28 protein-coding genes are annotated in these 49,779 nt (G+C 73.5%); 16 read left to right on the top strand and 12 right to left on the bottom strand.

The genetic code is table 11. From position 1 onward, the window contains the following. From LCD35_RS15230 to fabD, 5 genes are all read right to left on the bottom strand, one after another. Window positions 1-11,633 (bottom strand): SDR family NAD(P)-dependent oxidoreductase (locus LCD35_RS15230; RefSeq protein ID WP_225044365.1); only part of this gene is annotated, 11,633 nt, incomplete at its 3' end. A 40-nt stretch (window positions 11,634-11,673) separates the two neighbouring features. Beyond that, the gene (locus tag LCD35_RS15225) at window positions 11,674-21,288 is read right to left on the bottom strand and encodes an SDR family NAD(P)-dependent oxidoreductase (protein ID WP_225044364.1); all 9,615 of its coding nucleotides are present in this window, start codon (window positions 21,286-21,288) and stop codon (window positions 11,674-11,676) included. Between the two features lie 111 nt (window positions 21,289-21,399). Beyond that, window positions 21,400-23,367, bottom strand: coding sequence for an asparagine synthase (glutamine-hydrolyzing) (gene asnB / locus LCD35_RS15220; RefSeq protein ID WP_224967288.1), 1,968 nt, complete (start codon window positions 23,365-23,367; stop codon window positions 21,400-21,402). Between the two features lie 4 nt (window positions 23,368-23,371). After that, window positions 23,372-23,626: an acyl carrier protein gene (locus tag LCD35_RS15215; RefSeq protein WP_224959465.1), complete on the bottom strand. Its 255-nt coding sequence runs from the start codon at window positions 23,624-23,626 to the stop codon at window positions 23,372-23,374. 44 nt (window positions 23,627-23,670) lie between these two features. After that, complete coding sequence (gene fabD, locus LCD35_RS15210) at window positions 23,671-25,215, bottom strand: ACP S-malonyltransferase (protein WP_225044363.1); 1,545 nt, start codon at window positions 25,213-25,215, stop codon at window positions 23,671-23,673. Window positions 25,216-26,462: 1,247 nt separating this feature from the next. Between fabD and LCD35_RS15205 the strand changes: the two genes are divergently transcribed. Continuing rightward, a complete protein-coding gene (locus LCD35_RS15205) occupies window positions 26,463-27,572 on the top strand; it encodes a type I-E CRISPR-associated protein Cas7/Cse4/CasC (RefSeq protein WP_224967289.1) in 1,110 nt (369 codons plus the stop codon). A gap of 4 nt (window positions 27,573-27,576) precedes the next feature. Here the strand turns inward: LCD35_RS15205 and LCD35_RS15200 are convergent, their stop codons facing one another. Beyond that, on the bottom strand, window positions 27,577-28,206 hold the full coding sequence (locus LCD35_RS15200; RefSeq protein WP_224959461.1) for a TetR/AcrR family transcriptional regulator: 630 nt from the start codon (window positions 28,204-28,206) through the stop codon (window positions 27,577-27,579). A 112-nt stretch (window positions 28,207-28,318) separates the two neighbouring features. Between LCD35_RS15200 and LCD35_RS15195 the strand changes: the two genes are divergently transcribed. After that, complete coding sequence (locus LCD35_RS15195) at window positions 28,319-28,951, top strand: MSMEG_1061 family FMN-dependent PPOX-type flavoprotein (RefSeq protein WP_224959460.1); 633 nt, start codon at window positions 28,319-28,321, stop codon at window positions 28,949-28,951. A 39-nt stretch (window positions 28,952-28,990) separates the two neighbouring features. On the opposite strand, the gene LCD35_RS15190 is transcribed toward LCD35_RS15195, so the two are convergent. Further along, complete coding sequence (locus LCD35_RS15190; protein ID WP_225044362.1) at window positions 28,991-33,103, bottom strand: tetratricopeptide repeat protein; 4,113 nt, start codon at window positions 33,101-33,103, stop codon at window positions 28,991-28,993. A gap of 455 nt (window positions 33,104-33,558) precedes the next feature. Here LCD35_RS15190 and LCD35_RS15185 point away from each other — a divergent pair, with 455 nt between their 5' ends. The 5 genes from LCD35_RS15185 to LCD35_RS15165 all read left to right on the top strand — a co-directional run bounded on the left by LCD35_RS15185 (window position 33,559) and on the right by LCD35_RS15165 (window position 35,559). Next, window positions 33,559-33,912: a hypothetical protein gene (locus LCD35_RS15185; RefSeq protein WP_224959458.1), complete on the top strand. Its 354-nt coding sequence runs from the start codon at window positions 33,559-33,561 to the stop codon at window positions 33,910-33,912. Window positions 33,913-34,192: 280 nt separating this feature from the next. After that, window positions 34,193-34,495: a helix-turn-helix transcriptional regulator gene (locus tag LCD35_RS15180; RefSeq protein WP_224977862.1), complete on the top strand. Its 303-nt coding sequence runs from the start codon at window positions 34,193-34,195 to the stop codon at window positions 34,493-34,495. Then, window positions 34,420-35,001, top strand: coding sequence for a DUF5753 domain-containing protein (locus tag LCD35_RS15175; RefSeq protein WP_225044366.1), 582 nt, complete (start codon window positions 34,420-34,422; stop codon window positions 34,999-35,001). Before LCD35_RS15180 ends, LCD35_RS15175 begins: the two co-directional genes overlap by 76 nt. A 10-nt stretch (window positions 35,002-35,011) precedes the next feature. After that, window positions 35,012-35,221: a DUF397 domain-containing protein gene (locus tag LCD35_RS15170; RefSeq protein ID WP_224967292.1), complete on the top strand. Its 210-nt coding sequence runs from the start codon at window positions 35,012-35,014 to the stop codon at window positions 35,219-35,221. Window positions 35,222-35,328: 107 nt separating this feature from the next. Continuing rightward, window positions 35,329-35,559 (top strand): DUF397 domain-containing protein, encoded by a 231-nt coding sequence (locus tag LCD35_RS15165; protein WP_224967293.1) that lies wholly within the window; start codon window positions 35,329-35,331, stop codon window positions 35,557-35,559. A gap of 318 nt (window positions 35,560-35,877) precedes the next feature. Here LCD35_RS15165 and LCD35_RS15160 read toward each other — a convergent pair whose 3' ends face one another. Together LCD35_RS15160 and LCD35_RS30310 are read right to left on the bottom strand one after the other, a co-directional pair. After that, window positions 35,878-36,183 (bottom strand): HigA family addiction module antitoxin, encoded by a 306-nt coding sequence (locus LCD35_RS15160; protein ID WP_224967294.1) that lies wholly within the window; start codon window positions 36,181-36,183, stop codon window positions 35,878-35,880. A 13-nt stretch (window positions 36,184-36,196) separates the two neighbouring features. Then, window positions 36,197-36,370: a type II toxin-antitoxin system RelE/ParE family toxin gene (locus LCD35_RS30310; protein WP_308016920.1), complete on the bottom strand. Its 174-nt coding sequence runs from the start codon at window positions 36,368-36,370 to the stop codon at window positions 36,197-36,199. 540 nt (window positions 36,371-36,910) lie between these two features. Between LCD35_RS30310 and LCD35_RS15150 the strand changes: the two genes are divergently transcribed. The 7 genes from LCD35_RS15150 to LCD35_RS15120 all read left to right on the top strand — a co-directional run bounded on the left by LCD35_RS15150 (window position 36,911) and on the right by LCD35_RS15120 (window position 44,691). Then, a complete protein-coding gene (locus LCD35_RS15150; RefSeq protein WP_225044361.1) occupies window positions 36,911-38,536 on the top strand; it encodes an ABC-F family ATP-binding cassette domain-containing protein in 1,626 nt (541 codons plus the stop codon). A gap of 389 nt (window positions 38,537-38,925) precedes the next feature. Further along, on the top strand, window positions 38,926-39,633 hold the full coding sequence (locus LCD35_RS15145; protein ID WP_224962307.1) for a hypothetical protein: 708 nt from the start codon (window positions 38,926-38,928) through the stop codon (window positions 39,631-39,633). Window positions 39,634-39,753: 120 nt separating this feature from the next. Beyond that, entirely contained in the window at window positions 39,754-41,517 is a 1,764-nt protein-coding gene (locus LCD35_RS15140) for an ABC transporter ATP-binding protein (RefSeq protein ID WP_225044360.1), read from the top strand. Between the two features lie 472 nt (window positions 41,518-41,989). Beyond that, window positions 41,990-42,106 carry a lasso RiPP family leader peptide-containing protein gene (locus LCD35_RS15135; RefSeq protein ID WP_224962311.1) on the top strand — a complete coding sequence of 39 codons (117 nt, stop codon included), beginning with the start codon at window positions 41,990-41,992 and terminating at the stop codon, window positions 42,104-42,106. Between the two features lie 88 nt (window positions 42,107-42,194). Beyond that, window positions 42,195-44,003 carry an asparagine synthase-related protein gene (locus LCD35_RS15130; protein ID WP_224962313.1) on the top strand — a complete coding sequence of 603 codons (1,809 nt, stop codon included), beginning with the start codon at window positions 42,195-42,197 and terminating at the stop codon, window positions 44,001-44,003. Next, window positions 44,003-44,272, top strand: coding sequence for a lasso peptide biosynthesis PqqD family chaperone (locus LCD35_RS15125; RefSeq protein ID WP_224962315.1), 270 nt, complete (start codon window positions 44,003-44,005; stop codon window positions 44,270-44,272). The genes LCD35_RS15130 and LCD35_RS15125 overlap by 1 nt, the downstream gene beginning before the upstream one ends. Further along, window positions 44,269-44,691, top strand: coding sequence for a lasso peptide biosynthesis B2 protein (locus LCD35_RS15120; RefSeq protein WP_225044359.1), 423 nt, complete (start codon window positions 44,269-44,271; stop codon window positions 44,689-44,691). The genes LCD35_RS15125 and LCD35_RS15120 overlap by 4 nt, the downstream gene beginning before the upstream one ends. A 51-nt stretch (window positions 44,692-44,742) precedes the next feature. Here the strand turns inward: LCD35_RS15120 and LCD35_RS15115 are convergent, their stop codons facing one another. After that, the gene (locus LCD35_RS15115; protein ID WP_224962319.1) at window positions 44,743-45,372 is read right to left on the bottom strand and encodes a TetR/AcrR family transcriptional regulator; all 630 of its coding nucleotides are present in this window, start codon (window positions 45,370-45,372) and stop codon (window positions 44,743-44,745) included. Window positions 45,373-45,430: 58 nt separating this feature from the next. Here LCD35_RS15115 and LCD35_RS15110 point away from each other — a divergent pair, with 58 nt between their 5' ends. Then, a complete protein-coding gene (locus LCD35_RS15110) occupies window positions 45,431-46,654 on the top strand; it encodes an oxygenase MpaB family protein (protein WP_224962321.1) in 1,224 nt (407 codons plus the stop codon). Window positions 46,655-46,693: 39 nt separating this feature from the next. Here LCD35_RS15110 and LCD35_RS15105 read toward each other — a convergent pair whose 3' ends face one another. Then, complete coding sequence (locus LCD35_RS15105; protein ID WP_224962323.1) at window positions 46,694-47,596, bottom strand: serine hydrolase; 903 nt, start codon at window positions 47,594-47,596, stop codon at window positions 46,694-46,696. Next, entirely contained in the window at window positions 47,593-48,486 is an 894-nt protein-coding gene (locus tag LCD35_RS15100; RefSeq protein WP_225044358.1) for a LysR family transcriptional regulator, read from the bottom strand. Before LCD35_RS15100 ends, LCD35_RS15105 begins: the two co-directional genes overlap by 4 nt. A gap of 129 nt (window positions 48,487-48,615) precedes the next feature. Here LCD35_RS15100 and bla point away from each other — a divergent pair, with 129 nt between their 5' ends. Further along, window positions 48,616-49,524, top strand: a complete 909-nt coding sequence (bla, locus tag LCD35_RS15095; RefSeq protein WP_224962327.1) for a class A beta-lactamase — start codon at window positions 48,616-48,618, stop codon at window positions 49,522-49,524. Window positions 49,525-49,779: the final 255 nt, after the last annotated feature.

The following is a 49,779-nucleotide window of genomic DNA, read 5'->3' as shown; positions in this document are numbered from 1 at the left end:
GTGGCGGGGGTCGAGGTGGCCGAGCTCGAGGTGACGGGGGTCGAGGCGCCCGGGATCACTGCGGTCACCTCGGCACCGGTGGCCGCCGCGGGCAGCGCCCGACTCCGGCCCTGGCTGTGGCTGTGGCTGTGGCTGTGGCTCTGGCCCTGGCCCTGGCCCTGGCCCTGGCCCTGGCCCGAGCCGACCTCCACCCGCACCACCGGGTTCGCGGGCAGTTCCCCGAGCCCGTCGGTGTACCAGTACTTCTCCCGCGCGAACGGATATCCGGGCAGCCCGACCTTGCGCGGCCGCGGCCCGTCCGCGTGCACCCGCGCCCAGTCGACGTGCAGCCCACCGGCCCACGCCTCGGCCAGCGGCGCGAGCTTCCCGCGCCGCACCCAGCGCAGCACGGTCTCCTGGAAGTCCTCGTCGGCGAGGAAGCCCTGCGCGGCACCGGTCTCGCCGTCGCGCACGTGCCCGCCCGGGGGCGTCCCGCCGCGCGCGCAGGTGTCCAACGCCTCGATCAGCGAGTCCAGGTCCCGCACCACCACGGCGAACCGGGCGCACATCGCCTCCCGGCCGACCTGCAGCGTGTAGGCGATGTCGGCGAGGTCCGCGTCGGACCACTCCCCCGCGCGCAGCGCGTCCCGCAACCGACCGGCGGACTCGCGCAGCCGCTCCGGGTCGGCGGCGGAGAGGACCACCAGGACCGGTTCCACGGCACGCGGCGCCGGCTCGGGAGCGAGGTGTTCTTCGACGATCAGGTGCGCGTTGGCGCCGCCCGCGCCGAACGCGGAGAGCCCGGCCAGCCGCGGCTCGTCGCCGTCGCGCTCCCACGGCGCGGCCTCGCGCTGCAGCACGAACGGGGTCCGCGGGAAGTCGATGTTCGGGTTCGTGCGCTCGGCGTGCAGCGAGGGCACCAGGGTGCCGTGGCGCAGCTGCAGCAGCAGCTTGCTCAGCCCCGCGATCCCGGCGGCCGACTCCAGGTGCCCGATGTTGGACTTGGCGGAGCCGATGGCGCAGAACTCGCGGTCCTCGGTGAACTCGGCGAACGCGGCGGAGAGTCCGGCGATCTCGATCGGGTCGCCCAGCGAGGTGCCGGTGCCGTGCGCCTCCAGGTAACCGATGCCGCGCGGGTCCACATCGGACTCGCGCCAGGCGCGGCGGATCACCGCGGCCTGCGCGTTCGGGTTCGGCACGGTGAAGCCGTGGGTGTGCCCGCCGTGGTTGACGGCGCTGCCGCGGATCACGCCGAGCACCCGGTCCCCGTCGGCCAGCGCATCGGCCAGCGGCCGCAGCAGCACGGCACCGACGCCCTCGCCGGGCACGTAGCCGTCGCCGCCCTCGCCGAAGCTGCGGCAGCGCCCGTCGCTCGCCGCGAACCGGCTCTCGCCGATCATCAGGTACTTGCTCGGGTGCAGCGACAGGTTCACGCCCCCGGCCAGCGCCACCCCGCACTCGCCGCGTTCCAGCGCGGCCATGGCCAGGTGGATCGCGGTGAGCGACGAGGCGCACATGGTGTCGACGGCGATGCTCGGGCCGCCCGCGTCGAAGAAGTACGAGACGTGGTTGGCGATGGAGGCGAGGCTGCCGGGCACCACCACCGGGTCGCCCAGCGCGGTCCGCTCGGCGCCGTGCAGCTGGTACTCGGAGTACATGGCGCCGACGAACACGCCCACGTCCCCGGCGTCGGCGCCCACCCGCGCCCGGGCGGCGGCGCGCAGCGCGTCGCGGGTGTAGCCGGCGTCCTCCAGCGCCGAGTACGCGGTTTGCAGGAACAGCCGCTCCTGCGGGTCCATCGTGGACGCCGCCTTCGGGGAGATGCCGAAGAACAGCGGATCGAACTCGTCGACGCCGTCCAGGAAACCGCCCCACTTGGCGTAGGTCTTGCCGGGCACGCCGGGCCGCTCGTCGAAGTAGCGGTCGTGGTCCCAGCGGTCCACCGGGATCTCGGTGATGCCGTCCCGCCCGGCGAGCAGGTTCGCCCAGAACTCGTCGAGGTCGCGGGCGCCCGGGTAACGCCCGGCCATGCCGACGACGGCGATGGCGGTGCCGTGCTCGGCGGGCACCGGCTCGGCGGCGGCCGGAGCGGCGGCGGCCGGAGCGGCGGCGAGCGAGGTGACGACGGGCGACGTGGCGGTGGCCGGGCTCGCGGTGCCCGAAGTCGCAGCGGCCGGGCTCGCGGTGCCCGGGCTCGCGGTGGCCGGACTCGTGGTGTCGGCCGGTGCCTGGACGGCCGCGGCCGCCGGTTCCTCCTCCGCGGTCACCCCGACCAGCGCCGCGAGCGCCGCCGGCTGGGTCCGCAGGAAGTGCGCCACCAGCCCGTCCACGTCGCGGACCTCGAAGAACAGCGTGCTGCCCACCCCGTCGAGCACCCGGCGCACCGCGTCGGTCAGCTGCACCACCAGGATGGAGTCGATGCCGTAGCGGTCGAAGGACACGTCGGAGCGGATGTCGGAGACGGGCAGCTGCAGCGTCTCGGCCACCAGCCCCCGGAAGTAGTCGGCGGCGGCATCCCGGACTCGCCGCTCACCATCCACATCGGACGAACGGCTTTCCGCCGCCACTGCTGGGTTTTCGACCGGTTCGGGCGCGGCGGCCGAGCGCACCGGAGCCGCGTCGGCCAGCACCCCGCGGAACGCGGAGCCCTCGCGCGGCTGGCGCACCACGCCGTCGCTCTCCGCCACGATCACCTGCTGGCCGAGGTCGTCGGCCCCCTCGGCACCGACGAACGCGCCGCGGAACCCGACCTCCGCCAGCAGCCGCGTCCAGTTCCGCGGGGACAGCCCGGGAGATCCGGCGATGCGCGGCGCCGGGTCGTCGTAGAGCCACCAGCCGTCCAGCAGCCCGAACGTGAGGTGGCTGAACACGATGTTGTCGGACAGCTCGTTGAGCAGCAGCACCCCGTTCGGCCGGGCCGCGGCCTTCGCGTTGCGCAGCGTGTTCCGGATGTTGCGGGTCGCGTGCAGCACGTTGGTGGCGATGACCACGTCGAACTGGCCGGGATCGGTGTCCTGCCCGGCGAGCGGCTGCTCCGCGTTGAAGATCCGGCCGTCCAGGTAGGGCGCGATCGGGCCGTAGGTCTTCTTGGCGTGCAGCAGGAACGCCTTCGAGATGTCGGTGTAGCGGTAGGTCTCGACGTGCTCGGCCCACGGCTGCAACCGGCGGAACACGACGGCGCTGGTGCCGCCGGTGCCCGCCCCGATCTCCAGGATGCGCAGCCGCGCGCCGGGGTCCTGTTCCAGCCGCCGCCGCAGGTAGTCGACGAGGGTGTCGGCGAGCACGTCGTTGAAGTGGTCGGCGACCGGGTTGTTCTTGTACACGGCCTCGACGAGGTGCAGCGAGGTGCCCGGGAACATCACGTCGGTGGCGGGGCGGCGCCCGGTGAGGATGTCCGGCAGCGCCCGCAGCGTGGTGTCCACCAGCACGGCCTGGGCGCGCTTGGCGTCCTCGGCGAGCCAGCGGTCCTTGTCCCGGTCCCAGTCCGCCCAGGCGGCGTCCAGGTCGACCGGGCGACCGTCGGTGCGGGCGTAACGGCCGTCGCCGTCGTGGCGCAGGTGCCCGGATTCGGTGAGCACGGTGAGGCTGTGCTGCATCCACCGCTGGTAGCGGTCCTGCACGCCGCCGACCGCGCGCCATTCCGCGGCGGTGGCGGCGCGGTCGTCGGCGAACAGCCCGAGCGAGCGCAGCAGCGCCCAGGTGATGCGCACCAGCGCGTCGTGCATCGACCCGGCGTGCCCGTCGGCGCCCGCTCGCAGCCGCGCCACCTCCTCGCGCCGGTCGGGCCTGCCCTCGCGCAGGGCCTCGATCAGCGACGGGGTGGTGGCGGGCAGGTGGGTCAGCGCGTCCGCGGAGTAGCGGCCGTCGATGCTGCGGGTGTCGGTGGCTTTGAGCAGCGCCAGCTGCGGGTGCGGGGAGGCCAGCAGCGCGTCGAACGCGGCCATTCCCTCCTCCGGTTCGATGGAGCCGAGCCCGAGCTGCGCCATCCGCTGCCGGTAGCCGTCGGCGGTGACGATGCCGACTCCCGCCCAGTAGCCCCAGTTCAGCACCTTCACCGGGCAGCCCAGGCGTTCCTGGAGCGTTTCGGCGCAGGCGTCGGCGAAGGTGCAGCCCGCCGCGTAGTTCGCCTGGCCGGGCGCCTTGAAGAACGCCTGCATCGAGGAGAAGAACGCGGCGAACCGCAGCGGCTGGCCCGCGAACACCTCGGCGAGGTTGACCGTCACGTCGGCCTTGGCGGCGAAGGTGGTGCGGAACCGCTCCTCGTCCATCCGGGCGAGGGTCTGGTCGCCGAGCACGATCGCCGAGTGCAGCACCCCGGTGATGGGGCCGTGCCTGCGCACGATCTCGTCGCGGGCACGGACGAGCGCGTCCCGGTCGGTGGCGTCGGCCCGCACGTAGTCGGGGCGGGGGCCGTGCGCGGCGAGCGCGTCCTGCTTGGCGGTGATCTCGGCGTCCTGCGGGCGGCGGCCGAGCCACACGACCTGCGTGCCGTGGTGGCGCAGCAGGTGTTCGGTCCACACCTGGCCGATGCCGCCCGCGCCGCCGATGGCGACGACGACGCCGCCGGGCCGCGGGGGCGCGGCGGTGGTGCCGGGCGCGGGGACTTCGAGCAGGCGCTGGCGGTACCACTCGCCGTGCCGGTGCGCGAGGGTTTCGCCGTTCGGGTCGGCCGGCAGCGCGCGCACCTCCGACCACGGCACCGGTCCGTCGAGGTCGGCGCCCCGGACCTGCCAGTGCGGGTACTCCTTGGCGAGGGTGCCGAGGAGCCCGTGCACCCCGGCCTGCGCCGGGTTAGATCCGGTGTCCCCGGGCAGCAGCCGCGCGCGCCGGGTGAGCGCGGTGAGGCCGAGCCCACGGGCGTCGGCACCTCCGGCCAGCAGCGCCTTGACCAGGCGGAACAGCGCTATCGGTGCCTGCTCGGGCCGATCGGTCGCCGGGGCGGTCCAGTACACGTGCTCGACCTCGGCGGGCAGCAGTCCGGTGAGCTGATCGACGGTGGCCTCGGCGGTGACGTCGAGGACGGTGGCGCCCGGGTGGTGGCGGCGCAGCTCCGCCTGCTCCTCGGGGGTGCCACCGGCGAGCACGACCCGGGCCTGCGGCGCCGGCCAGAGCGGCGCGTCCTCGTCCGCGGGCAGTGCGTCCCAGGCCGGGGCGAGCAGCGTGGCAGCGGGCTCCTCCGCACCGGTCACCTGGCGGGAGGCGTAGCCGCGCAGGCTCGCGCTGAGTCGTCCGCCGTCGTCGTACAGGTCGATGTCCACTTTGGTCACGTCCCGGTCGGGGGCGGGCTCGTAGCCCGCGGTGTGGCGCAGGTGTGCCCACATGCGCGCGGTGGTGGGGGTGAAGAGGTCGACGTGCTCCAGCGCGAACGGCAGCGCGGGGGCGCCGCGGCGTTCGGCGAGCGCGCCGGTCGCGTCGCCGTGCAGGCCGACGACGGCTTGGACGGCGCTGTCCAGCATCGCCGGGTGCAGCGCGAACTCGCCGGGATCACCGGTGTCCGCGGGCAGTTCCAGCCGGGCCAGCACCTCACCGTCCCCTATGGACAGACTTCGCACGGCGCGCAGCCGGTCGCCGTGCCGGATGCCGACGGCCTCCAGCGCGTCGTGGCACTGCTGCCGGGTGAGGGTGCGGCGGGAGCAGCGGGCGCGCAGCACGTCGAGGGATTCCGGTTGCGCGGCGGCGGGTTCCGCGATGCGCCCCTGGGCGTGCACCTCGGTGCCGTCGCGCAGCACCCGGAACGCGTCACCGTCGAGGCGCACCGCCAGTTCCGCGCCGCCCTCGGCGACGGGGAACGGCGCGGGCCACACCACGTCGCGCAGCCGCAGCGGCGCGGTGCGATCCCCGGTGGCGGCGCGGTGGGCGAACTCCAGCGAGAGCACGCCGGGCAGCACGGCCCGGCCGTTGACGTGGTGGTCGGCGAGGAAGAACTCGTCGCCGGTGAGCCGGGTGCGGTAGGCGGGGTTCACCCGGGTGGTGACCTCCGCGGTCCGGGCGGTGGCCTGCGCGGTCCGCGGTTCCACGGGCCCGGCGACGGCGGTGGTGGCGGGTGCGCCGAGGCCCGTCGCGGCGGGTCGTTCGATCCAGTACCGCTGCCGCTCGAACGGGTAGGTCGGCAGCGGCACTTGGCGGCGCGCGGCGGCCGGGAAGCTCGCGGAGAACCGGTCCACCTCGCCGCGCACGTAGGCCCGCGCGAGCTCCTGCGGTGCGAGCGCGCGGTCCCCGTCCGCGGGCCGCGGATCGGCGGCGGTCTCCCCGGTCAGCACCTCCGGCCCTGCGGTCCCGTCGAGCCAGCCGCGCAACCGCTCGGCCAGCGCGGGCAGGTCGGCGGCGGTCGTGGCGAGCCGGTGCGGGAAGTGCGCGCGCCCGGCGGCGAGGCTGTGCGCCACCACCCCGGTCGGCAGGCCCGGTTCCCGGTTCAGGTGCGCGAGCAGCCGCCGCACCACCTCGCGCAGCGCGGCCGGAGTCCGCGCCGAGAGCAGGAACGCGTGCTCGCCGGGGATGGCGGCGACCGGTCCGCCGCGATGCTCCTCCAGCACCACGTGCGCGTTGGTGCCGCTGGCGCCGAACGAGCTCACCGCGGCGCGGCGCGGCCCCGACGCGGGTTCCGGCCAGTCGCGGGTGTGCCGGTCGATGCGGAACGGACTGCCGTCGAGGGCGAGCGCCGCGTTCGGCTCGCCGAAGCCGGGCCAGCCGGGGATCCGCCGGTGCCGCAGCGCCAGCAGCGACTTCAGCACCCCGGCGATCCCGGCGGCGAATTGGGTGTGGCCCAGGTTGTGCTTGATGGTGCCCAGCGAGGCCGATCCGGCGGGGGCGCCGGCGAAGGCGCGGCTGAGCGCGCGGAACTCGATGGGGTCGCCGAGCTGGGTGCCGGTGCCGTGCGCCTCCACCAGCTGGATGCCGCCGGGTTCGACGCCCGCCGCGGCGTGCACCTCGCGCAGCAGCCGCTCCTGGGAGGCGGCGCTGGGCGCGGTCAGGCCGTTGGTGGTGCCGTCCTGGTTGACGCCGGTGGCGCGGACCAGCCCGTACACGTGGTCGCCGTCGCGCTCGGCGTCGGCGAGCCGCTTCAGCAGCACCGCGCCCGCGCCCTCCCCGGGCACGAACCCGTCGGCGCGGGCGTCGAAGCCGTGGCAGCGCCCGGTCGGCGAGAGCATGCCCGCGGGGCTCGCCGAGCGGTACAGCCGCGGCGTCGTCTGCACGAACACGCCACCGGAGATCGCCAGGTCCGTCGCGCCGGAGAGCAGGTCGCGGCAGGCCAGGTGCAGCGCCACCAGCGAACTGGAGCAGGAGGTGTCGGTGGTCAGCGCCGGTCCGCGCAGGTCGAGCTGGTAGGCGATGCGGGAGGCGACGACCGAACCCATCGTGCCCCACAGCGCCTGCGCGGGCGGGGCGTCGTCGAGGTGGTCGTGGTAGTCGCCGGTGTAGCAGCCGACGTACACGCCGCAGTTGCGCTCGCGCAGCCGTTCGCCGGTGTAGCCGCCGTCTTCGAGGGCGTTCCAGCACTGCTCCAGGAAGATCCGCTGCTGCGGGTCGGTGTAGGTGGCTTCGACGCCGGACATCGCGAAGAACACCGGGTCGAACCGGTCGATGCCGCGCAGGAAGCTGCCGGAGCGGCAGGTGATCTCGGGGCCGAGCTGCCAGCGGGTGACGGGTTCGAGCAGGTCCGCGCCCGCGACGAGGTGGTCCCAGAGGGCGTGCGGGTCTTCGGCGTCGGCGTAGCGGGCGGCCATGCCGACGACGGCGATCGCCTCCTCCCGCCCGGCGGCGGAGTCCGCTTCCGCCGCGGCGGTTCTCCCCGTTCCGGCGGGGAATCCCGGGCCGGTCGTGATCCCGTCCCGCTCGGCCCCGGGCGAGCGCAGCGCCGGGCCGTAGGTGTCGAGCAGGTGGGTCCGCAACCGTTCGACGCTGCCGTGGTCGAACAGGTCCGTGGTCTCCAGCTCGGTGCCGAAGGCCGCGTTGAGGGTGTGCACCAGGTTGACGCCGAGGATGGAGTCCAGGCCGTGGTCGGCGAACGGGCGGCGCCGATCGATCTCGGCGATCGGCACGTCCAGTGCCTCGCCGACCGCGTCGAGCAGCACCCGCTCCACCTCGGCGGGGGAGGCCGCGGGCCGCTCGGGAGTGCTCGCGGCGGTGCCCTGCTCGACGAGGTCTCCCGCGGCGGCGCCGTTCGCCGCGATGCCTTGCTCAGCGAGGTCGTTCGCAGCGGTGCCGTTCGCGGGTGACGAGTTCTCCGCGCGGACGTCACCGGCGCCCCCGAGCGGGAACCGGCGCCCCGCGAACGGGTAGGCGGGCAGGTGCACCCGCCGCGCGACCGGCCGCAGCGCGGTCCAGTCCAGCGGCATGCCCTTCGCCCAGAACGCGGCGAGCTCGCCCAGCTCGTCCCGGGCGATCCACTGCGCGACGAGCGCGCGCAGTTCTTCCTTGCCCGCCAACGCGTTCAGCGTCTCCCGGGTGGTGCGGACCCGGCCGCGGTGCCACGGCCCGCCGCCGTCGGGGTCGGCGAGGAAGTCGCGCAGCCGCTCGCGGAATTCGGCCGCGGTGCTCGCGCGGAAGCACACCCGCTCGTCCATCGGTTCGCGCCCGAGCTGCAGGGTCGCGGCGACGGCGGGCAGGTCCGGGTCCGCGGCGGCGTCCAGCCACCCGGCGAGCTGCGCGGCGCGGGCCAGCAGGTCCTCGGTCGTGCGGGCGGACAGCGGCAGCAGCACCGCGTGCGGCTCGGCGGGCGCGACGGGCGCGGGCCGGTGCTCGGCGAGCACCAGGTGCGCGTTGGCGCCGCCCGCGCCGAACGAGGACACCCCGGCGATGCGCGGCCGGCCCGCCGCGGCCGGCCAGTCGGCGGCGGTGGTCTGCAGGACGAACGGGGTGGCGGCGAAGTCGATGTCGGGGTTGGGCCGTTCGGCGTGCAGCGTGGGCGCGAGCGCGCCGTGTTCCAGCTGCAGCACCGCCTTGGTGAGCCCGGCGACGCCCGCCGCCGCTTCCAGGTGGCCGATGTTGGACTTGGCGGAGCCCAGCGCGCACCGCTCGGCCTGCCCGGCGAACGCCTCGGTCAACCCCTCGACCTCGATCGGATCGCCGAGCCGGGTGCCGGTGCCGTGCGCCTCCAGGTAGCCCACGTCCCCGGCGGAGATGCCCGCGCGGTCCAGCGCCTCGCGCACCACGGCCGCCTGCGCGCGCGGGTTCGGCACGGTGTAGCCGTTGCTCCGGCCGCCGTGACCGATGGCGGAGCCGAGCACCACCGCGCGGATCGGGTCGCCGTCGGCCTCCGCCCGCGACAGCGGTTTGAGCAGCACCGCCCCGACGCCTTCCCCGGGCACGAAGCCGTCACCGCCGGCGCCGAAGCTGCGGCAGGCCGGCCCGGAGGCGAGCATCCGGGAGCGGCACAGCTCCACGTAGGTCGACGGGTGCAGGTAGAGGTTCACGCCCCCGGCGACGGCCAGTTCGCAGTCGCCGTGGCGCAGGTGCTCGCAGGCCTCGTGGATCGCGGTCAGCGAGGACGAGCACATGGTGTCGATCGGCATGCTCGGCCCGCGCAGGTCCAGCAGGTAGGAGACGCGGTTGGCCAGCGAGGCGAACGAGGTCCGCGGCGCCGCGTCCGTGCGCTGACCGGTCCGGTCGAAGCCGTTCTTGGTGATCCCGGCGAACACGCCGACGCGGCCGCCGTGCCGGTCGGCGATCCGCTCCCGGGTGTAACCGGCGTCCTCCAGCGCCGACCAGGCGGCTTCCACGAACAGCCGTTCCTGCGGGTCCACGTCGGCGGCCTCGCGGGGGGCGATGCCGAAGAACGCGGCGTCGAAGCGGTCGAAGTCGTCCAGGAACGCGCCCCACTTGCCGTAGCTGGCGCCCCGCTGCACGGCGCGCTGCGCATCGGGTTCGTGGAAGCCGTCCAGCGACCAGCGCTCGGCGGGGATCTCGCGGACGCTGTCGCGCCCGGTGCGCAGGTTGTGCCAGAACTCGTCGAGGGTGGGGGCATCCGGGTAGCGGCCGGTGAGGCCGATGATCGCGATGGGTTCGGCGGGATCGAGCGGGCGGGCGGGCCGCGGTTCGGTGCCGGCCGGTTCGGCGCTGGCTGATCCGGTGCCGGCTGATCCGGTGCGGACCGACTCGGCGCTGGCCGGGCCGGTGCTGAGCGACTCAGCGCGGGTCGGTTCAGCGCGGGTCGGGCCGGTGTCGGCCATCGGCTGCTCGGGCGCGCTCTCGGCGAGCCACCGCCTGCACCCCTCCGGGTCCCGTTCGGCGAGGTGCCCGGCGAGGTCGTGCAACGTCGGGTGCTGGTAGAGCAGGGTCTTCGGCAGCGCCCCGAACCAGCGCGCGAAGCCGCGGTTCAGCCGGGTCACCGCCAGCGAGTCGATGCCGAAGGAGTCCAGCGGCGCGGCCGCGTCGAGCTTCGCCGGGTCCAGCCGCACCGTCGCGGCGACCAGTTCCTTCAGCGCGGGCAGCACCGCCGCCCGCAGGTCTCCCGGTCGCTCCGGCACGTCGCCCTCCTCGTCGATGACCAGCAGTTGGGGTGCTCCGACGGCCAGCGCCTCGCGCAGGGCGCGCAGCGCGGTGCCGGTCGCGAGCGGGTGCCCGAAGCGGGCGGTGAGCGCCGGGATCTCCTCGGCGGCGACGCGCATGCCGCCGTCCTGCCACAGCGGCCAGCCGATCGAGGTGCTGGTCCCGGAGCGGGCCCCGGCGGCGACGAGCTCGGCGCGGTGCGCCAGGTGGGCGTCCAGGAAGCCGTTCGCGGCGGCGTAGTCGCCCTGCCCGGCGTTGCCGAGCGTCCCGGCGCCGGAGGAGAACGCGGCGAAGAAGTCCAGCGGCAGGTCGCGGGTGGCGTGGTCGAGGTGCACCAGACCAGCGACCTTCGGCGCCAGCACCCGCTGCGCCTGCTGGAAGGACTTGCGGATGAGGTAGTCGTCCTCGACGAGCCCGGCGGCGTGCAGCACGCCGTCGAGCCGGCCGTGCGCGCGCACCACGTCGGCGACGAGTGCGGCGACGGCGGCGCGGTCGGTGACGTCGAGGCGCCGGTACTCGCCGTGCGGCACCTCCCGCGACTCGGACCGCCCGCACAGCACCAGGTGCGCGCCGGGGGCGTGCCGGGCGGCGTCGGCGGCGTGCAGCGCGCCGAGACCGCCCGCTCCCCCGGTGATCAGGTAGACGCCGCCGGGTTTCCACGGCACCGGCGCGTCCGGGCGCGACACCGGTTCCCAGTCCCGCACCCGGCGGCGGCCGCCGTCGTACCGGACGTGCTCGTCGGCGGAGCCGAGCTCGGCGGCCAGCACCCGCGCGAGTTCCGGCCCGGCGGGGACCCGGTCGAACTCGACGAGCTGCCCGCGCAGCCCCGGGTCTTCCTGGGACGCGGTGCGCAGCAGCCCGACGAGTCCGGCGTACCCGGTCGCGGTGCCCGCCGGGCACACGACCTGCACGTGGCACGGGCCGCCCGCGGTGAGCACCCGCTGGAGCTCGCCGAGCAGCCGGGTGGAGGCGTGCTCGAAGCCTGCGGCGGCACCGTCAGCGCGACCGTCCACCTGCGCCACCGACACCGCGGCGGACCGCAGCGCGACGGCCTCGGTGCCGGGGACGTCGCAGAGCACGACGAGCCGCCGGGCGTCGACCGGTTCGGCGCCGGGCCGCGCCGGTGCGTCGCGCCAGATCGGCAGGCGGAGGATCTGTCGACTCACGTGGGGCTCCGTTCGGGGGCGCGGTGGCGCGGGCTCGTGGTCAGGCATCGCTGAGGGCGTCCGGTCCGAGGCGGTCGTCGAGGACCGCGTCCAGCAGCGCCGCGTAGGCACCGGTGTCGAAACCGGGCTCCGGGGATCTCCCTTCCACCACCGCAGTTTCCTCCGCGGGCGCTGCGGTTTTCCGCACAACCGAACCGGTTCCCGGCCGCGCACCGGGGTTTCCCCGGTCGTTCCAGTGGTTTCCGGGCGTGGCGTCCGGTACCCGGTACCGCTCGCGGGCGAACGGGTAGCCCGGCAACCGGAGCACGCCGGTACCCGCCGGGTGCAGCACCGACCAGTCCACATCGGACCCGGCGCACCACAGCCGCACGACCTCGTCGAGCCGCCCGTCCCGCAGCGCCCGGGCCACCTCCGGGGAGTGCGCGGTGCCGCGCCGCACCCCGGTGCCGCGCGAACGCGGGACACCGCCCACGTGCAGCCCGGTGCTGTCCCCGGCCAGATAGCGGTCCAGGGCGCCGGCCAGCTGCTCGACGCTGTCCGCGACCAGTCCGAGCCGCCGTTCCATCGCCTCCCGGCCGACCTGCAGGGTGTGCGCGAGGTCCGGCAGCGCGGTCGCCGGGGCGCCGCGCAGGTGGTCCCGCAGCCGCCGCGCGGCCTCCCGCAACCGTTCGTCGTCGCGGGCGGACAGCAGCACGGCCTGCGGTCCGCCGTCGGCCGGGGCGCGCCGCGGTCGCGGCGGTGCTTCCAGGACGACGTGCGCGTTGGCGCCGCCGAAGCCGAAGCTGCTCACCCCGGCCCGCAGCGGCCACGCCCGCCCGTCCGCGTCGGCGCGCGGCTCCCAGACCTGACCGCGGCGCACCACCTCGAACTCGCCGCCGGACAGCGGCAGGTGCGGGTTGAGCCGGTCGCAGTGCAGCGTCGGCGGGAGCTCCCGGTGCCGCATCGCCAGCAGCACCTTGAGCACCCCGGCCAGGCCCGCGGCCGATTCGGCGTGGCCGATGTTCGTCTTGACCGAGCCCAGCGCCCACGGCCGCCCGTCCGGGCCGGGCCCGCCGAGGTCGCGATAGGCGGTGGCGAGCGCGTTGACCTCCACCGGGTCACCGAGGGCGGTGCCGGTGCCGTGCGCCTCGACGTAGCCGATGCTGCCGGGATCGAGCTCGCCCATCGCCTCCCGCACCAGCGCGGCTTGCGCCACGCCGTTGGGCGCGGTGAGCGATCCGGCCCGGCCGCCGTGGTTCTCGGCGCTGCCGCGCACCACGCCCCAGATCGCGTCGCCGTCGCGGACCGCGGCCGCCAGCGGCTTGAGCAGCACCACCGCGACGCCTTCGGCGCGCACGTAGCCGTCGGCGTCCGCGGCGAACGTCTTGCACCGGCCGTCGGGGCTGAGCATCCCGGTCTGCTGGGTGGCGGCGAAGGTGTCGACGCTGAGCAGCAGGTTCACCCCACCGGCGAGCGCCATCTCGCAGCGCCCGGACCTGATGTCCTGCACCGCCCGGTGCAGCGCCACCAGCGAGCTGGAGCAGGCCGTGTCGATCGGTTCGCTGGGCCCGTGCACGTCGAGCACGAACGAGATCCGGTTGGCCAGCACCGAATGCGCGTTCCCGGTGGCGGTGTAGCCGTCGGGTGCGACGCCGCTGGCGTTGAGCAGCTGGTGGTAGTCGTTGCCGGACACCCCGAAGTAGACGCCGGTGCGTTCCGGTAGCCGCGCCGGCGCGTACCCGCCGTCCTCCAGCGCCGCCCACGTGGTCTCCAGTGCGAGCCGCTGCTGCGGATCCATCAGCTCGGCTTCCAGGCGGGACAGGTTGAAGAAGCCGGCGTCGAACCGGTCCACGTCGGCGAGCTGCCCGGCGAACTTCGGGAAGTCGGTGCGGGCCACGGTGTCCGCGTAGCGCTCGTCGAACCGGTCGCCCGGGTAGGGGGTGACGAGGTCGTCCCCGGCGCGCAGCCGCCGCCAGAACTCGTCGAGGTCGGCGGCGCCGGGGAACCGACCGGCGGCGCCCACGACGGCGACCGCGTCCGAGGCGGACCCGGCTGCGGGAGGCTGCTGCGCCGGGCCGTGCGGAGCCGGGGCCGCAGGAGCGCGCTCCGGTGGCGCCTGCGCGGGTGCCGGTGCGGTCTGCGCGGGCGTCGGTGCGGTCTGCGCGGGTGCCGCCGCGCGGTCCGGCCACCGCTCGCGGAGGTGCTCGGCCAGGCTGCGGATGTTCGGGCACTCGAAGAACACCGCCGGGCTCAGCTCCACGCCGAGCAGGCCGTTGAGCTCGGTGGCGAGCGTGGCGAGGGCGATGGACTCGAACCCGTAGGCGTGGAAGTGGGTGTCGGCGTCGATCTCGGCGAGGTCGAACTTGAGCTGGTCGGCGACGGTCTTCCGCAGCGCTCGGACCAACCGGGACTCATCGTCCGATGTGGACTCGGGCGCGGCGGCGGAACTCGGGTCCGCCACCGGCGCGGCGAGCGCCGGAACCACCGCGACCGCGGACCCGCGCACCGATCCGGGCAGCTCCCCGGCCCCGAACTCGGCCCGCTCGATCCGGCCCAGCACCCGGCCGCGCTCGTCGGCCAGGTCGATGCGGAACTCGGCGTCGGCGACCCGGTCCAGCACCAGCACCCGGGTGCGGTCCAGCTCCTCGCCGTGCAGCGCGGCGACCCGCAGCACGGTCGCGTCGGGGTCGCCGAGCGCGTGCTGCACGCCTTGCAGCACCCCGGCGAGCACCCAGGCCGGGACGTGCACGTGCCGCTTGTGCGGGTCCTGGCACAGCGCGGGCTCGCCGACGCGCACCAGCAGCCGCCCGTCGCGGAGCCGGGCCACGCCCTCGACGCTGCGCGAGTAGGGCCGCGCGTCGAGGCCCGCTTCGCCCAGCGCCGCGTAGAAACCGTCCTGGTCGAGTTCGTCGGGCACGTCCACCGGGACGTCCGGAACCCGTTCTCCCGCAACGGTTTCGACGGTGGCGGCGAACCGCGTCGTGCCGTCGGCGTGCCGCAGCTCCACCCGGTGCGCCCCGGACGCGCCGCCGAGCCGCCATTCCAGGGTCTCGGTCTCGTCGGCGGGCGCGGGCAGCGCCGCCCACTCGGCGTCGCGGACCCGCAGCGGACCGGTGATCCCGGCGACGCGGGCGAAGGCCAGCGCGCCGTCCAGCAGCGCCAGGGTGGCGTACCGCCGCTTGCGGCCCGCGGTGTGCACGTAGTCCAGCAGTTCGTCGCCGCGCGGCTTCAGCTCGTAGCGCACGCCGTGCAGGTCGGAGCGGTTCTCCCCCACCCACGGGTGTGCGCGGCGGGTGAACGCCAGCGGCCGCAGCACGCTGGGCGCGTCGTCGAACTCGGGATACCAGCAGCGGACCCGCTCGAACGGGTAGGCGGGCAGCGAGAGCTTCGCGGGCCGGGTGCCGAGCGGCCACAGCCGGTCCCAGTCGACCCCGGCGCCCTGCGACCAGTGCCGGGCGAGCGCGGCCAGGTCGCGGCCGGCGACGGCCTGCTCGACGGTGGCGGCGTTCGCCGCGCGGCGCTGCCGCAGCGTGCTGGCGACGAACTCCACGCCCTCCGGGAGCACCGGAGCATCGGCGGTCAGGTCCACCCCGGACAGCGCGGTGATCCGCTCCAGCGCGTGCCGCGCGTCGGTGGCGACGAACGCCAGCCGGCACGGCAGCTCGTTCTTGCCGGTCTGCAACCCGTAGGCCAGCGCGTCCAGCCCGGGTCGCGCGGATCCCAGGTGGTCGCGCAGGTCGCCGAGCACCGTGCGCAACGCCTGCGGGGTCATCGCGGAGAACACCAGCAGCTGCGGCCCGCCGCTGTCCGGGGCGGCGACCACGGTGCCGTCGTGCTCCTCCACCACCAGGTGGACGTTGATGCCGCCCGCGCCGATCGAGGTGATCCCGGCCCGGCGCGGTACCTGCTCACCGCGCACCACCGGCCGTTCCCACGCGGCGCGTTCCCGCTGCACCGCGAACGGCGTCGCCGCGAAGTCGATGGCCGGGCTCAGCGTCTCGGAGTGCAGCGACGGCGCCAAGGTGCGGTGCCGCAGCTGCAGCAGCACCTTCGTCAGCCCCACCAGCCCGGAGCCGGACAGCAGGTGCGCCACGTTCGACTTCACCGAGCCCAGCGCGCAGAACCCGGTGTCGTCGGTGTCCCGGCCGAACGCGAGGCTCGCGCCCTTGATCTCGATCGGATCGCCCAGCGAGGTCGCCGAACCGTGCCCCTCCAGGTAGCTGATGGTGCGGGCGTCCACGTCGGCGTCGTCCAGCGCGCGTTCGACGGCGCGGGCCTGCTGCTGCGGGCTGGGCACGGTGAACCCGTTGCGCACGCCCGCGTTGGTGAGCCCGCTGCCCTTGATCACGCCGTACACGTGGTCGCCGTCGGCGACGGCCTCGCCGAGCAGTTTGAGCACCACCGCGCCGACGCCCTCGCCGAGGATGGTGCCGTCCGCGCCGAGCCCGTAGCTGCGCACCACGTCGGCGGACTTGGTGGTGAAGTGCGCCTGCGAGGTGGAGATCAGGTCGTAGGGGTGCAGCATCAGGTTGATCCCGCCGACCACCACCATCCGGGTCTCGCCGTCGCGCAGCAGCCGCACCGCCTGGTGCACGCACGCCGCGGACGAGGCGCACATGGTGTCCACGAACACCGACGGGCCGGTGAACCCGTAGTGGTAGGACAGCATGTTCGCCATCACGCCGACTTCGCTGCCGCTGGTGGTGGTGCCGCGTTGCAGCATGTTCTGGAAGCCGTAGTAGGCGTAGCTGTTGTTCATCGAGCCGACGAGCACGCCCACGTCGCCGTCGTAGCGGCGGCGCAGCGTCTCCCGCGAGTACCCGGCGTCCTCCAGCGCGGTCACCCCGGTCTGCAGGAACAGCCGCACCTCCGGGGACATGATCTCGGCGTTGCGCTGGGAGATGTTGAAGTAGCGCGGGTCGAACGCGTCCACGTCGCGCAGGAAGGTGCCGGTGCGCACGACGGTCTTGCCGAGCACGTCGCGCTCGTCGAAGTGGATGTCGCCGTGGCGCCAGCGGGATGCGGGCACGGTCTCGAAGCTGTGCCTGCCTTCGCTGAGCAGGTCCCAGAACTCCTCCAGGGTGTCCGCTCCGGGGTAGCGCCCGGCCATGCCGACGACGGCGATGTCGTGCCGGCCGGGGTCGTGGCGGGGGTCGGCCGGGCGCGGGGTCGTGGTGGCGGCAGAGGTCGCGGTGGTGGCAGGGGTGGCGGCGACGGCCGAAGTCGGTGCAGCGGACGAACTTCCGGCCGCAGCCGGTGTCGCGGTAGCCGAAGTTCCGGCGGTGGCTGGAATCGCAGCGGCCGGAGTGGCCGGGATCGTGGTGGTCGTCGCCGCCACGGTCGGCTCCAGCACCGGACTCCCTTGCGGCCCAGCGCCATCAGATCCCGCGGCAGCGGTCTCGTCCCTCACCTCCACCGCGGACTCGACCGGGGCGACGAGTTCCAGCAGCCGCGTCCGGTGCTCGGCGACGAAGTACTCCGCCACCCCGCGCAGGTCCACGTGCTCGAAGAACAGCGTCTTCGGCAGCGAGCCGAACGAGTCCTCCAGGGTGCTGGTGAGGTCGACGATCGCGATGGAGTCGATGCCGTAGTGCTCCAGCTTCTCGTCCGCCAGGATGCCGTCCGGGTCCTGCCGGGTGACCTCCGCGAACACCGCGCGCAGGAAGTCCTGGGCCCGCTCGGCCAGCTCCGCGTCGTCGAGCTCGACGGCGGCCAGGGCCGAGGTCGTCGCCGGGACCGCCGCGACCGGCCGGTCCAGCCCCGCGTACACCCGCAGCTTCGCGCGTTCGCCGTGCAGCACGACGCGCCGCACCGGTGCTCCCGCGCGCAGCGCCCGCTCCACGGCGGCGAGACCGGCCTCGGTGGGCAGCGGCACGGTGCCGGTGCGCTTGCGCAGGTAGGCGGCGGTGGCGGCGTCCATCCGCATCCCGCCGTCGGCCCACAGCGGCCAGTCCAGCACGCGGGTCTCGGCGCCGGTGGCCTGCCGCCGCAGCGCGAACGCGTCCAGGTGGGCGTTGGCGGCGGCGTAGTCGGCCTGCGCGGCGCCGCCGAAGGCGCCCGCGACGGAACCGAACAGCAGCAGGAAGTCCAGGTCGAGGTCGTCGGTGGCGGCCGCCAGGTGCGCGGTGCCGTCGACCTTCGGGGCGAGCACGGCGGCGGTGCTCGCGAGGGGTTTGGTGGCGAGGTAGCCGTCGTCGAGCACCCCGGCCGCGTGGAACACGCCGTCCAGGCGCCCGTGCTCGGCGCGGATGGTGCGGACCGCATCCCGGACGCTCGCGGCGTCGGTGACGTCGGCCCGCACGTAGTGCACCCGCTCGTGCGGCTGGGGCGGCCCCTGCTCGGAGCGGCCGCTGACCACGACGGTCGCCGCGTACCGGAGGCACAGGTGCTCGGCGAGCAACCGCCCGATTCCCCCGGCGCCGCCGGTGATCCAGTAGACGCCGCCGGTGCGCAGCAGGCTCTCCCCCGCCGCACCGGCCGGGATCTCGGTGGTGCCGTGACGCAGCCGCCGCCCGTCGCGGGTGTGCGCGACCTCGGCGTCCTCGGTGGCGGCCTCGGTGTGCACGACGCGCTCGAAGCGGGCCGCGTCGCGCGGGTCGAAGCCGTCGAGCAGCACCAGCGTGCCGCGGAACGCGGGATCCTCCAGCCGCGCGGTCTTGAGCAGCGCCGCCAGCGGGCCGAACACCGGCGAGTCCGGTTCGCCCGGCGCCACCACCAGCACCCGGCCCTTGCCGCCGAGCCGTTGCAGGTGGCCGTAGCAGCTCTCGAACGCGGCGCGCATCGCGGCGGCATCGGTGGCCCCGACCGGCACCGGTAGCGGCAGCACGTCCGCGCCGAGCCGGGCGGCGCTCGCGGCCACCAGGTCCTCGTCCAGGGCGGCGTTGAGCACCACCACCGGACCGGCCGGTCCCTCCGCCGCGGCCGGTTCGTCGATCCAGGCTCCGGTGACCTCCAGCAGGTCATGCTGGGGTTCCGCGGCCGGTGCGCCGCCGAGGGGGCGGGCGGTGTAGCCGGTGAACCGGGCGCACAACCGGCCGGACTCGTCGAACAGGTCCACGTCCACCTTGCCGCGCCCGCGCGCGCCCGCGGCCGGGCGCAGCCACGCGTGCGCGGTGCTGCTGGTCGCGGCGGGTGCGGTGAGCTCGTCCAGCGCGAACGGCACCGCGGGCGCCGACGGTTCCCGCCAGCCGCCGTCCGGGCCGCCGACCGCGAGGGCGGCGAGCAGCGCGCTGTCCAGGATCGCGGGATGCAGCCGCGGCCCGGGCGCCGCCGCTGCGGGCAGCCGCAGCTCCGCCAGCACCCCGTCCGGGCCGGTGCGCACCGAGGTCAGCGCGCGCAGCGCGGGCCCGTGCTCGATGCCGCTGGTCCGCAGCGCCGCGTACCCGGCGTCGGCGGCCAGCTCCCGGGGGTGCCGTGCGCGCAGCTCGGCCAGGTCCACCGATTCCGCCGCGTCCGCACCGGGTTCGACGCGGCCGCTCGCGTACGGTTCGCCCGCCGCGTCGGCGAGCGCGTAGTCGTGCCCGTCGCCGCCGGGGGTCAGCCGCAGCCGGGCGTCCAGGCCGTCCGGCCCGACGGCCAGCGGGCGGATCCACACCGCGTTGCGCACCCGCGGCGTCCGGTGCCCCGCGGCCCGCGCGGCGGCCAGCACCAGGTCCAGGACGGCCACGCCCGGCACGATGCGGGTGCCGCCGACGACGTGGTCGCGCACGTAGCCCTGGGTGTCGTCGAAGCGCACCGGGAAGGTCCAGTCCTCGCCGGAGCGCTCCCCGGCACCCAGCGCGGCGGTCTCGGGCGCGGCGGTCTCGGGCGCGGTGCTCTCGGACACCGCCGGGGCCGGGGCTTCGACGGGCCGCGGGCTCAGGTTCGACGGTGCGGTGGGCGTGAACCAGTGCGGGGTGCGGGCGAACGCGTAGCCCGGCAGGTGCAGCCGCCGCCCCTGCGCCGGCCACTGCGACCAGTCCACCGGCAGCCCGGTGGCCCAGGCGGCGGCGAACTTGTCGTACCGCCCCTGCTCCAGCCAGCGCGCGCCGAGCTCACCGAGGTCCTCGGCGTCCAGCCCGGCGGGCACGTCCTCGCCCGCGCGGCCGCGCTCGCACCCGGCAGGGCGTTCCCCGGCGGCGAGGGATTCCAGCTGGTCCGCCCAGGTCTCCAGGTCGGCCGCGCGGAACGCGGCGCGTTCGGCCATCGGCACCCGGCCGTCGCGCAGGGTGCGGGCGATGTCGGCGAGCGCGGGCCGCTCGCCCCGCTCGACCCGCCGCCGCACCCAGTCCGCGAGCACCGCGCAGCTCGCCCGCAGCCGTTGCTCGTCGCGCGCGGACACCGGCAGCCACCACTCGCCCAGCGCCTCCTCGTCGGCGGGGACGATCGCGCCGGATTCGAGCAGCACGTGCGCGTTGGTGCCGCCGAAGCCGAACGAGCTCACCCCCGCCCGCAGCGGTCCGGGCAGGTCCCAGTCGGTGAGCTCGGCGACGACGTGCAGCGGGCTGCCCGCGAGCTTGATCAGCGGGTTGAGCTTGCGGAAGTGCACCGTCCCCGGCAGCTGCCGGTGCCGCATCGCGAGGATCACCTTGAGCATCCCGGCGATGCCGGCGGCACCTTCCAGGTGGCCGATGTTCGTCTTCACCGAGCCGACGCCGCAGCGGTGCTCGGCGGGGGTCTCGGCACCGCCGCGCAGGTCGGCGAACGCCTTCTTCAGCCCGCGGATCTCGATCGGATCGCCGACCGGGGTGCCCGGGCCGTGCGTCTCCACGTAGCTCACCGTCTCCGGCGCGACGCCCGCCCGCCGGTAGATGCCGCTGATCAGCTCGGCCTGCGCGTCCGGGTTGGTGACGGTCAGCGAGCTGGTGCGCCCGCCGTGGTTGCTGCCGATGCCCTTGATCACCGCGTGCACCGGGTCGCCGTCGCGCCGCGCGTCCGCGGCCCGCTTGAGCAGCACCACGCCGCCGCCCTCGCCGCGCACGTACCCGTTGGCGCCGGCGTCGAACGCGCGGCACTTCCCGTCCGGGGAGAGCATCCCGGCCTTGGCGAACGCGATGAAGTGGCGTGCCGACCAGGTCAGGTTCACCCCGCCCGCCAGCGCGTACTCGCAGTCCCCGGCCAGCAGCGCCTGCACGCCCTGCTGCACCGCGACCAGCGAACTCGCGCAGGCGGTGTCGTTGACGACGCTGGGCCCGCGGAAGTCGAAGTGGTGCGAGACGCGGTTCGCGATGATCGCGTACGCCGCGCCCGTCGGGTAATAGGCGTCGACCTCGGCGACCTCCTGCTCGACGAGTTCCGCGTAGTCCCAGTGGCACACGCCCATGAACACCCCGGTCGCCGAGCCGGCGAGCCGGTCCGCCCGGTACCCGGCGTCCTCCACCGCGTGCCAGCTGAGTTCGAGGGCCATCCGCTGCTGCGGGTCCATGGATTGCGCTTCGCGCGGGGAGATCTGGAAGAACTCGGCGTCGAAGCAGTCCACGTCGTCGACGAACCCGCCCCAGGCGCTGCTGGTCTTGTTGAACTCGCGGCGCGGGTCGCCGAGGTGGTCCTCCTTGCGCCAGCGCCGCTCCGGGACCTCGCTGATCAGCGAGCGTCCCGCGGCCAGGTGTCCCCAGAACTCGTCCATCGTCCGCGAGCCGGGCAGGCGCAGCGAGGTGCCGATGATGGCGATGTCGTGGTCATCGGTTCCGTGGTCCATCGAAGTCGTCTCCGTCTCAGCACCGGTGCCGCTGCGGCCCGCGTCGGCTCGTCCGGTCGTGGTCGTGCCCGTCCCGCGCGCCCGCCGGGGGCGGCGCGCGGGACTCGGAGGTCAGGCGGCCGCGCAGGTGCGCTCGTCGAGGACCCGCAGGGGCACCTTCAGGGGATCGCGGTTCAGGCCGTGCCCGCGCACGAACCAGTGGTGCAGCCACACCGTGGAGGCCAGCAGCACGAACGCCTGGTTCTCCTTGGTGCCGATGCGTTCCGGCGGGGCGTCGTAGACGCGGTTGACGAACTTGCGCACGAACCGCGCGTCCAGGGCGGGGATCTCGCCGAGCACGTCCGGGTCCAGCAGCAGGTCCCGGTAGTCGGGCCGGGAACGCACGAACACCGCGGAATCCGGTGCGCGGTAGGGGAACTTGCCCTTCTTCACGATGCGTTCCGGCAGCACGTCCGCGTAGGCCAGCTTCAGCAGGTGCTTCTCGTCGTAGGGGTCGCCGAAGCGCCCGTTGACCGAGTTCGCGCGGCGCACCACCGCCGGATCCAGGAACGGGCAGCGGTTCTCCACGCCGTGCGCCAGCGCCATCCGCTCGCCCTGGGTGGACAGCAGGTAGCCGGCCAGCAGGGTGCGGAACTCCAGCCACTGCGCCTTCCGCACCGGGTCCAGTTCGGCGTAGCCGGGTTCCTCGGCGACGAGCCGTTCCACCGCGGCCAGCGGATCGCCGGGTTCGGCGAGCAGCCGGGCCGCGAACCGGCCGTTCTGGAACCGCATCTGGTGCGAGAACAGGCCGGGCCGCTGCTCGGTGGAGAACTGCTGGTAGAGCCCCAGCATCCGGCGCTGCTCGTCGGCGCCGCTGAAGTGCGCCAGGTACGGGTGGAGCCGCCCCATCCGCTCCCGGCGGGTCTCGTCGTCGAGCGCGTCCCACTCGGACAGCAGCCGGGTGTCCTTGAAGATGCCGTAGCCGAGGAACGCCTCGTCGGCGCCTTCGCCGCTGAGCACCACCTTGATGCCCTCGCGCCGGACCTGCCGGGACAGCAGGTGCATCGGCACGAACGCGGTGCGGAACGCGGGCACTTCGGCGTGCCGGACGGCGTCGGGGAACGCTTCGGCGACGTCGGCGTCGGTGACGCGCAGCTTCGAGTGGTGGGTGCCGAGGTGCGCGGTGAGCTCGTCCTGCTCGGCGGACTCGTCGAACTCGGCGTCCTCGAACTCGATCGAGAACGTCCGAAGTGGATGGTCGGTGCGGCGGGCGGCGAGGTGCGCGATGATCGACGAGTCGAGCCCGCCGGAGGCGTACACGCCGACCTCCACGTCGCTGCGCAGCCGCACGTCCACCGCGCGTTCCAGGTCGCCGCGCACCAGCTCCACGGCCTCCTGCTCCGATTCCGGCGCCGGGCAGGCGGTCAGGTCCAGCGGCGCCCACCGGCCGCGCCGCTCCTGGTCGCCGCGCACCGACAGGTACTCGCCCATCGGGATCTGCTCGATCCCGCGGTAGCCGCTGTGCGCGGGCAGCGGCGTCCAGGTCGCGTAGAGCGAGGCCAGCTGGTCCGGGTCGAACTCGAAGCGGAACCCCGGGTACGCCAGGAACGCCTTCATCTCGGAGGCGAACAGCAGCGCGCCGTCGTGCCGGGCCACGAACAGCGGCCGCTTGCCGTACCGGTCCCGCGCCAGGTGCAGCTCATCGGTGACCGCGTCGTGCACGGCGAACGCGAACGCGCCGTTGAACTTCGGCAGGCAGTCCGGGCCCCACTCCGCCCACGCGTTCAGCACCACCTCGGTGTCCGACCCGGTGTGGAACGCGGCACCGCGCGCCCGCAGCTCGGCGCGCAGCTCCCGGTAGTTGTAGAGCTCGCCGTTGTAGCACAACCGGAATCGCCGGTCGGCGCTGAGCACGGGCTGCTGGCCACCGGCGAGGTCGATGATGCTCAGCCGCACCGTGCCCATCGCGATCCGGTCGTCGAGCAGGCAGCCCGCCTCGTCCGGGCCGCGGTGCTCGATCTGGGCGAGCATGTCGTGCATCAGGTCCGCGTACTCCCGCGGAGGGCGCGGGCTGCCGTAGAACCCGGCGATGCCGCACATGGCGTCACCGGCTTTCGAGCGCCCGCTCGCGGGCACCGTCGACGAAGGCGGCGATGCCGTTGAGCGACACCATGACGTTGCCGAGCAGCTCGTCCTCCTCGAACTGCACGCCGTAGCGCTCCTCGATGTGCGCCATCAGCGAGATGTAGCCGAAGGAGTCGAGGATCCCGGCCTTGAACAGGTCGGTGTCCTCGGTGGTCTCGGCGTCGAACTCGAACAGGAACTGCTCTTCGAGGTAGTCCTTCAACTCGTCCTTCATCGCGGTCCTCCGCATCGTCGTCGTGGTCGTCCCGGAACCGGCCGCTACGCGGCGAACGCGGAACCGGCGATCCGGGCCAGCGCGGGCCACTGCTCCCGGATGAAGAAGTGGCCGCCGGGGAACCGGTGGGTGCGCAGCGGCCGGGTGCTCTCCCGCTGCCAGGCGCCGAGGTCGTCCCCGGTGAACCACTCGTCCTCGCCGCTGAGCGCGGTGATGGGCACGTCCAGCGGTGGCACCCGCGGGTGCCGGTAGGCGCCGAGCGCGGTGAAGTCGGCGCGCAGGATGCGCTCGTAGAACGCCATCAGGTCCGCGTGCTCGCGCAGTTCGGCGGGCAGTCCGCCGAGGCGGTCCAGGTGTGCCCAGAACTCGGCGGTGGGCAGCCGCCAGGTGTCGCGCTCCCGGCTGGGGATGGACGGCCCGCTCTCGCCGGAGACGAGCAGGTGCGCGGGCTCGGGCAGGCCTTCGTCCCGGATCCGGTGGCACAGCAGGAAGGCGAGCCGCGCGCCGAGGCTGTGCCCGTACAGCGCGTACGGCCGGTCCAGCCGGTCGCGCAACTGCGCCAGCAGGTCTTCGACGATGGCGCCGGGGTCGGCCAGCAGCGGTTCGGAGATCCGGGCGCCGTGCCCGGGCCGTTCCAGCACCGCCACGTCCAGGTCGGTGCGCTCGGCGAGCCCGGCGTAGGCGCGTTCGTCGCCACCGGCGTAGGCGACGCAGAACAGCCGGGGCCGCGGTTCCGCGGCTTCCGGGGTGGCCTCGATCTGGCGGACCATGCGGGTGAGCACCTGGGTGTCGCCGACTTCCCGGCAGTCGTCCAGCGTGGTGTGCCGCAGCAGGTAGCGGACGCTGTCGAGCCAGCGCACCGACCCGGCGATCTGCTCGCTGAGGGTGGCGGCGAGGTCCCGCTCGGCGTAGGGGCGGGCGGTGAGGTTGGCGATGACGGTGGCGCGCAGCGGCGCGAACCGGAATCCCTTGAGGAACGCGGCGAACTCGTCGCGGGCGGGTGCCATGTGCCGGGAGTGGAAGGCGGCGGAGACCTTCAGCCGCGCGACCCGCACGTCCTGCTCGCCGAGGACCTGCTGCGCGCGCTCGATCCGCTCCCGCGCCCCGGAGAGCACCAGCTGCGCATCGGTGTTGATGTTCGCGAGGTCCAGGTCGGTGAGCCCGTGCTCCACGAGCAGCGCGCGCAGTTCGGCGCGCGAGGTGCCCAGCACGGCGAGCATCGCACCACCATCGGCGCGGGACATCAGCTCACCGCGCTTGAGCACCAGCTTCAGCCCGGTCTCGAAGTCGAAGGCACCGGCCGCGTGCAGCGCGTTGTACTCGCCGAGGCTGTGCCCCAGCAGGTAATCCCCTGCCGGCGCACCGCGTTCCAGCGAGTCCACGTAGGACAACGCGTTCACCACGTACAGCGCGGGCTGGGTGCAGCGGGTGTCGTCCAGGCGACCGTCCGGGTTCCGCGCGCACAGCTCGGGCAGGTCGTAGCCGAGCACGTCGCAGGCGCGGGCGGTGAGCTCGGGGTGGCGCTCGAACAGCTCGGCGCCCATCCCGGTGCGCTGCGAGCCCTGGCCGGGGAACAGCACCGCGCTCACGCCGCCTCCACCACGCGGGTCCGGTGCACCGGCTCGGCTGTTCGCATCACGCGCCTCCTGAATGAGCGATCACCCCGATCGGGATCAATCTGGAGACCACGCTAGAGACGGCGCGGAACCACTCGCAATCTTCAGAACCACCATTCCGGCACGTCTAAGGAAATCACCAGGCGCACTTCTAGGGAAATCACCAGCAACTCCGCCGAATCGCCCGGAGACCACCGGCCGCCCGAGCTTCGCGCCTTCTCGGAGCACCGGGACCGGCGGAGAGCGCCTGCCGGCTCCCGAGCCTCCGGCGGACGGGCCCGCGGCAGGGGGCGACCCCGCTCACCTGCGCCCGTTTCCGCGCGGGGCGGCGGAATCCGGATGCGCACCGCGGTTCCGGCCCACCGCCCGCGACGCGCGACCCGGAGATCTCCGCCCATTCGGGCCCGCGGCATTCCCGGACCGGGACGAGGTGAGGATCGCACGTTCCGGGTGCGCCGATCCCAGGAGCGACCGGGCTCGATCAGCGGGCGGGCACAATTGCGGTCGAATCGCCCTACCGGCGGCGACACCGACCTTTTCCGCTCTCCAATTCCTTTCCATCCCAGGACCGGCCGAAACCGGCGGACGAGACCGTCGCGCCGAATGGAGCCGTCGCGGACTCGGCCGAACGGCCGCGGCGAACGGGAAATGAAGATCACAGGAAGATCCCGCAGCGAGACCATTCCGTTCCGGTAATCGTGAGCAACGGCCATCGTCGCTGGAAGCGCTTCCGGCGACGCTCGGTCATCCGATGTTCCCGGCACCGATCCCCGCGGTCTCCGCAGTTCACGGCGCCGAGAGGGGCGCGTTGGCAGCGCGGTCCGGGCTTGCTACCGTCGATCGAGGTCGCATTCCGGAACGCACTCAGCGAGGAGTGCACCTGGATTCTCCGCTTCGCCGAGCGGAAAACCGATGGCCCCACCGGCCGCAGGAGCGACGCGTCCCGCGGCACTCCGCTCGCCGATGGTCCCCTGACTCCCCGTCGTACCCCTTCCTGCCCGGAGGACAGCCCGTGAGTTCCGGTCCGCCGGACGAGCCGCCGCGCCGAGCGGCCGGACGCTTCCGGGTGCCGCCGCGCGGGAACGACGCCCGCCGCCGGAGCCGGTGCACCGCCGGTGCGGGTTGGCGCCACGACCTGCCCGCGCACGCCCGGTGCGCCCGTCCGACCCGCGCAGCGGCCTGCCGCGCTCCCGCGAGCTCACTCCCCGGAGGAACACCACATGATCGTCGAACTGCACCTGCTCCAGTCCGTCCCGGCCACCGAGCTCGGCCGGGACGAGGGGGAAGGGCCGCGGCGCGCGACCTTCGGCAACGTCGCGCGCGAGCAGCTCCCCTCCCGGTACCTGCGCCGGTCGGCGCGCGCCCTGCTGGCCGAGCAGGACCTGGCCCTCGCCTCCGCCGGCGTCTCCACCCGGCGGCTGATCGCCGACGCGGGACGCTGGATCGACGCGGCGAGCTGCGCCGACGATCCCGGCGCGGACACCGGGGACCTGGTGCGGGAGGCGTTCTACGAACTGGGCCTCGGCCTCGCGAGCGGCGAGCTGACCCCGTCGGTGGCGTTCACCGCGGACCGGGCGGGTGAGCGCCTCGCCCGGTTCTGCCTGGAGAACCGCGAGGACTACGCCGACCGCGCCACCCGCCGCAAGAAGATCATCGCCAACGCGGCGGATCCCGAGCAGGCGCGGCAGGACGAACTGGCGCTGGCGAACGTGAAGACTGCCGCGCAGCAGCGGGAGGCCGCCGAGCGCGTGCTCGCCCCCCGGCAGGCGATCGACGTGGCTCTGTTCGGCGGCACGATCTCCGACGAGGACGAGTTCACCGCCGAACCCGCCTGCGAAGTCGCCGACGCCCTGTCCACCCACGCCGCCGGGACCACCGCGGAGTCCGCGGAGCTCGCGGCGGCCTGCTACTACCGCTACGCCCGCCTGGACCTGGCGAAGCTCACCGCGAACCTCGGCGGGGACCGCGCCCAGGCCGAACGGGCCGCGCACGGCTGGCTGCGGGCGCTGGTGCGCGCCGTCCCCGATGCGCGCCCGAACGAGACCGCCGCCCGCACCCTGCCGGAGGTGGTGTTCGCGGTGGTGCGCGAGCACGGCTCCTGGAACCTGGTCAACGCGTTCCTCGACCCCATCGCCGGCGCCGATCCGCTGGCCGGCTCGGCGCGGCGGCTCGTGGAGTACTTCGGCCAGGTCCGCGCCTTCTACGACACCGGCGAGATCCGCGAGGTCCTCGGCGCCTCGGTCACCGGGGAGCTGCCGCTGGAACGCACCCGGCAGCCCGCCACCCTCGACGACCTCGCCACCCGAGCCATCACCGCGGCCCTGGGCTGACGGCTCACCGCAGCGGGCCGCCGGTGAGGTAGCGGGTGAGCATCGTGGTCAGCTCGTCCTCGAAGGCGGGGATGTCGATCGGGTCGGCCGACGAGATCAGCTGGTGCACCACGAGTTCCACAGTGGACACGACGAGCCGTGCCGCGGTCCGCGGATCGCCGACCCGCACCTCGGAGTACCGCGCGATGAGTTCGCGGGCGCGGGTGACGTGCTCCTGCTCCAGCCGCTCGATCTTCTCCAACAGCTCTCGCGACCGCGGCGCCTGCTCGAACATGACGCGCAGCAGCTTCGGGTCGTCCAGGTGGTTCGCGATGGCGGCCCGCACGAACCCGCGCACCTCTTCCTCGACGGAGGCCGGCCGCTGCGCGGCAAGGTGGGCTCGGGTCGCCGCGATGCCCTCGTCGAGGTGCTTGGTCAGCAGCTCAACCAGGATCGCGTCCTTGTTCGGGAAGTACTGGTAGAGCGAGCCGATCGAGATCCGGGCGCGCTCGGCGATCCGATTCGTGGTGCCCGCCGCGTAGCCGTGCTCGGTGAAAACGTGAGCAGCCGCGGTGAGGATGCGTTCCCTGGTGAGCTCCGCGCGCACCTGGCGCGGCGTCTTCCGAGGTCGCAGACGTCGTTCTCCGGAGCTCACGGAACCTCCCTGGGCAGGCGCGAAAGCGAGTGGCGCACGAACCGAACAATTGCTCATAATCATGGCACGACCTGCGAAGACATCGCCACCAGCGCTGCGGAAGGAGCCCCGGATGACGCTCGCTGGCACCCGGCCACGACGAGTACCGATGGCGGAGCTGCGCGCCCGGCTCGGCGAACCCGACGACGTGGTCAAGGCCCTCAAGGGCGGCGACCGGGTCGACGCGCACGCGCACCGGTTCATCGCGCACTCCCCGTACCTGTCGATGTCGACCTCGGACGCGCGGGGCCGCGCCGACTGCTCCCCGCGCGGCGACTACCCCGGGTTCGTGAAGGTCCTCGACGAGCGCACGCTCGCCATCCCGGACCGGCCGGGCAACAAGATCGCGGACTCGTTCCGCAACCTCGCCGAGAACGACGGCATCGGCCTGCTGTTCCTCGTGCCCGGCGTGGTGGAGGTGCTGCGCATCAACGGGAGCGGCTACCCCACCGACGATCCGGACGTGCTCGCCCGGATGCGCGTGGAGGGCAAGGAGGCGATGTTCGCGATCGTCGTGGAGGTGGAGCAGGTGTTCTTCCACTGCGGCCGCGCCCTGCTGCGCTCCCGGCTCTGGGACCCGGAGATCCAGTCCCTCGCCGCCGAGATCCCCTCCCCCGGCGAGATCGCCGCCGCCCAGTCCGGCCTCGGCATCGACCCCGCCCACCTGGAACACGAACTCCAGCAGGGCTACCGGCAGCTCTACTGACGTGGGGAACGGCCCACCCGGGGCGGGTGGGCCGCTCCGCTAGTCGGCTCGGAGCATCCGGCGTTCGCGCACGGCTTCGGTGACGGGATGGCGCGCGCCGTAGACGCGCTCGTGGTCGGCCAGCACCCAGTCGAGCAGTGCGGCGGCGCCCGCCGCATCCCCGCTGTCCCCGAGCGAGAGAGCGGCCAGTTCCCTGGTGCGCAGCGCGTCGGGATCGTCGGGTCCGGCGGTCGCGGCCCAGCCGAGCGCGGTCTCGCGGTACAGCTGTGCCGCGGCCGCCGCCTCCCCACCTCGAGCGCACCAGTAGGCGAGCCGCTCGTGCGCGGCGAGCTCCTGCGCGGTGCGCGGGCTCGGGCGCGGGCGCGGGTACCTCTCGACCAGGATTCCCCGCGCGGCGGCCAGCGACGCAGCGCCTGCCACGTCGCCGCTGTTGCCGCGGTGCTCCACGACGACGGACCAGGCGTCGAGCGGCCGCAGGTGCGTCGCCCCGAACAACGCGGTGCTCCGCTCCGCCCAGTCTTCGAACGCCTGCACCGCCTCGGCTCGGTCACCGGCAGCATCGAGGTTGATCGCGATGGACAGGCAGTGGTGCGCGATCTCGTTCCGATCAGGGTCACTGGTCATGTCCTTCAAGCCGAGGAGTCGGCGGTGCACCTCGGCTGCCGCGGCGTGGTTCCCGTTGCGGGCGTGCCAGCACGCGAGCCGGTCGAGCAACCGGATCACGTCCCGGTGACGGGCGCCGAGCAAGTCCTCCGCCACTGCGGTCGCTTCCAGGAGGGCCGACTCCGCTCCGGCGGGATCCCCGGCCAGTCCGTGCCATTCGGCCGCGACGCCTCGGGCGACCACGGCGTTGCCCGGGCCGCGATCGACCTCCAGGGCAGCGACGACCCCGTCGAGCGTGGCGGCCGCGGCGGCAGCGCTGCCAGGGGTCCCGCGGGTTCCCGGTGCGGGCTCGTCGAGGTCCGGATGGTCCGGACCGAACGCATCCACCCGGTCCACCGCGAGCCGGTCGAATTCGATCATCGCGCGGCGCGGATCGTCGGCCACGGCCCACATCTCCGCCAGGTCCCGGCGCACGCGCAGCGTGTCCGGGTGGGCCGCGCCGAGCACCCGTGTCGCGTTCCGTTCGAGCAACTCGAGGTCCGCCACCGCCGCCGCGGGGTCCGATGCCGCGCCGCAGATCGCCCGCAGGTGCCGGACGTCCAACGTCTCCGGGTGGTCCGGGCCCACGATGCTGCTGAGCCTGATCACCAGTTCGTCGTACGTGCGCCGGGCCGCGGCGAAGTCGCCCGCGGCGGCCCACGACTGCGCGGCCGAGTCCGCGGCCCAGATCGTGCTGGACGCGATCGGGCCGTAAACCCGCGCGTGGTCGGCCGCGAGCGCCGCGTACTGCTCCGCTGCGCCGACCGCATCTCCGTTCGCGCGGCGCCACGTCGCCAGCGCCCCGTCCACGCCCAGCTTCGTCGGATCGTCGGCGTCGAGTGCGCGCGCGCAGTCCACTGCGAGCTCCTCGGCGAGTGCCACCGCGCCCGCGGCATCCCCGGCCCAGCCGGTCCAATCCACCAGTGCGTAGCGGGTGCGCAGCACGTCCGGGTGGTCCACCGCCTGGAAGGCGAGCTGTGCGTCCCGCACGCGCCGGTACTCCGCCGCGGCCGCCGCCGGATCTCCGCCCCAGCCGCGGAACTGCGCGAGGCTCAGGTGGTACGGCGTCCGCCGCGGATCCTGTTCGTCGTACGCGGCGCGGACGTCGGCGAGCAGTGCGGCGCTGGTCCGCACCGCGTCCTCGGACCGGCCCGCGGCGGACTGCCACCAGGCCAGCTCGGCGCGGAGTTCGAACGAGGCCACCCCCGCCCAGTCGGCCTCGGTGGCGAGCCGCTCGGCCAGCGCGGTCAACCGGTCCGCCGCGGCGTGCGGGTCGCCGTTCTCCCCGAGCCGCACGGCCGCCTTCCGCTCGACGTGCACGGTCTGCACGTCCGCGGGGCCGACGGTGCGGGTGAGGTCGGACGCCAGCTGGTCGAGTTCCTGCTGCCCTCCCACCGGATCGCCGCACCAGCCCCGGAGGTACGCCGCGTGGTCGCGGGCCGCGAACGTCTGGTGGTGTTCCGCGCCGCATTCGCGCTCCAGCTCCCGGACCAACTCGTGCTGCGCGGCGAGCGAGCCTGCGCAATCACCCGACGTGCACCGCAGCCCCGCGATCTCCTGGGCCGCGAACACCGAATCGGCGTGGGGGGCGCGCAGCGCGCGGCGCAGCACCGGCAGCAGGCCCTCGAGCTCCATCAGCGCGCCGGTGGTGTCGAACCCCGACCGGAGCCGGGCGGCGTGCAGCCGAGCTCGCAGCGTGTCGGGGGCCGAGTGGCCGAGCGCGCGGGTGCGGTCGACGACCACCCGCGCCAGCAGCTCCAGATTCGCCGCCGGATCTCCTCCCGGCACGCCCGCGAGGTCTTCGCGGCAGTCCGCAGCGACCGGATGTTGCGTGCCGAGTGCCGCTTCCGCCCGGGTGATCAGCTCGCTGAGCTCCGCCCGCGCCCGGTCCGGGTCCCCGTGGGTGAGCACGCCGATCCGGTGGCGGTGCACCTGGATTTCGGTCGCGCCCGGTTCATCGGATTCCGGTGCTCGTTCGCTCAGCAGCGCGTCCCATTCGCCGTGCGCCGCCGCGGCATCGCCCAGCTCGTGCCGACGCTTCGCCACGTCCAGGGATGCCGCGACGGTGTCCGGATGCCCGGGCCCGAGCCGACGTGACCGGGAGTCGCGGGCGTGCGCGGCGACCTCCACCGCCGCGGCGGCGGCACCGAGTCCGTCGAGGACGTCGAGCAGCGCCTCCCGGCATTCGACGGTCTGGTCGTGGTCCGGTCCGGGTTCGATGTTCGCTGCGGTCAGCGCCGGTTCCAGGGCGGCACGAGTGGCTTCCGGATCACGATCTCGTTCCGCGTCCGCCATGGTGCGCAGCAACTTGGTCGAGAGGTCGTCGGGGCCGCGCAGGTCGGTGCACCGCGTCGCCATCCGGCGGAGGAAGTCCGCCTGGGCGGCGCCGAGCCCGTGGTCTCCGAGGCTCTGCACCACTTCCCCGACAGCGTCGTGCACCTCGGGCCGGATCAGGTGGTCTCCGAGACCGAGCAGGAACTCGATGTTGGCCCGGAACATCCGATGCCCGGCGGCGTCCGCGTCGGCGACGATCTCGACGAGGCCGTCGGCGATCGTGGTGACGACCGGGCCTCGCTCCGCCTCCGGCAGGTCCTCCCACCGGACGCGGCGCGTGCCCCGGTAGCACCGGATGATGTCTTGCTTCTCGGTGAGCAGCTCCAGGTCGCACAGGACGCGGAGTGCCGCCGACACGTCGTTCGGGCTCGGGTCCACATCGGAGTCCTGGCGCAGGTGGCGCAGCACGGGCTCGCTGGTGATGAGTTCGACCGGGACCCCGTGGTCGTCGATGGCGGACAGGAGATCCGCCAGCCGGCTCGCGAGCGGATCCGTGCGGCTCGCGAGCGCGAGCGCGCTGCGCGTGGGGAAGGCGCTCGGCGAGCCGCCTTCGGCCTGGAACCGCTCGAAGTACTCCTGGTGGCCGATCGGGTTCTGCCGGAGGTAGGCGGCGATCATCGCGAGCGCGAGCGGATCGTCGCCCCACGTCCGGGAGACGGCCGACATGCCGTCGCTCGTACCGCCGGTTCCCCTCGCCGTCAGGTGCCGCTCCGGATCGATCGGCCCGGGCAGCTCGATCGCCGTGACGTCGGGCAGCACCTCGGCGATCTCGTCCGGTCCGATCCGCGACGTGGCGAGCACTCGACCACCCGCAGGCGGGACCAGTCCTTCGAGGACCTCCGGGCTCGCGATGTCGTGCAACACCACCACCCAGTGGGAAGCGGATGCCGTCAGGTGCTCCAGGAAGCGCACGGCGTCCCGCTCCGGGCCACGACCGGAGCGCAGCCCCAGTTTCGCCGCCGCCGTCGCGTAGGTGGACAGGATCGATTCACGCGATCCGGCCTCCACCCACACCAGCAGGTCCACCTTGCCGGTATTCCAGGCTCGCTCCACCTGGTCGACGACGGTGGCGGTCTTCCCGAATCCGTTGCCGTGGAACAGCGTCGTCCCCGTGGCCAGGAGTCCCGGCTCGTCCACCGCGACCATCGGCACGTACCCGACAGCCTCCGGTGGCACCGCGCCCACTCGCTCCCATTGGCCCAATACGAAAGAATTCGCGCGCGCGTCCATCATCTCGCTCAACACCACACCCACCGGTCGTTCGGAATCCGGTCGATCTTGCCAATCCGCGCCCCGGCGCGGGGGCGAACCCGCACGAGGAGACGCATGCCACGGTGAGCTCCGCGGGTCGGCGGCTGGTCCGCGCGCGCTGAAGGCGCCGGGACGGTGATACCGGAAGCTGTCCTGACCCGGGCACGTCACCCTGCCGGCGGCCCCGCCCCGCACGCGCGCGGCCTTGCGCGGGCCGAGATCACGCCGGGTGCGGACGGTCTCCCACCGGCTCGCCCGGCGCCGTCGGCAGCGCACCCGGTCGGCCCTGTCGTGCCGCACCTGCCGCCGACCATCATTCGAGCGGCACCGCTGGACGTCGGGACCGGCCCGATCGCGGCGGTCGCACGGCGGGGGGAACGATGTCGCGGCGCACGCACGACGACGGCTGGGTCGAGGACGAACTCCAGGACGGATCGCCGATCCGCTACCGGATCCACCTGGACCGGATCTCCGAGATACCTCCGGAAGCACTGCGCGTCCTGACCGATGCGGCCAGGAGCGAGGGCGTGGCGGTCGCCGACTACATCCGCCGCGTCGCCGAGATGCCGAAGCGGGAGCTGCACGTCCACCGAGATCGGATCAGACGCGGCGAAGGCGGCGACGGGCTGGCCCTGCGCTACGAGGCCTGGCTGGAAGCGCGCAGGACGGTCCACGGCGACATGCAGTTCCTGTCGAAGGGCGCGCAGCGCGGCGACCGGCCGTTCTGGCTCTGACCGCGACCCGCGGACGAAGATCGGCCACGCGCGCCGGAGCGGTGCGGCATGATCCACCGGTGTCGATCGGCGCATCGCCGTCAGAGTTTTCGGAGACCTTCCAGGACACGGGCGTAGAGGGTCGTCGTCAGGGCCGGATCGTGGTGGAGGTCGCCGGTCAGGTGGCGGACGTAGCCGGTGCGGGCTGGTTTCGCGAGATCGCCCGGGCAAGGCCGGTTCGGTGCGGATCGTGGTGGTGCCTTCATCCGGGTTCCCGGGATCGTTGGTGGGTTCTGGCCCAGTGACGGGCTTTTCGGGCCACGTCGTTGTCCAGGACGACGTCGCCGCCGCATTGCAGTGGTCCAAGGCGAAGGTCAGCCGCTTCGAGAACGCCGACCAGATCCCCGGCCCCGCCGAAGTCCTCGCGCTCGCCGCCATCTACGGCGTCAACGAGGCGGAACGGGACCAGTACGTCGCGCTCTCGCTCCAACACGCCAGCGCGGCTGGTGGCAGAGCTACGGCGACAGCCTGGCGAACAACTTCAGCGAATACGTCGGACTCGATGCGGAAGCCGATCACGTCCACGAATTCGCCGTCGACCTGATCCCCGGATTGCTCCAAACCGAGGGTTACGCCAGCGCACTCGCCCAAGCTTGGGTTCCGCGCGCAGACGACTCGGTCACCCGCGATCGTGCAAATCTCCGCACGGAGCGCCAGAAGGGGCTACTCGGGGACGACCCCGTGTCCGTGACAGCGGTGATCAACGAAGCCGCGTTGCGCCAGTTGGTGGGCGGCGCCGAGGTCATGCAGGAAAAACACGGACATCTCGTGGAGATGTCGACGCTGCCGAACGTTGAGATTCAGGTGTTGCCCTTCGCCGCCGGAGCAACACCGGCGATGGGATCGCCTTTCATCATCTTGAGCTTCGCTGAACCGGAAGACCCGGACATCGCCTTCTCTGAACACCTGACTGGATGCGTCTACGTGGAGGATCCGGCCGCAGTGGAGTCGTATAGCCTGAATTTCGGCGCTCTACAGGACACAGCGCTGTCCCCGGCCGCGTCGACGGAGTTCATCGAGTCGATCGCCGGGGAGCTGCGAGCACGATAGGGAGCGAAGCATGAACGCCCCGGACTTCAGCCAGGCGACGTGGCGCAAGAGCACGAGGAGCAACGGCGGCGGCGCGGCGTGCGTCGAGATCGCCTCGATCCCGGGGTTGACCGGCGTCCGAGACAGCAAGCTGGGCGACACCAGCCCGGTCCTGCCCTTCGGCGAAGGCACCTGGTCGACCTTCCTCACCTCGGTCAAGCACGGCACCTTCGACCGCTGACGGCTCAAACCCATCCGGAATCGCCCGGATGGGCGTCGCCCTCTCGCGGCTCGGCTAGGCCGGGCCACCGCCAGGAAACCAAGGGTCCTGCGCTCAGAGGAGTTCACGTGATCCAGCTGAACAGGCAGACCTCGGAGGACTCCGGCCCAGCGGAAACGGTGTGGCGCAAGAGTTCCCGCAGCACCCCGAACGGCCAGTGCGTCGAAATCGCCGCACTCCCCGGCCGCACCGCCGTCCGCGACAGCAAACTCGGCGACCAGAGCCCGGTACTCCCCTTCACCACCCCGGCCTGGACCACCTTCCTCACCAACCTCAAAACCGGCACCTACGACCACTGACCCACAGCCCGCAGGACCCGAACCAAAACGCACACACCCCCACCTAAATCCCCAGTTCAAAAAGGGTAATCCCCGCGCACGCGGGGATGGACCGGCGCTGGGAAAGGTCCCGCGCCGCTAGCCCTCGTAAGCCCCGCGCATGCGGGGATGGACCGGCACTGCAGCGGCTCGCGCCGTCGGCGCAGTCGTAAGCCCCGCGCACGCGGGGATGGACCGCTCGGTGAATACCGGGTATTCACCTGTGAAGAGTGAGCCCCGCGCGTGCAGGGTGACCCGCGCCCCGCCCCGAACCGAAGGATGGAGCGCGATGGTTCGTCGTCAGCCGGCGTTGGCGAGCGGCGTGATCCGGTCGAGCTCTTCCCCGAGCCGGTCCTTCTCGATCTCCAGGTCGTAGTGCTCCTGGAGGTTGAGGAAGAACCTCTCGCTGGTACCGAGGTAGCGGGCCAGCCGCAGCGCGGTGTTCGCGGTGATGCCGCGGTCGCCGTGCACGATCTCGTTGATCCGCCGGGCGGGGACGCCGATGTCCTTGGCGAGCCGGTACTGACTGATGCCGAGGGGCTGGAGGAACTCTTCGTTGAGGATCTCGCCGGGGTGGACCGGGTCCATGGTGGTGTCGGTGTTCATCCTGGCCCTCCTGTCAGTGGTAGTCGACGATCTCGACGTCGTGGGCGTCGCCGCCGTGCCAGGTGAAGCAGATGCGCCACTGCTGGTTGATGCGGATGCTGTGCTGTCCGGCTCGGTCGCCGCTGAGCTGTTCGAGTCGGTTACCTGGCGGGATGCGAAGGTCGTTGATGTGCTCGGCAGCGTGCACATGGCAAGTTTACGTAAGGCGATCCTGGCGACCTTCGGGTCGAGCTTGCGGGCATGGCGGCGGTGCCACACCGCTTCGGTGTCTTTGTCCGCGAACGACCTGAGCACCACCCCATAGTAACGCACCGCGTTAATAACGCAAGTCGTTATGCTCACTGGGCACGGCCGGCACGCTCACCTGGCATCTGCCGAAGTTCTGACGGTCGGGCTTCGTCCGGGCGCGTCTCCACCGGCGAAAATCGGTTTGTCTTGTTGTGGGGCGCTGTTACGGTGCTGGTCGGTGGCCGGGTCGCGGCCGGTGGTGAAGGAGTGGTCGACGTGGTGAGCGAGGACGACATCTCCGGGTGAGCTCGGAGTGCCGTGCGCCTCCGCTGCCCGGATCCGGGTGGTTCGGAGGGCGCGTCGTCGTACCCCACCACTGTTCGTTCCTCGGGCCGCTGCCCAGTGCTCCCCCGATTCACCGGTTCCCCTTTGGTCCGCCGGTGTTCGCGTGATCGGAAGCACGACTGCGGTGCGCCCGCCTGACGCGGGAGAGCCCACCATGGCCGATGCGTTGATCACCTGTTCCCACCTCACCTTCTCCTGGCCGGACGACACGCCGGTGTTCGACGACCTGTCGTGCACGGCGGGCCCGGGCCGCACCGGGCTGGTCGCGCCGAACGGCGCGGGCAAGAGCACGTTGCTGCGGCTGCTCGCCGGGGAGCTCGCGCCGCGCTCGGGCACGGCTACCGCGCACGGCGTGGTCGGCTACCTGCCCCAGACGCTGCCGTTGCGCGGTGATCGCACCGTCGCGGACGTGCTGGAGATCGCGCCGGTGCTGCGCGCGCTCCGGGCCATCGAGGCCGGGGACGTCGACGAGGCGCACTTCGCCGTCGTCGGCTCCGACTGGGACGTCGAAGAACGCGCCCGCGCCGAACTCGGCCGCCTCGGGCTCGGCGACATCGCACTGGACCGGACGCTGCGCACCTGCAGCGGCGGGCAGGCGGTGGCGATCGGGCTCGCCGCACAACTGCTCAAGCGGCCGGACGTGCTGCTGCTGGACGAACCGACGAACAACCTCGACCGGGACGCGCGCGACCGGCTGCACCGGGTGCTCGCCGAGTTCGGCGGCTGCCTGCTGCTGGTCAGCCACGACCGGGAACTGCTGGACCGGATGGACCGCATCGCCGAGCTCGACCGCGGCGAGATCCGGTGGTACGGCGGGAACTTCACCGCCTACGAGCAGGCGCGGCTCGCCGAACGCGACGTGGCCGAGCGCAACGTGCGCAACGCCGAACAAGAGCTCAAGCGCGAGAAGCGGGAACGGCAGCAGGCCCGCGAACGCGCCGACCGGCGGGCGAGCAACGCGGCCCGCAACGCCGATTCCGCCGGGCTGCCGAAGATCCTCGCCGGGGCGCGCAAGCGGCGCGCGCAGGAATCCGCGGGCCGCACCGACGACACCCACGGGCAGCGCGTCGACGACGCCCGCCGCAGGCTCGACGAGGCGAACCGGGCGGTGCGCGAGGACGACGTGCTCGCGCTGACGCTGCCCGGCACGCGCGTGCCCGCCGGGCGAACCCTGTTCCACGGCACCGGAATCCGGCTGGACCTGGGCGGTCACGCGCTGTTCGGCGACGGGATCGACCTCGCCATCCGCGGCCCCGAGCGCATCGCGCTCAGCGGCGGCAACGGGTCCGGCAAGTCGACGCTGCTGCGGCTGATCAGCGGCGACCTCGCGCCGGACGGCGGGGAGATCGCCCGGTTCGACGGGCGGATCGCGTCCCTGTCGCAGCGGCTCGACCTGCTCGACCTGGACCGATCCACCGCTGAGAACCTGCGGGACGCCGCCCCGGAACTGCCGCGGACCCGGTTCATGCACGTGCTGGCGCGATTCCTGTTCGCCGGCGACCGGATGCACCTGCCCGTCGGCGCGCTCTCCGGCGGTGAACGGTTGCGGGCGACGCTGGCGTGCGTGCTGTGCGCGGAACCGGCGCCGCAACTGCTGCTGCTCGACGAACCCACCAACAACCTCGACCTGGTCAGCACCGGGCAGCTCGTCGAAGCGCTGAACGCCTACGAAGGGGCGCTGGTCGTCGTCAGCCACGACGAGCGCTTCCTCTCCGAGGTCGACGTGCCGCGGCGGCTGCACCTGTCCGGCGGCGAACTGCGCGACACCGGCGGGAGATGACCCGCACCGCCCGACCGGAGGCGCGGTGGAAATGTCCCGCTGGAATGTCGAAAGCGAAGCAGGCGGGAAATCACCTCGCCACCCGCGCGAAAGTCACTCCGGAGCAGGAATTTCACTACCCGTTGGGGCGTACCCGGATACCGCCGGTTCGCGTAGCGTGGACATAACTGGGAAAACGACGAATTCCGGACGCGTCGATGGGGAGATGCACGCTGCCCGGAATCGCGGAGCACGACGCACCTGACCGGCCGCACGGCCGCTCCTAATCGCGGCGAGAACACCCCTGCGAAAGCGGCTCCCGTCCGGCGAGGAATACCGCGGAGTGCTCGTTGCACTGCGGGGCCGCATCGTGCGAATTCGATGTGCCATGTCGATTCGGAGGAGGAAAGGTGCGGACCAGCGTTTCCGGCGACGAAGCCACGCGGAATCCGATCGTGCTCATCGCGCACGGCGTCCCCGCCTACCGGTGCGGCCTCGCCCTCGGCTTGCGGAACTCCGCGCCCGACGCGTTCGAGGTGCGCGAATCGACCCCGGCGGACGCGGCCGAGCGCACCGGCTGGGACGCCTGCCTCGTCGAAGTGCCGTGCCGCGACCTCGCCGCCCTCGCCGCGCTCCGTCGCGCCCGGCCGGACGGCGTGCTGATCGCGCTGCTCGACGCGGCCGGGCCGGACGACTACCGGGCCGCGCTGCGCCTCGGCGCCGACGGCGCCGCCGCCCAGGACGCCGACCTCGACGAGATCATCTCGGTGCTGCGGCTGGCGTTGCGCGGCGACGTGCTGCTGCCGCGCGGCGTCGCCCGCGCCCTGTGCACCGGGCCGAGCCGCCCACCCGGCGCGGTGCAGCTCACCGGCGTCGACCGCGACCTGCTCACCCGGCTCGCCATGGGCAACCCCGTCGCCGACATCGCCAAGTCCACCGGCTATTCCGAACGTCAGATGTACCGGCTGGTGCGGGAGATCTACCACCGGCTCGGGTCCCGCAACCGCAGCGAAGCCATCGCCACCGCCACCCGGTGGGGACTGATCACCGGCGAGGACGCCGACCACCCCGAACCGGAACCCGCGCCCCGGCCACCACCGTGCGGCAGCAGGCGCTGAACCGAACGCGCGGACACCGGCACCGGAGAGCCGGCATCCGCCCCACGGCGGATCCGGCGGCCACGCCGCGACCGGGTACCGCTCACCGGAACCCGCGCACCCGCAGGAAGAAGGAGCCCCGTGCTACAAGCATTCCGGTCCACCCGGCGCAGCGAGGACTCGGACGACGACGAGATCCCCGAACCGGACCAGGCGGCCGAACCGGGCCGCCGCGTCGGCGTCCGCGACCTCGTCCAGGTCGCGCGCGGGCACCAGCGCGCGATCGCGCTCGCCCTGGTGCTCTCCCTGCTGGGCGCCGCGCTCGGCCTGGTGCAGCCGCTGCTGGCCGGCCGCGCCATCGACTCGTTCTCCCGGCAGCAGCCGTACCTGCCGCTGATCGGGCTGCTGGCCGTGGTGTTCCTCAGCGAAGCGGTGATCACCGCGCTCGGCGCCTACGCGCTGGAGCGCTCCGGCGAGGGCATCGTGCTGGGGCTGCGGCAGCGCGTGGTGCGCACCCTGCTGCGGCTGCCGATGCGCGGCTACGAGCAGCGCCGCCTCGGCGACCTGCTCTCCCGCACCACCAGCGACACCACCCTGCTGCGCGACACCCTCGCCTACGACCTGTCCGAGGTCGTCGTCGGCGTGTTCGTGGTGGTCGGCGGCACCGCCATGATGATCTGGCTGGACGCCGCCATGTTCCTCATCGTGCTGGCCATCATCGGCACCATCGGGGCGCTGACCACGTTGCTGCTCACCGGGATCCGCCGGTCCGTGGAGGACGCGCAGGACAGCCTCGGCGGCATGACCGCGGAACTGGAGCGGGCGCTCTCGGCGATCCGCACCGTGCGGGTGCTGCGCGCCGAAGACCGCGAGCAGGACCGCATCGGCGGCCTGGCGCAGCAGGTGTACCGGCAGAACCTCGGCGCGGCCAGGCGGGACGCGGTGGTGAACCCGGCGATGACGCTGGCCATGCACGCCTCGTTGATCGCGGTGCTCGTCGTCGGCGGCATCCGCGTGGTCAGCGGCGCTTCCTCGCTCGCCGACCTGGTCGGATTCCTGCTGTACGTCACCTACATCGCCGCGCCGATGGCGAACATCTTCGACGTGCTCGCCACCCTGCAGCGCGGGATGGCCGCGCTGCAACGGGTCGACGACGTCACCCGGATGCCGGTCGAGGAGGACCGCGCGCCGATCACCGCGGTGCCGCGCGAACCGGCCGCCTCCGACGTGCCCGCGGTGGAACTGCGCGACGTGTGGTTCGGCTACGAACCGGACCGGCCGGTGCTGCGCGGCGTCTCGTTCGCGGTGCCGCGCCACACGCACACCGCGCTGGTCGGGCCGTCCGGAGCCGGCAAGTCCACGATCTTCGCGCTGCTGGCCCGGTTCTACGACCAGGACCGCGGGAAGATCCTGCTCGACGGCCGCGACACCCGGGAGCTGAGCCGCACCGACTGCCGCGCGCGGCTCAGCCTCGTCGAGCAGCACTGCCCGATCATGCACGGCACGCTCGGCGAGAACATCGCCTACGGCCGACCCGACGCCGAACCCGGGGAAATCGAGCGGGTCGTGGCGCTGGCCGCGCTGGAACCACTCGTGCGACGGCTGCCGCACGGCCTCGACACCCCCGTCGGCGACCACGGCGACCTGCTCTCCGGCGGAGAACGGCAGCGCGTCGCGCTCGCCAGGGCGCTGCTGCCCCGGCCTCGGCTGCTGCTGCTGGACGAACCGACCTCGCAGCTCGACAGCGCGAACGAGGCGGCGCTGACCGAGACCATCGCGAAGGTCTCCGCCGAATGCACGCTGCTCGTCATCGCGCACCGGCCGTCCACCATCCGGTCCGCGGATTCGGTGGTGGCGCTGGAATCGGGCGAGGTCGCGGAGAGCAGCACCGTGCGACCTGGGTGATCCGACGCCGGTCCGCCGCGGTCCGCCGCGGTCCGCCGCGGTCCGCCCGCTCCACCCGATCCGTGCGGCCGACCCGATTTGCTCGACCTACCTGATCCGCTCGACCTACCCGACCCGCTCGACCTTTCGAACCTCCCGATCGGCCCGCTCCACCCGATCCGCGCCGCCTTCCGAACTTCCGATCCGCTCGATCCGCCAGCCTCGCCGGATCCGTCCGGCGAGGCTTTTCGCGCGCCCGGCGAGAATCGGATGCGGCGAATGGCGAAAAACCACCCGAACGAGATCAGCACGGACGCTCTACGACACTGACCAGACGGAATATCCACCCCCGACGACAGCGCGCGGCAGTTCCTCGGCAGCCTTTTCCCGGCCCGCGACATGGTTTCCCACCCCGCCCCGCGGATAACATCGGAATGCGTTGATCAGCGTGCACCACACCGAATCCGGGCAACACCGATTCCCAGGAGTGGCCATGTATTCCAAGCCCACCATCCTCAAGGTCGGCGAGTTCCAGAAGCTGACCCAGCACAGCCGTCCGGTGCGCAAGGACAAGGGACACCGCCGTCGGCCGCGGCACATCCTGCTCTGAGCAGCGGGGGCGAGCCGTGCGCACTGCGGCTCGCGCCACCCCTCGTCGACCCGGCTGGAGGCGCGCATCCCATGAACGGCGGCAACCCATGAACGGCGAATGGCTCGTGGTCCTGCCCGACCACCCCGAATCCGCCTCGATAGCCGACTCCCTGCGCCCGGCCCGCCGGGTGCAGCACCACTCGGGGCTGCCCTGGCTGGTCGGCGACTGGAATCCCGCGGACCTGCGGGTCGGCTCGGCGGGCGGCAGCAGGGTCGCGGCGCTCGGCGTGTGCGCGGCCGACACCGCGGAGCTGGACCGGATCGCACGGCGCGCCGGCTCGGTCACCGACCTGGACCGGACCACGTTCGACGTCCCCGGCTGCTACCACCTGTTCGCCTCCGTCCGCGGCAAGGTCCGCGCGCAGGGCACCCTCTCCGGGCTGCGCAAGCTGATGCACACCCGGATCGGCGGGGTGACCGCCGCCGCCACCAGGGCCGACGTGCTCGGCCCGCTCGCCGGATCCACTGTGGACCCGCAGCGGCTGCTGCTGCGGCTGCTGCTCTCGGAGGTCGCGCTGCACACCGTGCACGCGCCGCTGTGGGCCGGGGTGCAGGCGGTCGACGAGGACGACTGCCTGGTGCTCGACGAACGCGGCCGCCCCCGGGCGCACCGCCGCTGGACACCGCCACCGGCCGAACTCCCGCTGGCCGAGGCCGCCGTCGGACTGCGCGACGCGCTGGATCGGGCGGTGCGAGCGCGCACCGGATCGGGGCTGGTGCTCAGCAGCGACCTCTCCGGTGGGCTGGACTCCACGACGCTGTGCTTCCTCGCCGCCCGCGAGGACCGGCCGCTGACGACGCTGACGACGCTGGCCGCAGACCTCGGCGACGACGACCCGGAATGGGCCGACCTGGCCGCCGAATCACTGCCCCGCATCAACCGGCTGCAGTACGAGTTCGGCGAGCTGCCCACGCATTACGAAGACCTGCTGGAACCCGGGCTGCCGTGGGACGAACCGTTCCCCGGCATCGAGGACCGCCGGACCTACCGGGCGCTGGCGGCGGAGCTCGGCGCGGCCGGATCGGAACTGCACCTCAGCGGCGACGGCGGGGACGAGGTGCTGCCCGGCGGATCGGCCGGGGTGTTCGACTTCCTGCTCCGCCACCCGTGGACCGCGTTCGCCCAGCTGCGCGGTTACCGCGCGCTGGAGCACTGGACGTGGGCCGACATCGCGCGGATGGCGTGGGAACAGCGGCGCACCTACCCGGCGTGGCTGGCGGACCGGGCGCGCACCGTGATCGCGTCCCCGCTGGACGACGAAGGGGCCTCGGCGCTGCTGCAGCTGCCGCCGTGGGCGACGCCGGACGCGGTGGACGCGGTGCGGGACCTGCTGATCGCCGAAGCCGAGTCGGCGCGGGACGTGCCGTGGACCGAACACCACACGACCTGGGGCATCCGGCAGTGCGCCGGGCTGGTGCGCGGCACCGTGCCCGTCTACGCCGCAGGAGGCGTCCGGTTGTCCTCGCCGTACTTGGACGACGCCGTGATCGCCGCCTGCGCCGCGGCCCGGCCGCACGAACGCCGCTCGCCGTGGCGGTACAAGCCGCTGCTGGTGGAGGCGATGCGCGGGCTCGTCCCGGAACGATCGCTGCGGCGGTCCACGAAGGCGGAGGGCTCCAACCTGGAGCACAGCGGTATCCGGCGGAACGTCGCCGCGCTCGCCGCCCTGTGCGAGGACTCCCGGCTGGCCGCGCTCGGCCTGATCGACGCCGACCGGCTGCGGTCGGTGTGCACCGGCCTGCAGCTGCGGCTGTTCACCCCGTACGCGATGTCCACGACGTTCGGCTGCGAGCGCTGGCTGCGCGATCTCGAAGCGGAGACCGCACCGGAGCTCGTCGAGCAGGAGGTGTCCTGATGGGAGTGCGGTTGCACCACGAGGTGTCGCTGGCGGGCACCGACGAAGGATCGGTGCTGCTGGACCAGCGGTCCGGGGAGTACTGGCAGCTCAACGGATCCGCGGCGACCGCGCTGCGGATGCTGCTCGACGGCGCCGGGGAGCACGAGGTCGCGGCGGCGCTGGTCGCCGACAGCCCACCCGGTGACGTCGGCCTGGACGAGGCGCTGCGCGATGTGCGCGAACTGACCGAACAACTGGCGGCGGCCCGGTTGGCGGTGCGCTCGTGAGCACCCCCGAAGCGCTGTTCCGCAGCGCCGCCCGCCCGCCGCTGCGGGACCGGCTGGCGGCACGGTTCGCCGTCGTCGTCGCGCTGGGCCTGTCCCGGCTGCCGCCGCGCCGGATTCGCGCGGTGCTAACGGTGATCCGCGGCCGGGCTCGGCCAGCCGAGCACGATCGAGCACTCGCGATCCGGCAGGCCGTGGTGGCGGTGAGCCTGACCTGCGCCGGCAAGGGCTGCCTGCCGCGGTCGATCGCCATCGCCCTGCTGTGCCGCTGCCGCGGGCAGTGGCCGACCTGGCGGGTGGGGGCGCGCACCGACCCGTTCGGCGCGCACGCCTGGGTGGAGGCCGACGGCATCGCGGTCGGCGAGAACGCGAGCATCGACTCGTTCCACCCTCTGCTGACCGTGCCGCCGCTCGCGCGGTGAACTCTCCGGACGTGCGCCGGTGCCCCGACCGCTGCTTCCCGCCGCCCTCGGTCAGCGTCGCTCCGGATCGAGCCTGGTCGCGAGGTAACCGGTGAGCAGCGCGGTGATCTCCTCCACCGCGTCCTCCCGGTCCACCTCGGGCGGGTCCAGCACGTAGCTGATCGCCAGGTTCTCCACGGTCCGCACCAGCACCCAGGCCACCGCGTCGGCCCGGGCACCGCCGGGGAGGTACCCCAGCAGGGCGGTGGTGACGAGCTCGTCGATGCGGTGCTTGAAGTCGGCGCGGCGGGTGTCGGCGTTCGGCGGCAGCTGCTCGTAGAGCACCCGCAGCAGGCCCGCGTTCTCCTCGAACGCGGTGATGAGCGCGAGCACGTTGCCGCGCACCGCGTCCGGCAGCGAGCCGCCCGCGAGGTTGGCGACGAACGCGCGCGAAATGCGAGTGCGCAGCCGGTCGGCGCAGCGGTCCACGACCTCGCCGAGCAGCACGTGCTTGTCCGGGAAGTACTGGTACAGCGACCCAGGGCTGATGCCCGCCGCCGCGGCGATGCGCCCGGTGCTCGCCCGGTCGTAGCCGTGCTCCAGCAGCACCTCGTACCCGGCGTCGAGGATGCGCCGCACCATCGCGCGGGAGCGCTCCTGGCTGGGCTCGCGCCGCATCGGACGCCGGGTTCGAGCGGCCACGGGCACCTCCGGAAACGCGAATTGAACGCGAATGAATCTTCGTGTCAGCATCATCGGCATGACCTCACCTGTGACGCAACGCACTCCCGGGGCGGTGTACCCGGACCGGTTCTTCGGCGCCCCGGAGCGCTCCCGGCGGATCGGGCGGGTGCTGCGGCTGGCCGCCCGGGTGGACGAGCTCGACGAGGAGCTGGTGGACCGCATCGGGCGGCGGATGTTCACCCGCGACGAGCCCGGGGCGCGGCTGGTGCGCGCGATGGGCCGCGAGGTCCCCGCCGAGCAGCGGGTGACGATGGCGCAGTTCGCCCGTGCGCTGGACGACGGGGTGCCGCCGGACGCGCCTGCGGCGTTGCGCGAGTTCTTCGCCGTGGTGGAGCGGACCCCCGACTGGGTCGATCCCGACCTGGTGGAGCGCGGGGCGCGCGCCATCCGCCGGATGGGGCGCAACGTGGACGACGTGCTGCTGCAGCTGTCGCTGATCGGCGGCTACCGGTTCGGCGGCCCACCGGACCTGCTGGTGGCGACCGGCGGGCTGACCGGCGCGACCGCGATGCGCCGGCTCGGCGAGACGAAGAAGTGGGCGCTGGCCACCAGCCGCCCCGGCGGAATGCGCCGCGACGGCGAGGGATTCCGGCTGACCGTGCACGTCCGCGCCATGCACGCGTTGATCAACCACCGCTTCGAGACGAACGGGCGGTGGGACGTGCAGCGCTGGGGGCTGCCGATCAACCAGGCCGACCAGGCGGCGACGCTGGGACTGTTCAACGGCACGCTGCTGCTGGGGGTGCGGGCGCTCGGCTGGCTGGTCACCCCGGCGGAATCGCGGGCGATCATGCACGCCTGGAAGTACGTGGGCTGGCTGCTGGGCGTGGACGAGGACTTCCTGTTCGACACCGAACGCGAGCAGAACCGGTTCAACTACCACGTGCTGCGCGTGCAGGACGACGTGACACCGGCCGGCGCGGCGCTGTCCGGTGCGCTGGTCGACGGCCAGCCGACGCTGGGGCGCGGTCCGCTGGCCGGGCGGTACGCGCGGCTTCGGCTGCTGAGCATGCTGCGCTTCTTCCTCGGCAAGCAGGGCCTGCGGGACCTGGCGCTGCCGGTGACGCCGAGCTGGGCGATTCCCCCGATCTGGGCGGCGAACCTGGTGAAGTCGGGGCTCGTCGCGCGCAGCCGGCGCGGGCGCCGCCACCTGGAACGGGCCGGGGACCGCTTCGCCGACCGGGACCTGCGGCGCACCTTCGCCGGCGCCCGGCCCGAGATCGGCGCGCTGCCCGGCTGACCCGGCGCCCCCACCGCCCGATCGTCGCTCAGGACCGGACTACCAGCGGCGGAGGTGGTCGCGGAGCCTCCGGGCCGTGCGAGCCATCAAGAACTCGGCCTCCGGCTGGGTGGCGGCGGGCACCCGGGACTCGGTGAGCGCGGCGATCGCGAACCGGTGCCCGTCGTCGTGCTCGACGACGCCGACCTCGTGCCGCAGGTTCAGCAGCGTGCCCGTCTTCGACGACCACGTGGTCGCGTCCGAGCTGAAGTCCGGGGCCAGCCGGTGCCGCAGCAGGTTCGCGCCCAGCAGCTCCCGCGTCCGCTCGGCGACCGGTTCGGCGATGCGGTCGGGCCGCCACAACTCCTGCAGCAGGTCCACGAAATCCCGTGCCGACCCGGAATTCGCGCGCGTCACGTCGAGCTGCGCGAGCGGATGCCCGCGATCCGCGGTGCGGGCGCCGATGGCCAGCGCGTGGGCCAGGTGCACGTCGGCGGCGGCGAAGCGCTCGGCGGGCGTCTCCGACAGGTCGCCGACCAGGTGGCGGGCGGTGATGCCGCGCAGCCCCCACTCCCGCAGCATCCGGGTGACCTCGGCCGGCGAGGTGAGCGCGAACAGCGCGTCGGCCGCCACGTTGTCGCTGAGCGCCACCGCCAGGTACATCAGGTCGTCCAGCGCCACCCGCGCCGGATGCCGGAACCGGCTCAGCCCGGTCGGTCCGGGCGTGGTGATGGCCCCGGGCCGCACCAGCACCTCGGCGGCGCCGTCCAGTTCGCCGCGGCGGACGCGTTCCAGGGTCGCCGCCACCAGCGGGATCTTGATCAGGGAGGCGACGGGGTGGGCGACGTCCGGTTCGATGCCGATCTCGCGCCCGGAATCGAGGTCCCGCACCAGGAACGAGCCGCGCAGCCCGCCGTCGTCGAGTTCGGCGAGCAGTTCGCCGATCAGTGCTTCCGCGTTCACCCGTTCTCCAGTCCGGTTCCGTCCACCGCGCCGAGGCAGCAGGCGACGTCCGCCCGCAGCGCCGTCCGCAGCAGGTCCGCGTCGTACCCGGCCTCCGCGGTGATCCCGTAGCCGCGCGCCAGCGGCAGTTCCGCGACCGGGTGCCACAAGAACCCGAACTCGACGGCCTGCTCGGCCGAGCACAGCAGCAGGTCCGCCGATCCGAGCGCCTCGGCGGCGCCCGCGCTCAGCGACTCTGCCACAGCGACCTGCGCGGGCCGGAGCCCCACCGCGTCGCGCACCCGCAACAACCGGTCCCGCACGTGCGGCACGTCGTCCTCCGGCTGGATCCACACCCGGCGCCGCGGCGAGCGCTCGGCGCGGCCGGCGCGCAACGAATCCAGGTGCACCGGCCCGCGGTGCCGCTCGGTCGTACCGGCGACGCCGAGCGGCACCGACCACTCGGCCTCGTCCGCGGGCACCGCCACCAGCGCGGCCCGCACGTCGAGGGTGCGCACCAGGTCCACCCGTTCGGCCGGGTCGGCGCGCCGGAACTCCAGGAACAGCTCGTGGGTGCGCGCCGCCGCGTCCAGCTCGGCCAGCGCGCGGGTGGTGCAGGTCGCGGGCACCGCCAGCCGCACCGGGCGCAGCCGGGCCCGCTTCGCGTCCTGCTCCAGGGCGTCGGCCGAGCGCACCAGCTGCCGGGCCCGCGGCAGCAGGTCCCGGCCGAACGGGGTCAGCAGCACGCGCCGCGCCGAGCGGTCGAACAGCCGCTCCCCGAGATGCCGCTCCAGCGCGGCGATGCGGCGGCTCGCCACCGGTTGCGGGATGCCCGCGGCGGCCGAACCGCCGGTGAAGCTGCCCACTTCGCTGACGCTGACGAACGCCCGGCACCCACCCACCAAGTCCACGACCGCAGTGTATGCCGGATCCGCATGAGAACCTCGGTTTCCGTCTTGGACAGCATGGCCGCGGAGTGGTGAGACTGGTCGCGCCGACGGCCGCACCGGCTCGTCGGGCAGTGACGAAAGGGAAGACCCGTGCTCAAGCAGCGTTTCCACCAGGTCGCGGTCGCCGCGCTGGCCGCGCTCACCCTCGCGGGGTGCACCGGCGGCGTGAGCGCCGCGCCCGCCACCTCGGCCGCCACTCCCCCCGCGTCCGCCGCCACCGCGCGGCAGGCCGAGTTCGACGAGCTGGAGCGGCGGTTCGACGCGCGCCTCGGGGTGTACGCGCTGGACACCGGGACCGGCCGGGAGGTCGTGCACCGCGCCGACGAGCGGTTCGCGTTCGCCTCCACGCACAAGGCGCTGTCCTCCGGCGAGGTGCTGCGGCGCAACTCCCCCGCCGACCTGGACCGCCGCATCACCTACTCGCAGGCCGACCTGGTCGAGAACTCGCCGGTCACCGAGCAGCACGTGGCCGACGGCCTCACCCTGCGCGAGGTGATCGACGCCGCGATCCGCTACAGCGACAACACCGCGGCGAACCTGCTGTTCCGCGAACTCGGCGGACCGGCCGAGTTCACCGCCGCGCTGCGCGGGCTGGGCGACACCACGACCCGCTCGGACCGGACCGAGACCGACCTGAACCGGACCTCCCCCGGCGACCCGCGGGACACCAGCACGCCGCGCGCGCTCGCCGCGAGCCTGCGCGCCTACACCACCGGGGACGTGCTGGCGCCGGAGCAGCGGGCGCTGCTCAACGAGATGATGGGCGCCAACACGCTCACCACCGACCTCATCCCGGCCGGGGTGCCCGCGGGCTGGCGCGTCGGCGACAAGTCCGGTGCCGCGGACCACGGCACCCGCAACGACATCGCGGTGATCCACCCGCCGAACCGGGCGCCGATCATGCTGTCGGTGCTGTCGGACCGCGCGGCGGTGGACGCCGACTACGACGACGCGCTGATCGTCGAAGCCACGAAGATCGCAGTGAACGCCCTGGGCTGACCAAGTCCGAAGTGGACGACCGCAGCAGAACGCTCCCCCCACCACCAGGCGGAGGGAGCGTTCCCAACCCAAAGAAAAACCAGCCGCTACCAGGCCCCATCGTCCTTCCTGTCAGCGGCGAAGCCGCTGAGCAAACGACCACCTGAGACACCGGCACCGCAGCGGGTTCTCAGCGGGATTGGCGCGGGGGGGGGTTTTTTCCGCGTGGGGGCGCCCCGGGGGGAAAAGCGGTGCGCGGGGGCATACCCCGGGGGG

Source organism: Saccharopolyspora sp. 6V (assembly GCF_020176785.1).
Lineage (GTDB): Bacteria > Actinomycetota > Actinomycetes > Mycobacteriales > Pseudonocardiaceae > Saccharopolyspora_C > Saccharopolyspora_C gregorii.
This window is presented reverse-complemented; position numbering and strand designations above follow the sequence as displayed.

Bases quoted from the DNA above. Each gene is read 5' to 3' on its own strand.
- LCD35_RS15160 (WP_224967294.1), bottom strand. From the start codon at position 36,183: ATGAACACCGACACCACCATGGACCCGGTCCACCCCGGCGAGATCCTC.
- LCD35_RS15215 (WP_224959465.1), bottom strand. From the start codon at position 23,626: ATGAAGGACGAGTTGAAGGACTACCTCGAAGAGCAGTTCCTGTTCGAG.
- asnB (WP_224967288.1), bottom strand. From the start codon at position 23,367: ATGTGCGGCATCGCCGGGTTCTACGGCAGCCCGCGCCCTCCGCGGGAG.
- LCD35_RS15185 (WP_224959458.1), top strand. From the start codon at position 33,559: ATGTCGCGGCGCACGCACGACGACGGCTGGGTCGAGGACGAACTCCAG.
- LCD35_RS15125 (WP_224962315.1), top strand. From the start codon at position 44,003: ATGGGAGTGCGGTTGCACCACGAGGTGTCGCTGGCGGGCACCGACGAA.
- LCD35_RS15110 (WP_224962321.1), top strand. From the start codon at position 45,431: ATGACCTCACCTGTGACGCAACGCACTCCCGGGGCGGTGTACCCGGAC.
- LCD35_RS15130 (WP_224962313.1), top strand. From the start codon at position 42,195: ATGAACGGCGAATGGCTCGTGGTCCTGCCCGACCACCCCGAATCCGCC.
- LCD35_RS15135 (WP_224962311.1), top strand. From the start codon at position 41,990: ATGTATTCCAAGCCCACCATCCTCAAGGTCGGCGAGTTCCAGAAGCTG.
- LCD35_RS15195 (WP_224959460.1), top strand. From the start codon at position 28,319: ATGACGCTCGCTGGCACCCGGCCACGACGAGTACCGATGGCGGAGCTG.
- LCD35_RS15205 (WP_224967289.1), top strand. From the start codon at position 26,463: ATGATCGTCGAACTGCACCTGCTCCAGTCCGTCCCGGCCACCGAGCTC.
- LCD35_RS15225 (WP_225044364.1), bottom strand. From the start codon at position 21,288: ATGGACCACGGAACCGATGACCACGACATCGCCATCATCGGCACCTCG.
- LCD35_RS15170 (WP_224967292.1), top strand. From the start codon at position 35,012: ATGAACGCCCCGGACTTCAGCCAGGCGACGTGGCGCAAGAGCACGAGG.
- LCD35_RS15150 (WP_225044361.1), top strand. From the start codon at position 36,911: ATGGCCGATGCGTTGATCACCTGTTCCCACCTCACCTTCTCCTGGCCG.